The organism is Pseudomonas sp. L5B5, from assembly GCF_020520285.1.
Lineage (GTDB): Bacteria > Pseudomonadota > Gammaproteobacteria > Pseudomonadales > Pseudomonadaceae > Aquipseudomonas.
The window spans coordinates 57672-115342 of record NZ_CP084742.1 but is presented as its reverse complement, the minus strand read 5'-3'; the positions used below and the strand labels follow the sequence as shown (position 1 = coordinate 115342).

Genomic DNA, 57671 nt, shown 5'->3' with positions numbered 1-57671 from the left:
GCCGCTCGCCACGCTCGTCAGTCTGGATGCAATACAGCCCCGGCAACCGCCCAGGCAGGCGCTGGACCTTGTCCAGGCCGATGCCCTCGGCGGCCCAGCCCTGGCACATGGCATCGCTGAAGCTGTCATCGCCCAGGGCGGTGACGTAATCCACCAGCGCCCCTGGCCCCAGCTCCCGGGCCAGGTACACGGCGCTGTTCAAGGTGTCACCGCCAAAGCTCTGTTGCAGGCTGCCATCGGGCCGCTGTTGCAGTTCGATCATGCATTCGCCGATCAGGGCGATGCGCGGGTTGGAGGTGTTCATGATGAAGGCATCTCTGGCGAGTATTTGTGTTGTCGAGGAGGACATCATCGCGGGCAAGCCTCGCTCCTACGGGTGTGAGTCGTACACATCACCGCGACCAACCCCCATCTTGTAGGAGCGAGGCTTGCCCGCGATCACCTGCGCAGCAGGTGCCAGAATCAGAAGCAGGTCTCGAGGTTTTCCAGGACCCGCAACTGCTCGTCCACCAGCAAACCAACGCGCCACTTGTCGAAGGTCAGGCACGGATGGGACGTGCCGAAGGAGATGATATCCCCCACCCGCAGTTCCACCCCCGAGGCCACCGTCAGGAAGGCGTGCTGATCCATCACGGCGGTGACCTTGCAACCACTGACGTCATCCCCGCTGCCAGCCTCGGCCCCAGCCTGGTAGCGCCGCAACGGCAGCGGCAGGCCGGCGTCGTAGGCCACATCACGCTTGCCCAGAGCCACCACGGCGAACCCGGGCTCCGGCAGCGACTGCACGTGGGCCCAGACCTCCATCGCCGGACGCAGGCCTTCGTCCAGGTCGCTGCGCCGGTCCAGCACACAGCATTGGGCCTCTTTGTAGATCCCATGGTCATGGGCCACATAGCTGCCCGGACGCAACACGCTGAGGAATCGCCCCTTGGCGTTGTGGGTCTCGAAGGACTCGGCGATCAGGTCGTACCAGGCCGAGCCCGAGGCGGTGATGATCGGCCGCTCGATGGCGAACAGCCCATCGTTGTGCAGATCCACCGCCAGGCGCACCAGGGAGTCGGCGAACTGGCGAATGCCGGTGACGGCCTGGTCGCCGTGGATCACCCCTTCATAACCTTCGATGCCGCACAGGGCCAGGGCCGGCTGGGCCTGGATCGCCCGCGCCAGTTCCAGCACCTCCTGCTCGCTGCGACAGCCACAACGACCGCCCACCACGCCGTACTCGATCATCACCTTGAGGGTGACCCCGCGCTGGGCAAAAAAAGCCCCCAGGTCGGCCACGTTATCCGGGTGATCGACCATGCAGTAGAAGTCGAAATCACCGGCTGCCAGCAGCTCGGCCACCAGCGCCATGTTCGGCGCGCCCACCAGCTGGTTGGCCATCAGCACCCGGCGCACGCCATGGGCATAGGCCGCCCGTGCCTGCACGGCGGTGGCCAGGGTGATGCCCCAGGCGCCGGCGTCCAGCTGCCGCTGGAACAGTCCCGGCATCATGCTGGTCTTGCCATGGGGCGCCAGCTCGGCGCCGCTGTCGCTGACGAACGCCTGCATCCAGCGGATGTTGTGTTCCAGGGCCGCGCGGTGCAGCACCAGGGCCGGCAGGCTGACCTCCTTGAGCAAGCTGGCACCAGTGGCGGCCGCGCCCTTTTGCACCAGCGGCAGATTCGAAGCAGAAGACATGTGGCTACTCCTTGGCAAAGCGGCCAGAGACGGCCGCGGGGTACAAGCGTTAGTCGTTGATCCGCCGGGCCAGGCGATTGGCGCTGTCGAGCAGCACCTGGCGGTAATGGCGGTAGTTGGCTTGGGCATCGGCCCGGGGTGCGACGATGCACAGGGTACAGACGCACACCCCGTGCTCGTCGCGCACCGGCGCGGCAAAACAATGGGTGAAGGTGTCGGCGACGCTGTCGAAGGAAAAGAACCCGTCCTCGCTGGCCTGGCGGATTTCCTTGAGGAAAACCTCCAGCGGCAGGCGTTCACCGTCGGGCAGGATGAAATCGTCCTCGTCGATCAGCTCGACGATCTGCTCATCGCTCAAGTGCCCCAGCAGCAAGCGCCCGGACGCGGTCCAGGGGATGGGCGCGTTCTCGCCGATATTCGAGGAAATGCGAAAATGCCGTTCGCCCTCCTTCATCAGCGCCACCGTGTACTTGCGTCCGTTGAGCAGGCACATCTGCGCGGTCTCGCCGGTCTGGCCGACGATGCCCTGCAGGGCCTGGTCGGCCTCGCGGCTCAGGTCGAAATGCCGCAAGTGCGCCTGCCCCAGAAAGTACAGCTGGCGCCCGAGGTACACATGCCCGTCGTGCCCCACCGGCTCCAGGATACGCCGCTCCAGCAGTGACTCCACCAGCTCGTAGACCGTGGACTTGGGGCTGCCCACGCCCTTGGCGATATCGTTGGGGCGCAGCGGCTGGCCGACCTCCTTGAGGAAGTCGAGGATATCGAACGCCCGGTCCAGGCCCCTGGCCCGCCGCTTGATGTTGTCTTCAGTCATCTGCCCTTCTCCTGTACCCGTTGCCGAGCCCGCGAGACTGCGCACGTCCTGCAGGAACGCTGCGATCGTCGGATCGCTGAAGGTCCTGCGGACCTTGTCGCAGCCTCGCCACGGCTCGGCAGCGGCTACCTCATCACGTCTTCTTCTTGTAAGCCACGCAATCGATCTCGACCTTGCAGTCCACCATCATGCTGGCCTGCACACAGGCCCGGGCCGGCGCATGCTCGGGCTTGAAGTACTCGCCGAAGACCTTGTTGAAACTCCAGAAATCCCGTGGATCGTCCAGCCACACGCCAACCCGCACCACGTCCTCCAGGCCATAACCGGCCTCCTCGAGAATCGCCACCAGGTTGCGCAGGGTCTGGTGCGTCTGCTCGACGATCCCGCCATGGACGATCTCGCCTTCCAGCGCCGGCACCTGGCCGGACACATGCAACCAGCCATCGGCCTCCACGGCGCGGGCGAAAGGACGCGGCTGGCCACCGCCTGCGGTGCTGCCGGTGCCGTAACGGGTGATGCTCATGGGGTTTCTCCTGGTTGACGCCTGAGAGCTCCGGAACCCGTCGCAGCTGCAACAGATTCCGAGCAAATTTTTCCGCTATAACGGAACACGAATCGTAATAACGGAATATTTTCGAAGTCTGCCACACAAACCAACGGCGACAACAGAGGAAAATCGAACGCGCCCTCTCAGCCCCTGTAGCCGCTGTCGAGCCCGCGAGGCTGCGACAAGGACCGAAGGGCCTTCAGCGGATTCAAGATCCAGCGACCGCTACGCGCCCGTACGCAGCCTGCGGCAGCGGCTACACGAAGCGTGCCCTGTAGCCGCTGTCGAGCCAGGGCGAGGCTGCGACAAGGACCGAAGGGCCTTCGGCGGATTGACGATCCCAGCGGCCGCTGCGCTCCCGTACGCAGCCTGCGGCAGCGGCTACGCGAGGCAATGCCAAGGCTTTCGCTCTGCTTAGATTTGCTTTGGCTAACGAGTGGAGGGGCAAGCGTTTTTGCTTATGTTTTTGCTGGGCCGGCTATCCGGCGTTTGAAAAAAATGAGTCGCCGTAAGGGCGAAACCGCCAGTGGCCACACCCGCATCGACGGATATGCCCACCAGCCAAATCATGGACTCCGGTCTTACGCCCGCTGCATGGCCGAGCAAGAGCAAGCGCCCTCGCCACAGCTAACCTTGCGCCCACAAGGCATCAGTCGAAGTCAGAAACGCACAACACCCACCAGAGGTTCCGAGCCCCCTGACAAACCACATAGGCGGAAGAAATCGTCGACCCTCTGGTCAATTCACACCAATCGAGGCTGTCAAGTCGATACACCACAAGCTCGGAAAACGGGCCCGGAAACACGGCCTCCAGCGCCTCCCCCACCAATTTCCGAGCATTGGCCAAGCTCAACCCTCGGGTCGAGTGATGACACCCGCCCCGCAGCAGCACGGCCAGCAGCGAGCCTTCGAACTCGTATCGATTCAGCAGGGAGAAGGGCCCGAACTCACGCTCGACCTGCCCGATAGCCGTCGACCCGGCAAGGTCGCTGAAACGCTCCAGAAACTCGGCCAGTCGCTGTCTCTCACCCAACACCTTGATAGAAGGATCTGGCTTGAAGAAGCGGGAAACCACCTCACCACACTGAGCAAGCACAGCAAGCAGTTCGGCAAGGGGCTGCTTGTCGACGACGAACTCGCTGGCACCGGTCAATGGCGCTACAGCATCGTGCTTCAGACGTTCATCTTGCTTCATGATCAAACACCCGACTTTGTTCGCAAACAGGCAATCCCCTAGCGGCTACTGTGCCCCGGGCTTTTGCGACCGCGGATAACTGAAACGGCGCCGCTCGGAACGAACAGGCCGGAGGGGGCGACAATGTATCGGCCGCATACTTGAACGGCAAATCCGAAAGCCATCGCCCCCCCAACGAGCCCATCGGTCTCACGCCTTGAACGTCAGAACCGGCGAAAACCGTGCAATCACCGACACCGTCTCCTCCTCCACCTGGGAACGAATCACCTGCCCGATCTCCTTGTACGCCCCCGGCGCCTCCTCGATCATCCGCTCCTCCTTGGTGGTGATGCACTCCACCCCCTGCAACCCCAGGAATGCCTTGTCCCGCTTGGCCCGCACGATCACATCCCCGCGCGACATCGAACGCCCGGCACCATGGCTGGCCGAACGCATCCAGCGCTCATTGCCCAGGCCGGTGAGCAGATAGGAGTCATGTCCCATGCTCCCGGGGATCAGCAGCGGCTGACCGGCATAAGCCGGGGTCGCGCCCTTGCGGTGCACGTTGCCCGCCTCTTCACGCAACACGATGTTGTGCGGCACATCGACGATCAGCGGTGCCTCGATTCCCGCGCCGAACACCTGCCGCGTGCGCTGGCGCACCATCTCGGCAATCAGCGCCCGGTTGGCATCGGCGTAATGCGCAGCGCTGTGCATCGCCAGCAGGTACTCATCGGCCATCTCGCCGAACAGCGCGAAGATCTTCGACTGCGGGTGCTTCAGCCCCGCCGGCCACAACGCCTTGGCCTTGTCCATCCAGCGTCGGCCGACATAAAAACCCACGTCCCGGGAACCGGTGTGGATCATCATCACCACCTGCCCCACCGCCAGCCCATGGGTAAAGCAGGCCTGGCGATCCACCAGCTCGGTGACCACCTGGATCTCGACGAAGTGATTGCCTCCGCCCAAGGACCCCAGGCCCGGGTCTCGCAAGACCTGCCGCGAACGGTCCTGCAAGGCTTCCGGGCCATAGGCGGCGCGGCCACGGGCAAAGGACGACTCATGCAAGCCGGCCAGCTCACGCTGCAACTGGGCGAAATCCGCCCCGGCAAACAAGCCTTCCGGGGCCTGTTGCCGGACCTGGGTCCAGAAGTCCCCCAGGCCTGCCTCGAATAACGCGCTCATGGCCAACGGGCTGGTGGGAATATTGCGTGTACCCTCCAGCAGGTCACCGCGCACCAGGGCAGTCCACTTGGCCTTCTGCGCCATGAACTGCTCATAGTCCAGGCCCAGCTTGTGCAGGCGCATGCCACAGTTGATATCGGTGCCGATGGCCTGGGGCACCACCAGGTCATGACTGGTGACGATCACGCTGCCTACCGGAATGGAGCTGCCGGTGTGGAAGTCCGGCGTGGCACACGCGCACTTGACCTCGCCGCCATGGGGATGGGCGACCCTGGCGAAATCCATCAGTTGGAGAATGGCTTTCTCCTCGATGGCAAAACCTTCAGGCAGGAGCAGATCTGCCTTGAGCCCGGCGTCATTGATCGAGGAAATGGAAAGGGAATTGGAATTCAGGCGTTCGATGGCCACCCCGGAACGGGCGAGCTTGTGCTGAATTCTCTTGAGCGGTACTTGGGTCATATTCGACTGCTTTTCTTGGACGCAACAAAACAACCACCCTTTTGGTGGCTGGAATTGTCTGGTCAGCAGCGAAACTTAGACGGCGCGTATGGTGATGAGATCAAGGCTCCGTGTAAATACCCGCCAGCAATTTTTTTCACCTCGGCGCCCGGAGCCGGCCCTACATACCCTTGGCCTGGAAAGCGCTCACACCCGGTGCCGCGGGTTCTGCGGCCAACTTGCTGCAGTCGTCGGTCACGTCCCGGGTCACCTTGGCCGCTTCCAGAGAGCAGGCTTTGCCGACTTCATCATTGGTCTCTTTCTGCCAGGCCGCGAATACGTCGGGCGCAGTGGAGATTTCCCTGGAGATCGCCTCATCCAGCTTCCTGAAGACCACATCGGAACAGTAGGTGTAGATGTTCTTCAGGGCCGTCGTGTTGTATTTCTCCTGGCGAAAACTGTACTGCTTCAAGGTATTGCTGACCTTGCAATCGCGCTCCCTTTTCAACCGGTACAGGCTCAGCTGCGGGTCCTGCCTCAATCGGTCGGGCCAGATCGCCTGGTCCCAGTCGTTCCTGACCGAATAAGCGGCGGTCAGCGCAAGGTCGTGGACAACGGTGACATCCCGCAGCTTTTCGATGGTGTTGCGGAAGGTTTCCTTGCTATCCAGGCCGGCAGGCACCACCGCTCGCCCCAGGTAGTCCCGGGCATCGGGGAAGATCTCGTTGGTTTTCAGAAAGGCAGCGTCATAATTGCGCTTGCGTTCATTCACCATGTCAGTGGTGAACCCCCAGCTCAACGAGGAGCCCAACATGCTGCCTTGCAGCAGGCGCGCTCGATGAGCCTGCTTGTACTTGATATAGACGCCGATGTTTTCGGCATGGCGCAGTTGTCGCTTTTGCTGGTCATCCTGGATCCGGGAGACCGTGAGGGATGCGAAGAAGGAAAAGGCGCCGGCAATCAGCGTGCCCACGGCGACAGGCCCCAGCAGATACTTGATCAACTGCTCCCGATATCGCTCCTTCTTGACCGGAAAGGAGCGCGTCGCAGCGTCCCTTATGGCATCCAGCGTCATCTGCTCGACAGCGCGCTCGACATACCGCTCGAGCTTTTCGTCGATTCCAGGCTCAGTTGCAGACCCTTCGCCCATTCAGTGCCTCCTTGGCCAGACAAGCCCTGCCAGCGATCGACCCGATCAACGTCTGCCCTACGACCCCAGGCCTGCAAGCGCCCGGCGAGCGTTGATGACGATACGCCCACTCACTGCTTTGAATGCTAGATCAACTGCCGGAGAATGCAGGAGCATCGCAGGTCGACCGCCCTCTGTTGCGAGCGCCCCTGATACCCCTCACTCTCCATCCACTCCTGCAAGGATTGCCCATGCCTCGCGCCATCACCCTGGTCACCGAAGACTTCGCCGATTGGGAAACCACCCTGATCAACGCCACCGCCAGGGCCTACTACGGTTTCGAGTGCCGCTACGCCAGCCCCGGTGGAGCGAACGTCACCTCCATGGGCGGCATGCGGGTGATGCCTGACCTGGCGCTGGAAGACATCGACCTGGGGCAACTCGATCTCCTGATGATCTGCGGCGGCACTCTCTGGCAGAGCAGCCAGGCACCGGTGATCGACGACCTGCTGCGCCAGGCCCATGGACGAGGCATCGTGCTCGCCGGGATCTGCGATGGGACTCGTGTCATGGCCCAGGCCGGGATCCTCGATCGCCTGAAGCACACCTCGAATTCGGCGGCCAACCTGCTGGCGGTGAACTACGGTGGTGCCGCGCATTACCAGGATGTGCCCCATGCCGTGGCCGACCAGCGGGTGGTCACCGCGCCGGGCAGCGCCCCGGTGAGTTTCATGGAACAGATCCTGCGCACCTTGGGTATCGACGACCAGAACCTGCGGGACTACATCGCCCTGCACGCGGCTCAACACCGCCAGCAAGGCTAGTCGGCCAGCGGTTTGTCGGCCCTCAACACCGCTTCGTAGTGCCCGCTGTCCGGAGTGAAGGACACAAAAACCTCGAGGCCGGGCTTTTGCAGCCACAATCGCCCGCAGCGGCTGCATTCATAGGCCGTGGAGGTGCAGGCCAGGTAGCTGCTGGACAAGCGATCCTCGAAGTACTCGCAGGGTCGAGGGCGCCAAGGACCCTGGGTGTATTCCCGGTCCAGCAGTTCATCGACCTTGCCGGCGCCGGCGGCGACCAGCAGGTCGTTGGCCAACTGGGTCGCTGCGTTGAAGAACGCTTGCTCCTGCCCATCGGGCAAGATTGCTGCCTTGTAAGGCAGGCCGTCGGTCTGGTCGACGATGACATGTCCGCAACGGCAGGCCAGTTTGCTCACGGGAATTAACCTCGCTGTAGGTTGCACAAAAGATGTAGGGCATTGCTGCTGCGCGGCCCACCTGGGCGGTTACGGCAGCGGCGTCGAGCCAGCGTCCTGGCCCTGGCCAGGCGTGTACGGCAACACCTTCCAGGGGGTGTACTCCAGCTCGACGAGAAACGACTGGCCCTCGGGCCGGGAGACCAGGAAAACCGACATCTGCTGCAGATCCAGGGTTGCGCAGCGCGCCTCAAGGCGTTGCCGCAGATCGGGGTCTTGCCTGAAGTCATCCACGCGTTCGTCAATGGCTGCCAGTTCGACCTGGCAATCGGCTACTTGCTCCTGCCCATTGGCCCGAACGCGCAATCGGGCGATGCCGATGCTGTCCATATGCTCCTGGGCGAACAGCTGCTGCCAGAGGTACTGCTCTTGCACGTTGTACCCGCGGACCGTGGCACGAACCCTCTGCGCCTCCATCGGCCGCGACTTGGGCCGTGGGAAAACCACCGGCAGCACCACCTGCAGATTGCCCCCGGGAGCACCGGAGAACAGTTGCGGTCCGGCCCTGGGAAACACCATGTTCCAGCAGACGCCCTCCAGCAACGGCGCAAGCTGCCGGTTGTCCGGGAAGCGCTCCAACGGGTAGTCAGGCAATGGCTCGGCGGTGCAACCGACTATCGCATTGCGACGGTCGATCACCGCCCGCAGGGCCAGGCCGCCGACCCGATCATCAACGTTGTAGCGGTTCACGCCCTGCTTCAATACCTGCTCGAAGCTCGAAAGAAAGCTGGCCATCTGTTTAGCGGTCTGCTGTTCGGGAGTCTGCACCGAGGTGCCTTGGCAACCGCCGCCAAACAGCAGGCCAGCCAGCAGCAAGCCGCCCAGGGCCGGCTTCATCAGGTACGCCAAACGTGGTGGGTGCACAGCTCGCTCCATGAAAGACATCGACCCCAGCCCTGGACAGGCTCGTCTCGTAAAGGGGCGGCAAGCATAAGGCCTGGCATGAAGGCGCACCAAACTTCTGCGTCTCACCCACCCCGGTCCAGCCCAATGGCCCTGAGCTGGACAGCGCAGGAGCGCCGGACCCAAGCACCCGCTCACAAGAAAACAACGTAACGCCCCGCATCGATGGCATCCTGTCCCGCCCTGCGCAGTCCTGGAAGACCGTCTTGAACCAGAAGATCTACCTCATCGGCGCCTCGGGCGCCGGCGTCAGCACCCTGGGCACTGCCCTCGCCCGGCACCTGGGCGTGCCCCATGTCGATGTCGATGACCACTACTGGCAGCCCAGCGATCCGCCCTTCGACCAGGCGTGGCCACCGGAGCGGCGCCTGCAGAGCCTCACCCAGGCCCTGGGCCTGGAGCCCTGGGTGATCTCGGGGTCGATGGATGGCTGGGGCGACACGATCATCGCCCAGGCGGACTGGGTGCTGTACATCGACACACCAACGCCACTGCGCCTGGCGCGCATTCGCGCGCGGGAGCAGCAACGCTTCGGCGCACGCATCCTGCCGGGTGGCGACATGCACGTGCGCCACCTGGCCTTTCTCCAGTGGGCCGCCTCCTACGACGATGGCACCCGTGAAGGGCGCAGCCGCCCGCGGCACCTCGCCTGGCTGGCACGGCTGGACCGGCCCCAGGGGCGTATCGAAGGTTCAGGATCGATGCAGCAGATGCTGGAACAGGCCCTGGCGATCATCGCCGGACCCGCATGATACCGGGGCGCCCCGGGCCGTCACTGGCCGCCGCGCTGCCCCTGGATGACTGACGCGCTCACCGTCCGGCAAGCGTCAGGAATCGACACGCCATGAGGCTGTCTCAATGGAACAGGGAGGACGCCGCCCAGGCGAAACACGTCAAGACCAACGCCATTCCCATTACATACACCGCCAACGCACGCCCCACGGAACCACCCCACGCAACAGACTTTTACTGACAGCCGCTCGACGAGCAGCCATTGGCGCGCATTCTAGCAGCGCGCGACATCATATTGACACATAGACCCCGGCAGATTTTCCAGCTCCCGATAAGTGGCGATAAACGTCATTTTTATGACGAAAAAACAATGGAAGTTTGACTCTCCAGCCGTAACCACGCGCGTCAGCGATTCCACAAGTTCTGCGCTGGGGTTGGACAAGACGGGGCCCCGCTGCTTTCATTCAGGGGCCGATTCGGTTGCATTCCCACCCAAGGAGGGGTCAATGCCTTTCAACGTCATGATGGTATTCGGAACACGCCCAGAGGCAATCAAGATGGCGCCACTGGCCCGGGTTCTGCGTCAATGGCCCAGTCTGAAGCTGCACATCTGCTCCACCGGGCAACATCGAGAAATGCTCAAGCAAGTGCTCGACTCGTTCGAGCTCGAAGTCGACGAAGACTTGCAAGTGATGACCCAGGGTCAATCCCTCAACGGCCTCTCGCAGCAATTGCTGATCAGCCTCGATGCCACCTACGAGCGCCTGCGACCGGACATGGTGCTGGTGCATGGCGACACCACCACCAGCTTCATCGCCGCCCTGGCCGCCTTCAATCGCCAATTGCCCGTTGGCCACGTCGAGGCCGGCCTGCGCACCGGCAACCTCAAGGCACCCTGGCCCGAGGAAGCCAACCGCCGCCTGACCGGGGTGATCGCCGACCTGCACTTCGCCCCCACCGCCACATGCGAGGCCAACCTGCTGCGTGAAGGCGTGCCTGAGGCCAGCATCGAGATCACCGGCAACACGGTGATCGATGCGCTGTTATGGATGCGCGACCACCAGGCGAACCTGCATTGGCGGCCCGACGCCACCTCGCCCCTGGCGGCACTCGATGACAACCGGCGCATGGTGCTGGTCACCGGCCACCGACGGGAAAACTTCGGTCGTGGCTTCCAGCAGCTCTGCGAAGCCCTGGCAGAACTGGGACAACGTTACCCCGATGTCCAGTTCGTCTACCCGGTGCACCTCAATCCCCAGGTCCAGAGCGCGGTGTACGGCCTGCTCTCGGACAAACCCAACATCTACCTGGTCGCCCCCCAGGACTATCAGCATTTTGTCTGGCTGATGGGGCGCGCGTATTTCATCCTCAGCGACTCGGGCGGCGTCCAGGAAGAAGCCCCGGCCATTGGCAAACCGCTGCTGGTGTTGCGTGACGTCACCGAGCGCCCGGCAGCGCTCGAAAGCGGCACCATGCTGCTGGTGGGTACTGACCGGGAGCGCATCCTGCGCCATGCCAGCGAACTGCTGGACGACCCGCAAGTACATGCACGCATGAGCCGGGTCCACAGCCCCTATGGCGACGGCCACGCCAGCGAACGCATTGCCCGCCGCTTGAGCGCCTGGCTGGAGGCTCATGCCACAGGTGACCCCGCACGCACCTGGACCTTGCCGACGCCTTTGCCTGCCCCCTCTACGGCCTGAAGCCCCTGGCCACCACCCTGCGCTGCGGGGATCGCGTCCATGCCGCCTGGCGCCAGGCCAGTGCCCAGGGGCCACCGTTTTGCGCCGGGCCGGCCATGCCCGATACGCGGTCGGCCGGCTGTCGCGCCACGGCGGTATGCTCCCTGCACTACCCTCCATGGAGCCGGGCGCCACGCACGCCTTTGCTCACCTGCAGGACCGACGATGCTCAGGACCCTTGAAGAACAGGTACTCAAGCAGGCCGCTCCGGCAGCCCTGAAGAACGAGTTCGCCCAGCACGACTTCGAACGCCTGCACGGCTTCTGCATCCTGACCTACATGGCCAGCCTGAGCATCTGGCTGACCTTCGACCTGATCGTCAGCTTCCCCGGCCAGCAGGGCTTCACCTTCTACTCGATGGTGTTCCTGGCCTCACTGCTCATCACCACCATCGTCCTGTCCTTCACCCACAGGGCCCGGCACTTCCAGTGGATCAACCTGCTGTTCGTGCTGATCATCGCGGTGGCCGTGCGCCTGGTGATCGAAGGCCTGCCCATGGACCTGCATCCGGTGTGGCTGATCCTCGGCGCCTCGAGCATTCTCTACAGTGCCTCGGTGATGCCGCTGCGGCGCTGGTCGTTCTTCATCACCGTGGTGATCACCTGGAGTGTGCTCAACCCGTTCTGGATGACCGGCACCTCGATCACCGAACTCAAGGGGCTGATCGTGCTGGCCTACGCCCTGTTCCTCACCGCGCTGACCCTGTACAGCTTCATCACCCTGCGCCAGGCCCGGCTGTACAACTACCTCATGTCCAAGCTGCTGCTGGAGCAGGCCTATGTCGATGCCTTGACCGGGATCCCCAACCGCCGCGCGTTCATGGCCAGCGCTGGTCGGCGCCTCAAGGCGCAGCCCCGGGAGCACGAGCATTACCTGGCGATGGTCGACATCGACAATTTCAAGAAGGTCAACGATGCATACGGGCACGAAATCGGTGACGACGTACTCAAGCGCATCGCCACCGACATCAAGGGGGTGATGGTGGATTTCGACTATGCGCGCCTGGGCGGCGAAGAGTTCGCCATCTATCTGGCCCATGTAGCCCGCGAGGAGGTCGAAGCCCTGGCAGCACGCCTGTGCCAGGTGGTGCGCGAACAACCGACCCGGCCTGCGGCGACCATCAGCATCGGCCTGGCCCGAATCGAGGACGGCGACAGCCTGAACCAGGCCCTGGCCAAGGCCGACCAGGCGCTGTACCAGTCCAAGCATGCGGGCAAGGATCGCTACAGTTTTCACCCATGATCCCTGCGGCAATGCAGCGACGCGACCGGCCGGTCAAATAAGATAGACTGCCGCCCTATCTCGTTCAGGCGCCCCGTCATGCCCGCAGAGCACGTCCCCAAGCCCTATACCCTCCTGGCGATCGACGACGACCCGCAGTCGTTGATCGTGCTCTCCAGAACCCTGACGGCCGAATATGAAGTGCTGCTGGCCAAGAACAGCGAGCGCGGCCTGGCCCTGGCCCGCAGCGCCAGCCCCGACTTGATCATCCTCGACATCCTGATGCCCGAGATGGACGGTTTCCAGGTCCTGAGCGAGCTCAAGAGCCATCCGGCGACGGCGGCCATCCCGGTGATTTTCCTGACCTCGCGCAGCAGCGTCGAAGACGAGCGCCTGGGCCTGCTGCTCGGCGCCGCCGACTACATCGCCAAGCCGATTTCGCCACCGGTGGTGCTGGCTCGGGTGGCGACGCAGCTGGGTTATCGCGACAAGCCCCTGCACAGCCCGCAACCGGCGGCCGAACCCTCGGCCGGCAGCGACATGCGCGACGGTTTCATCGGTGCCCTGGCCCTGCAACTGGCCGGCAACCCGCGAATCCGCTTCGAGGCATTGCTCGACACCCTGTCGATCCTGCTCGACGGCAGCGTGATCCAGGGCGACCCCGTGGCGTTTCGCGGCGCCGCCTGCCTGGCCCTGATGGGCCTCAACCAACCCGGTGCCGCCATCGGCCAGGCCCTCGCCCACAGTCGGGTGCTGATCGAGGAAATCCTCGCCCACGCCGATCCGGAAGACCGCCTGCTCAACCTCGCCTGGAAAATCACCCATGCCCAGGTGCTGTTCCAGGACGAGGCCACGACGGCCGCCCTGGAGGCCCTGCCGCGCTCGGCCCGCTTGTTCGCCCTGGCACTGGACTACCACCTAGGCCTGTTGCAACCCGGCGGCGACCTTGCCGGCCGGCACGCCCGGGCCATGATGCGCATGCATGCACAGCCGGGATTCGAGCAGTGCCTGGCCTGCGACCCGGATTCGCTCTCGGCGGCCTTGCTGAGTTCGTCACGGACCTTTTTCGGCCTTTGAACGGACAGTGAACCTCGCCCATGCCTAACCTCGCCGACCTGGAACTGTTCGTGCTGATAGCCGAACTGCAGGGCCTGTCCCCCGCCGCGCGCATCATGTCGATCACCCCCGCCGCCGCCAGCCTGGCGCTCAAGCGCCTGGAAAACCGTCTCGGCGTGCGCCTGTTCACCCGCTCCACCCGCACCTTGAAGCTCACCCCCGAGGGCGTGCGCTACCTGGAAAGCGCGCAGCACGCCCTGAAGATCCTGGCCAACGGCAAGCGCTCGTTGACCCACGACGACGGCATGCTCGAACTGACAGTGTCTTCCGACCTGGGGCGCAACCTGCTGCTGGACCTGCTCGCCCGGCTCAAGCAGCAACGACCGCGCCTATATATCAAGCTGGCCCTGAGCGACAAGGAAGAGGACCTGCTCAAGGGCCGCTTCGACGCGGCGCTGCGCTATGGCAAGAGCCTGGCGCTGGACCTGGTGGAGCTGCCGGTGCTCAAGCAGCACCACTTCATCGCCTGCGCCGCGCCCGGCTACCTGGCTGTACATGGCGCGCCCGAATCACCGGAACAGCTTGGCGAACACGAGTGCATCATCTGCCACAGCATCGGTCGGCCGGAGAGCCGCTGGCGCTTCCACGCCTCGGGCCAGGTCGAGGATGTGCGGGTCCAGGGGCACTTCTGCTGCGACGACGGCGATGCCGCGCGGCGCTGGGCGGTGGCCGGCCACGGCGTGGTCTACCTGCCGCTGCTGAACGTGGTCGAGGACCTGCTCGCCGGGCGCCTGCTGCCCCTGCTCCCCGGCTGGCAGGCCGACGCGGTACCACTGAACCTGGTGGTGTCCCACCGTTCGCAAATCACCGAGTCGCTGCGAGCCCTGCACCAGTGCCTGGTGGAGCATTGCGCGGACCGGATGGCACGCTACCTCGAACTGAGTCGCGCCACGCTCTAGCCCCGGGCCTGCTGCCACTCCACCAGCAGCTCATGGGCCTGCTGGAACTCCAGCCGGTAGATCTGCTCCCGGATCTCCCGCAGTGCCGGGCAACGGTCCTGCTCACAGAGTGCGTCGATCAGGGCCAGGGCCTGGGCATCATGATTGCGCAGCAACTTGCCCAGGCGCTGCAGCTGGCCTCGCTGCCGACTGTCCAGCAACGGGGCCTGGCAGGTCGGCGCAACGCCCGCGGCCTCGGACAATCCCGCCAGGCTGGCCAGCAGCGGTTCCAGGCACTGCGCCAGCTGATGGATCAAGGGCGCCAGGTCGGCCTGCCCGGCGCACTGCTGCTCCAGCTGCCTGGCAGCCAGCCGGACCTGCGTGGCGCCGATGTTGCCTGCCGCGCCCTGCAGGCTGTGGGCCATAAACCCGATGGCCTGGAAGTCCCCGCCGGCATGGGCCTGCCACAGGCGCCCGACGACTGGCTGCTGCTCATCGCGAAAATCCACCAGCAGTTTCTGGTGCAGCGCCAGGTCCTGGTTCACCACTGCCAGCCCCAGGGCCGAGTCGATACCGGCGTAGCTTGGCACGGCAACACCCTCTGGCACGCCGTTCGCAGCAACCTGGGCGGGCAGTTCCAGGTGCCTGATCCAGCGCACCAGGGTGCGATAGAAGGCCGATACCTCCAGGGGCTTGCCGATCAGGTCGCTCATGCCGGCCGCCAGGGCCCGGCCCTGGACATCGTCCTGGCTGCTGGCCGTCACCGCGATGATCGGCAGCGAGCGCAGGTGCGGATAACCACGGATCTTGCGCGTGGTGGCGTAACCGTCCATGACCGGCATCTGGCAATCCATCAGCACACCATCAAAGCGACCGTCCTCAAGCAGCCGCTGCAAGGCCTCGACGCCGTTGGCGGCCAGCACCACCCGCACGCCGGCGCGCTGCAACAGGCCCTGCAACACATCCTGGTTCAGCCGATTGTCCTCGACCACCAGCACCCGCGCGCCCTCCAGCAGCCGTGCATAATCGTTGACCGTGCACAGCCCCGCCGCGCCGGCCACCGGGGGCGTGGCTGGCGAGCTGCCAGCTGGGGCCGTCTCCTGCTGCGGCTGCCGCGCCAGGCCCAGCTGCACGCTGAACTTGAACACCGCGCCCTGCCCCGGCTTGCTCCGTACCCAGATGTCGCCCTGCATCATCTGCACGATCTTTTTCGAGATGGTCAGCCCCAGGCCGCTGCCGCCGTAACGGCGGCTGATGGACAGGTCCGCCTGGACAAAGGCATTGAACAGCCGCGCCTGCTGCTCCTCGCTGATGCCCACCCCGCTATCGGTGACGCTGAAACACAGCAGCACCTTGTCATTCCACTGGCGTACCAGGCACACGCCGATACAGACATGGCCGGCCTCGGTGAACTTGATCGAGTTATCCACCAGGTTGGTCAGTACCTGGGCCAGGCGCACTGGATCGCCCACATAGCGACGCGGCAACAGGGCCGGAATGTCCAGGCGCAGCTGCAGCGCCTTTTCTTGCGCGCGCTGGCGCACCAGCAGCAGCACATCGTCCACCAGTTCGCGCAGGTCGAAGCAGACTTGCTCCATGCTGAGCTTGCCGGCTTCGATCTTCGACAGGTCGAGCACGCCATTGATGGTGCCCACCAGGTTCCTGGCGGCGCGATCGATCTTCTCGATGTAGTCGCGCTGCACCCGCTCCAGGGGCATGTCCTGCACCAGGTGCGCCAGGCCGATGATCGCGTTCAGTGGCGTGCGGATCTCATGGGACATGCTGTCCAGAAACTCCGACTTGGCCTGGGTGGCCAGGTCGGCGTCGCGCCGCGATTGCTGGATCAGCATTTCCACCGCCTTGCGCTCGCTGATGTCGAAGATCACCCCGTCCAGGTACTGCGCCACCCCGTCCACGACGATGGTCTGGCCCTTGTCGTAGACCCAGCGCACCTCCTGGCTGGCGGTGATGATCCGGTACTCGAGCATGTAGCTGGTGCTGCCCAGGCAGCCGTCGAAAATCCCCAGGTCATCGGGGTGGACCCGCTCGCGATAACTGTTCCCGGCCAGGAAATGCCCCGCCGTAAAACCGCTCAGTTCTTCGATGGCGTCGCTGACGAAGACCAGGGTCCGCGCGGCATCCGGCAGGCTGCGAAACACCACGCCCGGGATGTTCGCGATCATCGACTGCAGCTTGGTCTGGCTGTCGACGATCGCTTGCTGCACCTCGACCGCCTGGGTGATGTCCTGCAAGACGCCGGTGACCCGGATCGGCGCGCCAGTGGCATCGCGCTGCATGACCCTGCCGATGTCGAGCACCCACAACCAGCGCCCGCTTTTGCTGCGCATGCGGTATTCGGCACGGTATTCCTGGGCCTGGTTGTCCAGGTGCGCCTTGAGCCTGGCCATGACCGGCTCGTGGTCCTGGGGATGGACCAGGCGCGCCCAGCGGTCCAGCCCATGGCCAAAGGCCTGGTCCAGCTCCTCCTGGCTGTAGCCGAGGATGCGCAGCCAGACATCGTTGTTGATGACGATCCCCTGGCTGACGTTCCAGTCCCACAGCCCCAGCGCCCCGCTTTGCAGGGCCATGTCCAGGCGCCGCTCGCTTTGCTCGATCCGCGCCACGTCGGCCTTGTGCCGCCGGGCATCGGCCAGGCGCCGCAGGCCCCCCCACAGCAACAGCAGGAACACCACTGCGCTCAGCCCCTTGATCAACAGCACCTGCTCGGCCGGCAGCACCCTGTCCAGATCACCCAGGGTGACCAGGGTCCAGGGGCCGCTGGGGTCGTTCCAGTCGAAGTCGACCCGGGAAAGGCTGTAGCGCCGACCCTCCAGCCAGACCTGAGGCTGGTGGACATCGAATGGCAGGCGCTCGGGAACCCCATGGGTGAACGGATAGGCACCGAACTGGCGGCGGGTTTCACCACTGAACCGGGGCAACGACCAGGCGCGATCGGCCTTGAGCACAAGCGCCGGGGAGCTGGCGGCCAGTACCACCCCGCTGGGCGACAGGAGCATTTTCAGGGCATCGCCATACTGCTTGCCCAGGCTGGCATCGAGCATCGTGCCGTCGAAGCGCGCCACCAGCACCCCGATCACCTTGTCCTGGCGCGTGCGTGATTCGTAGACCGGGACCGCCATGTAGAACATACGGGTGCCGGTGGTACTGCTGATCGCCCCGTAGACGCTGCTGCCGCCCTCGAGCGCCACCTTGAAATAAGGCCGGAAGGCCACATTCAGCCCCAGCGGCGCCTGGCCCCGGTGATCATGGGCTGCCACCACGACCCCGTCCCGATTGAGCACGAAGGCATGGTTGGCGCCCACCACCATGGACAGGGTCTTGAGCGGGATGGCTGCCGCCTCCAGCAGTTCGGCGGAAGGTTCGCGCTCCTGGATCACCCGTTTCAGCGAGGGCGTGTGACGTCCCAGGATCGACAGCGCGCCAATGGCAAAACCGTCGGACTTCCACCGCTGCAGCTCCGCGGCGTACTCCTGGGCCTGCACCTGGACACTGGCCTGGTAGACGTCCTCGACCTGCAGCCGGTAGTAGTTGCCCAGCGCCACCGCGGCACCGACCGCGATCACCACGCCCAAGGCGTAGCCACAGCCCCTGTGGCTGTCGAAGAAGTGGGTAAACCTGTGCAACACCTCGCCCCTCTACACTGTTGAATCTGTCACCGTCGCCCAGGCAAATGCCTCAGCGCGCCGCCAGCCGGCGTGGAAACTCCGGCGGCAGGAAATCGCGGTCGGGATCGTAGTCGGCCTTGAGGTAATCACAAAGCGCCTTGAGGTCCTGGGGCGCCAGGGTGCCCACCGACTGCTTGAGCCGCAGGGTGTCGAGAATGTAGTCATAACGGCTGTCGTTGTACTGGCGCACGGCGTTGTACAGCTGGCGCTGGGCCTCCAGCACATCGACGATGTTGCGCGTGCCGACCTGGAAACCCAGTTGCGAGGCCAGCACCGCGCCCTGGTTGGAAATGATCGACTGGCGCCGGGCCTGGACCTGGTCCACCGCACTGTTGAGCCCGCGATGCAGGTTGCGGGTCTGCTCCACCACCTGGCGTCGCAGGTTGTCGTTGAGGTATTCGCGCTGGTTCACCCGCTGGTGGGCTTCGCGCACCTGGGAAGAGGTCTGCCCCCCGTTGAACAGTGGAATGTTCAACTGCAGGCCCACGGAGCGCTGCTCAACATTGCCACCGTAGCCACTGCCGCGGATATCGCTGTTGCCATACCCCAGGTTGTCGTTGTCGCCTGCCTGGTAGCGCAGCACCGCGTCCAGGGTCGGCGCGTGCCCGGCCTTGCGCGCACTCAGGGTCTGCTGCGTGGCGTCCAGGGCCTGCTGGCTGGCCAGCAGGGTCAGGTTCTGGCGCACTGCGGTATCGACCCAGCGTCGGGCGTCGTTGGGCTCGGGCAACAGCACCGGCATGTCATGGCGCAGGCCCTGGATGGCCGGGTACTGCTGGTGCGTCAGGGTGTCCAGGGCCTCGAAGGCATCGTCGGTGCGCTTGTGCGCGACGATCCGGTTGGCGCGCGCGGTGTCGTACCCGGCCTGGGCCTGGAGCACATCGGTCCGGTCGGACAGGCCCAGTTGCAAGCCCTTCTCGGCCACGGTCAGCTGGCGCTTGAGCGCCGCCTCTTCCGCCCTGGCCGCCGCCAGGGCGTCCTGGGCCTTGAGCAGGCCGAAATAGGCCTGGGCACTGTCGAGCATCAGCTTCTGCTCGGCCGCTGCCAGCTCCAGCTGGGCTTGCTGGTCCTCGGCTTCGGCGGCCTTGAGGCTGAACCAGCGATCGGCGCGAAAGATCGGCTGGTTCAACACTGCCTGGTAACTGGTGCCACTGCGCCGAGTCTCCTGTCGTGGCTGCTGCAAGGAGGTGCTGGTGCCGTTGTGCTCGGCGCTGGCCGACAGGGTGGGCAACAGGCCGGCGCGCGCCTGGGGCACGGCCTCGGCGCGGGCGGCCTGGTCGGCACGCGCCGCAGCCAACTCGCTGTTGTGCTGCCGGGCGTCCTCGTACACCCGCCAGAGGTCGCTGGGCATGGCCTGGCGCGGACTCGCCTGCACCAGGCAGGCGAGCGGCGACAGCAAGACGAGCAACCAGCCGGCAAGGACTGGTTGCCGCAAAATCAGGGGTTCGTTCATGGTCTGTTCTACACAAGCAAATGATTCGGCCGCAGCCGAGAAACACGAGACAGGAGAGGCCTTGCGCCCCTCCTGTGGTTGCTCCCGTGGGGTCAGGTCAGTGGAGGCGCCAGCACCGCCTGGGCGGCCTGGCGGTTTTGCGGCAGATGCTCACGCGCACCACCCGTATCGGCAAATGCCGCCATGGCCCCGCTCAGCTTGGCCAGGCTCGGGCCCTCGGCATCGCTCAGCGCGGAGACGTCATTGGCACCCGGCGTGGATGGCCCTTCACTCGAGGACAGTTCGAACAACCCGCCCCCGGTCGGTCCCACCCGCTCGAATCCCTTGAGCAAGTGGTCGACGCTGATCACCGACGCGTCGCCCTGCAACTCGATCTGCAGATGCCGGTGCGCCGCGCCCTGGCTGCCCAAGACCTGGCGCAGCACCAGTGCCCTGCCGGCAACGACGTCGGTCAGCAGCACGTCCTCGCCCTGGCGGCTGACGAGAATCTCCTTGCCATCGGCCACCGGCATGATCAGGCGATCCAAGGCCTGGCCAGGATCGTCGTTGTCGATCACCACCGTGGGGTAGTGCGTCCACATCGCCGGACTCAAGCGGTAGGTATCGTCGGCACTGCCGCCGTGTAGCACCACGCTGTCGACCCCGGCGATCAACGGCGGCGCCAGTTCATCCTGACGGCCCCCGCCCTGAAGCAGCAGCGAGGAACCAATGCGCTCGACATTGGCGTAGTGGCCAAGCTTCTGCGCGCCCTCCTGCCGGACCTGATACAACACCTGCTCCGTCGGGTGGTATAGGTACGCCGCGCCCGGCGCATCGGCGGCCACGCCGATAAAACGCAAATCGCCCGGGGCAGCGATGCCGGTGCTGGCGAACATCTGCCCGCTGGCGACATCGAACCAGCCCTGGACACCCGAGCCTTGCAAGGTCAACACGCCCTTGGCCTGCCATTGCCCGGCCACCTCGGCCAGCGCCTTGGACAGATTGCCCAGCCGCTCCCGCTGCCAGCCCTTGTCGAGGGCCACCAGTTGCACGCCCCCGTCATTGGTGCGCAACAGGACCTCTCCCTTGGCCGTCGTCAACCGTAGCCCGGCATCCACCTGGACCGCCGAGCGCAACGGCACCTCGGGCATCAGCAGCGTGGCCGCCGGCAACTGCGCCGAGGCTTCGAGCACCTCGTCGCCGGCAAACGCCGCCGCCAACGCCTCGGGTGTCATCGGTGCCTGCAGGTACAGCTTGCCGCTCTCGGGCTCGAACAGCCGCGCGCTGGAGCTTGCGCTGTCGAAACCAAGAAATTGCAGCGGCTTGCCTTGCAGCGCGGCCGAAGCCACCACCACCTGGCCGTTGTGGTACCAGACCGGCAACGCACCCTTGCCATCGGCGGCCTTGACCCCGAACACCGCCAGGGTGGCGTTGTTGCCGTTGACGCTGGCCAGGTCCTGCCACCAGGTGGCGCGCCCCTTGAGCCAGTGCTCGTTGACCGCTTCATAGCTCAAGCGCCCTGTGGCTTCGATGCGCGCCACGCGCCCGTCTTCGGTCACGGCCACCAGATGGCCGTTGAGCTCCAGCACATTGGCCAGCGCCGGTATGGCCAGGCGCAGGGCACTCGGCTGGCTGCCGTCGAGCACCTTCTGTCCCGCGCCTTCCTGGCGGAACAGCACCTTCTGCTGCTGGCTGTAGAAGAAGAACACTTCCGGGCCCGCAGGCTGCGCCATGCTCCCGGCAAACACCAGGTCCGCCGGGATCGGCCAGGCGCTCCGGGGCTTGCCCAGGGCGTCCGGCGATAGCTGCTCGCCCGCTGGGGGCGCCAGGTTGGGCTTGATCAGGGTACCGTCGCTGGTGCGGACCCAGTAACGGTGCGCCACTTTGGCCGCGTCCAGGCCAAACACGGTCACCAGCGCCGCAGCGCTCGGCTCCATCATCGGCGCGCCCAGGCTGTAGACCGGGGTGGCGCGCTGCGTGGCCTGGCTTTCGTAACCCTGGAGCAGGGCCTTGAGCGTATCGCCATGCTGGTCGGTGCGGGCCGACAACTGCAGCAGGGCTTCATCGCCCACCACCCCGACCAGCTCCATGCGGTCGCCGATGATCCGGAAGTTCAGCTCGGCCTCGCGCTCCTTGAGCTGATAACGACGGGCCAGGTACACCGCCTCGCCCTCTTGCCAGAACCGGCTGATGTGCCCGGCGCTCTGGTTGAACGAGGGCGCGAACTGCGCATCGACCTTGCCGGTGGCAATCTCTACCCGCCAGGCCGCGGCGTTCTCGGCGTCGACAAAGTAGGCATGGTCGCCGACGACCGCTCCCAGCTGGGCATTGCGGGCCTGCTCCACCTGCGTGTCGGTGAACAGCATGCGGTCCTTGGCGACGTCATAGAACGCCCGGCCGACATTGCGCTCGCCGTGGCGGTAGTTCTCCACCGTCACATACTGGCCGTGCAACTGGTGGGCCTTGGCCAGTTGGCTCAGGTGCTGTTCGATGCGCTGCCCGGGCACCTGCCACTTGCTTGCGTCTTCCTCCACGACCTGGGTGGAAAGGCTCGTGAAGTCGACTTCACGTACCTCGCCCTTGCCGTTGACCAGCAACACCTGGCCGTGGTGCGCCGGGTCGAGCGTGACCACCACCTCGCCTACCTTCAGCTGGTCCTTCATGACGCTGATGGTCTGGTCTTTCAGCTGGCTGCTGTCGATGATCCAGCGCGATGGCGTACCGCCGGCCTCGCTGGCCAGCTCGACCCGGGAGCCTTCATTGAGCCCCAGCAGATACCGCCCGCCGGCGCCCTTGATCTGGTAGCGCAGGTAACCGTGCAGCTCCTGGGGCAGCTCGGGGGCGATCAACTGCCGATCCCGGGAATCGAGCACTACCTCGACTGGAGTGTCGACGTACTCCTGGCGTATCCGCCGGATCGTTTCCTCGCTGGGGAAGATGTAGAAGTCGTAGTCGAAGCGCCGATCCTCCTCGAGCCTGCGGATCACGTCGAAGCCGGTGTCATGCCGGGTGGTGGCCCCGGGCAGGATCATGTACTCGTAGCTGATGTAGGACTTGGGCGTGCCCGGCAGGATCACTGCCGTGCTGTCGCCATGCTCCAGCGCCAGCGACGCCTGCGGGTAGCCGATGCCGCTGCGCACCTCGATCGCCTGGTCGCGGTCGTGGATCATCCGCGGGAAATCGCCGGCCCAGAAGAAGTAGTTGATCGCCCCCGACCCGGTGGAGCCGTGATGGGTCCGGTAGATGTACTGGCTGTCGAAGCCGATCTGGCTATTGCGCAGGTCCAGGTGCTTGACCACCGCTCCAGCCAGCGGCACCAGGACCTTCTTGTCCGCGTCATAGCGGTAGCCGTGGCCCTTGTAGGCCTGGTCCAGCGCATCGAAGTAGCGCCCTACCGCCTTGGCGTCTTCGGCCACCGCGCCGAAGGCCTGGGCCAGCGCGGTGAAGCCCACCGCCAGGCCGCCGAGGATCACGCCCGCGCCACCGAGTACGGCGGCCGCGGTCGAGGCCCCGACCAGCCCGGCACCCACCCCGGCCGCGCCGGTAACGAAGCTGGCCGAATCGAACGCCAGCTGGGTGCCGAACACTGCCTTCTGCACATCGTTCTCGGCATGGGCCAGTTCATAGGCATCGAGGCCGACCATGGCCCCGCCAAACAGCAGGCCCGCGCCTTCGTTGACCGTGTGGCCCAGGGTCGAGGCAAAACCCTTGAGCGAGGTTTGCGCGACCATGGCTTCGCCGCGCAACGCGGTCCGCACCAGCTCGGTGACCTTGGCCACATCCTGCAAGGTGCCATGGCCGATCTGCACCAGGCCCAGGTAGCTGTGGATCTTCAGCGCTGTGGCCAGGTCCGGCGAGACCGTGCCCTGGGCGGCGTCCTTGCGGTTCTTGTCGGCAAACCACTGGATCAGCGTCTGGACCGCGAAACCGGCGTTCAGTCCGTCCACCGCCGGTGCCTCGCCAACCCCGGCACGGGGCCGTATCTGGCCGTGTTCAAGGGTGAAGTGCTCGTTGAACACGCGCATGTGCTCATCGACGAACCGGCGGAACTCGACAAAGGTGCCATCCTCGGTGGCCAGCCAGCGGGGCTCCAGCTCCGGCTGGTCGCGGTTGATGAACTGCACCCGATACCCCCCCTCCGGCTGGGCCTCGGTGGTGGCGATGATCGGTATCCACTGACTGCCCAGCTGGTGCTCCCGGGCCAGGCGGGTGCTGGCGACTTCAAAGCGCTCACCCCACTGCTCGGCGTCGAAGGTGGTCAGTGCCGCGCCCAGGCGCAGGTCTTCGCTGACGCGCTGCCGGGTGTCCAGAGCCTGCTCGACCTGGCGGCGCTGGCCAATGACCCCGGCCAGCTCCTCGGGACGGGACAGGTCGGCGACATCCAGCCCGTTGCCCACCGGCACCTGGGCCATCTTGCCGGTGTCGATCTCCACCAGGTTGAAGGCCGGCACCGACTGGCTGCCGAACGATCCGTAGTGCGCGGCCAGCTTGCGCGTCACCAGGTGCTGCTCCATGGCCCGGGACAAGTCCTTGGTGGAATCGAAGGCAAAGATCCCCACGTTCGGGTCGTAGAAGTAATAGCGCTGGCCCTCGGCCCCCTGCGTGCTGCCCACCATCATCGAGTGGTTCTGGGTATTGAGGGCAAACATCGCCGTGCCCTTGCTCGCGGCCAGCCGCGCCACCACCTCGGACAGCTTGAGTTGCCCCACCGCGGTCGAAGCCTGCACAGCGTCGACATTGGAGTGCAGGCGAATCAGGCTGTTCTTGAGCAAGGTCGAGCTGCCCGCCTGCGGGTCGGCGGACGCCAGGAACAGCTTCTGCACCAGGCTGTTGACGCCTGCCTCGCCCCCACTGGCCAAGGCCACGGCCATGGCTCGCACCAACGGGTAGCAGCGGCCACCGGAGCGGTCGCCCACCAGCGACAAGTAGAAATCCTGGGGCGCCAATTGGCCGAAGACGCTACCGGCATTGTGGAAGTCTTCACTGAACACCGCGGTCTGGCGCAGCACCTTGTCGATGTACTCGGCCTGGGCGGCCTCGCTGATGCGCCCGCTCAGGGCGCCGCGCTGCTGGGGCGTGAGCGAACCCTCGAGGAACAGTCGCTTCATCTCCAGGGACGACATCTTGTCGTCCACCCCGGGAATCTTGATCTGGCGGAAATCCTCCAGGCCGTCGCTGAACGCCGTGCCCCGCGCACCGCGCTGATAAGCCTCGGCAATGGCATAACGCTCGCCCACGCTGCTGGTGCGTTCCTCGCCCCCGCCCTGGAGGACGCTATCGTCGGTGCGCACCACGGCGCCACTGCCGTCCTTGGCCTTGATCTGCTGCCAGAGCCAGGTCTTTTCCACCGAACCGGCTTCGCGCAGAACCGGGTCGTACTGCGCCCGGTAGTAGTCCTGGGTGAGGTTGAGCTGGCGGATCTGCTGGTCGATGAACCCCTTGTCGCTGGCCGTGCGCCGCTGGTCCTGAAGCTGGAAGCGCTGGTCGACCAGTTGCTGGATATCGGCGCTGACCTTGGCCTGCACCGCTTCGCGCAATTGGTTCCAGGCGGCGATCGCCGTATGGTCGGGAGAAAACCCGCCCTCGCTGTAGACACCATCGGCCACCCCGTCGACCGCCACGCCGAACTGGGCGGCGACCTTCTTCAGGTTCTGGTGAACCTGTTCGCGGTAGGCGGTGAACTCGCTGCGGTTGCGCGCCTGGACCTGGGTATCGGCGGTCTGGATCGCCAGGGGCTCGGCTCCCTCACGCAACTTTGGCCAGACCAGCTGGCCTTCGCGCTGGTACTCCTGGCGCTGGAACACCAGTTGCCACTGGCCATCGACGTACTGCATGTAGGCTGCGGCCAGGCCTTCGGCGGTGCCGGCGACCTGATAGTCCTTGTAGTCGACCGCCATCACCACGTTGTCGTACAAGAGCGAGCTGTTGACGCGGCCGTCGTGATAGACCCGGAAGGTATCGGCATCCAGGCTGGTCACCACCAGCGAACAGCCCGACAGCGTACCGGTGAACAGGAAGCTGCCGGCGGCGCCGTGCTTGGGAATGTCCACATAGGCCGGCGCGGCGTTGGCCTGGTTCGGGCCGTTGTAGCCGAGGAAGTACGCCGGCACGCTGTCGCCGCCACTGGCGATTTCATTGCTGCCGTGCTCGGTGTATTCGAGCTCGTACAGGTTCGGCGCGACCTTGACCAACTGCACATTGCCCTGGGCCGGCAGGCGCCCCGACTTGACCAGCGCCTCGGCGCTGAGGGTGTTGGTCTTGGCGAACTGTACCGGGTCGGCGCTGAACTGCCGGATGTCGGCGCTGCCCTGGCGCGGTTGTGCTCCGGTCCCCAGCGAACCCAGTCCGCTCTTGAGCTGCAGGTCCCTGGCGGCCTGCCCCAGCAGTGCGGGCATCGGGCCGACGCGGGTGAAGCGCGGCGGATGGAACTCCTCGGCGGCCGGCAAACCTTGATTGACGATCGGCAGCACGCGGGCCATCACCCCGTCGTACAGCTCGCCGTGCAACGCCTGCTGGCTGCCCTCGGCGCGGTAGCGATCGAACATCTGCAGCAGGTCCTGGCCGATGCTGTCCGGCCCCTGGGGTTCATACCGCGCGGCAACGTACAGGGTCTCGAAGAACGAGTGATAGCCGTTGCGGATCATGAAGGCTGCGTTGGCCATCTGGAACTGCCAGTACTGCTTGACGCTCGGCGCGCCCTCGAACAACTCCGGCAAGGCATTGCTGACGGTCTGGGTCGTTCCGGAAATACCACCCACGAACGGCGTGTCCAGGTCGCCCATGTAGCGGGTGGCGATATTGCCCGGATCGGGACGGAACTGGTTGTAGCTGCGGTACTTGTCGTCCGCGATCACCAACGTGGCATCGACCTGGGCCTGCTCCGAATGGGTATTGAGGATCAGGTAAGGGTCGGGCTGGTTCAGCCGGTTGTTGATCACCACCTTGTCGGCGCCACCAGGTGACGCCAGCGCGGCATGGGCGTTGATCGGCACCGCAGCCTTGGAAAAGCTGTCGGCGATGGGCCGCAGGGCATGGAACAACGCCTGTTTTCTCAGGCTGCGACCCGCGTCGCCCGCCAGCAGCGCCTCGACGGTCGGGCGCAGTTCGGCATCGGCTTGCTCCAGCGCTGCCGGCCCGCGCAACAACAGGTTCAGCAGACGGTTGTCCAGGGAACGCTCGACGGCCACGCGATCGAAGACGTGCACCTTGGGGTTGCCCGGATGCTGTTCGGCGTTGGCACTGGCGACCCGCTGGTTTTCCGCCTCGATCGCCTGGGCCCGCCATGGCTCGTAGAGCGGTGCCAGCAGCAACTTGGCCTGGGCAACATCACTCTGCACATAGCCGCCTTGCACGACCTTCTCCAGCGCCGGGTGGTTCACCAGCTTGGCCGCCAGGCCGAACAGCAGCGCGTCGTTGTCGCGGCTCTGCCAGACCGATGCGGCGAAGGCTTGCTCCCAGAGCACCTTGTTCAGGTTGTTGCCCTTGATATCGCGCAGGCTGGTGCGGCTGTGTTCCGGCATCAGCACCCCGGCCGGGGTGATGTGGTTGCGATCGAGCAGGCGGGTCAGCTGCTGCACGAAGGTCGCACGCTCGCTGCTGCCCTCGAACAGGCGGCTGGCCTTGATGCCTCCGTCGCGCAGCTGTTCGAGCTTGTCGAAGAACGCCGCGTTGTACTGATACAGGGCGTCGGTCTGGGCCTTGCTCAGGTGACTGCTGCTGACCTTGTCGCCATCGACGGTCATCAGCGCAAAAGGTGTCGCAGCGCGGTAATCGCCGTCCTGAGGCATTTCCAGCAGGTACTGGCGCTCGGCAAAGCCCACCGAGCGCTCCAGCTCGTGGATGTTGACGAAGAGGCCGTCACGGTCGGGGTGGTAGCTGTTCTGGCGAAAATCCTCGAGGCCGATGGTCTGGAAGCTGGCGATGTCCGCATTCTGGTTGATCAGCTCGCTCAAGGCGCCCGCCAGGGGCACTTCGCGGGTGACGGTGGTGTTGGGCGACTGGCCCGAGACCTGGATGCCGACCTGGTTCGGCACCTTGCGATCGACGCTGGTCAGCAGCAGGGTGCGGCCATTGCCCAGAACCTGGGCCTTGAAGCCTTCGCGCAAGGTGCTTTCCGACACCAGGTGGCTGGCGAAGTACTGCTCGACGAAAGCGGTCTTGACCAGCACCGAGCGGATCGGCGCGTAGGTTGGCGAGCGCAGGGACGGCGGCTCGCTCTTGAGCCGGTACTGTTGCTGCCAGGCCAGGGAGCGAGCCGCCGTGCCGAAGGAGAAGTTCAGTACGCCGTCGGTGGGCACCACCAGCTTGCCGTTCTCCAGGAAGAAATCCTTGAAGCGGCCATCGGTGCTGGCATTGACCAGCGCCACGTTCATGCGGATGTAGCCCGGGCGTTCCTCCATCATCAGCAGCGAGATGTTCACCGGCAGATCGTCGGAGGCCCGGGGGGCCTTGGCCAGCGCCCCCAGGCTCGCGGCCTGCTGTTCGGGCGTGGCCTTGAGCAGTGCGTCATAGCGGGTGCTGACGTCCTTGTAGGCCTGCAGCTCGGAGAACAGCGTCACGTAGGGCTGGGTGAAGGTGGAGTCGGCCACCTGGATGGTCAACTGCTGCTCCAGGCGCTTGATCCGCCCTGCGAGCTTGTCCTGCTTGGCCTGTTCATCAGCCTTCAGGCCCTGCACCTCCAGGTGCTTGGCCCCTCCGGGGCTGAGCATGTCCAGGGCCTTGCGCCAGGTGCGGTCATAGTGGCTGACCGCCGTCTGTTGGCGGCTGTACAACTGGATGTCGCGGTCCAGTTGCAGCTTGTAGGCGCTGGTCGCCGGGGTGTCGGGAATGGCGTTCATCTGCTGGCGCCGTTGCGTCAGCGTCTGCAACTGGTCACCCAGCGAGACCGGGTTGTCCTGCATCTGATAATGCTGGGCGGCCAGGACGCTGAGGGTGCTCTGCTGCATTTCCAGCAGCCGATCGCCGACTTGGGCGATGTACGCGGCACGCTCGTCGGCGCTCATGTTGAACCATTCGGTCTGCCTGCCCGATACCTTGATCTTCTGATCGATCAGGGTATTGAGCAGGCGCGTGAAGTCCTTGGACATGGAAGCCATTGCAATGATCCTTCGTCTGTTTTGAGCCAAGCCCTTCGCGCGGCGAAAGGCTGCCTATCGGTATGGGTTGCGGGAATGGGGACAGGTGCCTGGTTCGTGGGTTCTCCTGTCGTCAGTGGGTTCAATCCGTCATCTGCAAGGCCCACTGCCGGGCGTACAGCCCGTCCAGGGCCAGCAACTGGTCGTGGGTGCCCTGCTCGAGCACCCGGCCGTGATCGATGACCAGGATCCGGTCGGCGTGGCGCAGGGTATTGAGGCGATGGGCCACGCTGATCACCGTGCGGCCCCGGGCGATGCTCCGCAGGTTGGCCATCACTGCCGCCTCCGACTCGTAATCCAGGGCGCTGGTGGCCTCGTCCAGGAGCAGGATCCCGGGGTTGCCCAGCAGCGCCCGGGCCAGGGCGATGCGCTGGCGCTGGCCGCCGGAAAGCTGGCCGCCACGTTCGCCGACCTGGGTCTCGTAGCCCTGGGCCAGGGTTTCAATGAAGTCCGCCGCCCCGGCAAGGCTGGCGGCGTGCTGCACCTGGGCATCACTGGCCTGGGGCCGGCACAGGCGAATGTTGTCGGCCACGCTGCCGGCGAACAGCACGCTTTCCTGGAGGACCACGCTCATGTTGCGGCGCAGGGCTACCGGGTCGGCGATGGCCAGGTCGATACCGTCCACCAGCACCCGACCGTGCTGGGGCACGTAGAGGCGCTGCAACAGGCGGGTCAGGGTCGATTTACCAGAGCCGGAAGGCCCGGTGATGCCGACGAATTCCCCCGGGCGAATCTCCAAATCGAGGTTGCGCAGGACCTCCTGGCCGTCTTCCTCATAACGAAAGCGCACCCCCTGGAAACTCACCGCGCCCTGCAATGCCGGCACCGAGGCCAGGCCGCCACTGCCGCTTTCGCACTCGGTGTCGAGAATGTCGCCCAGGCGCCGCAGTGAAATCAGGCTGTGCTGGAAGTCTTGCCAGACCTGGGCCAGGCGCAGGATGGGCTCCACCACATGGCCGGCCAGCATGTTGAAGGCCACCAGCTGGCCGGGGCTCAACTGGCCGTCCAGCACCAGCATCACGCCCCACCACAGCAACAGTGCCGCGGTGAGCTTCTGGATCAGGCCTATGCCCTGCCCGGCCCAGATACCGACGATGCGGGTGTGGAAAGCGGCGCGCACATAAGCCGCCAGTTGCCGTTGCCACTGCTGCTGGAAACCGCTCTCGATGGCCCCGGTCTTGATGGTCTCGATGCCGGTCACGGCCTCGGTGAGGAACGCGGTGTTGGCCGCGTTCAACTCGTACTCGCGCAGGGCGCGGCTGCGCAGCAAGGGCCCCACGCACAACCAGAAGAGGAAATACAGGGCCAGGGAACCCACCACCACCCAGGTCAGCAGCGGTGCGTAGGCATACATCACGGCGATGAACAGCCCGCAGAACGCCAGGTCCAGCACCAGGGTCAGGGCCGAGCCGGTCAGGAACTGGCGGATCTGCTGCATCTCGCCGACCCGGGCGATGATCTCGCCGGTCTGCCGGCCCTGGAAATACCCCAGGGGCAACTGGATCAGATGCTGGTACAGCCGCGCGGACAATTCGGCGTTGATCTTGCTCGCCACGTTGCTGAACAGCCAGGAGCGCAGCAGGCCGAACAGCGGCTCGAACAGGGCCAGGGCCAGCATGGCGATGCCCAGCACCTGCAGGCTGGACAGGCCGCGACTGACCAGGACCCGGTCGATGATGTTCTCGAACAGCAGCGGCGTGACCAGCGCCACCAGTTGCAGCATCAGCGACACCAGCAGCACGCTGCGAAATTGCCGGGCATGCTTGAGGATCGATGGCAGGAACCAGGCGATTCCGAAACCGCGCACCCGAGGTTCGACATGCCGCTCGGCCAGCAGCAGTACCTGGCCTTGCCAGAGCCCTGCAAGCGCTTCGATGGACACGCTTCGACACTGCCCCTGCAACGGCCAGAACAGCCGTGCCTGGTCACCGTCCACCGCGTCCAGCACCGCCCAGCCCTGGGTGGTTTCCAGCAGGGCCGGCAACGGCAGGTGCGACAAGCGCCGCACATGGCTTTGCACTGCGCGAGCCCGCAGGCCGATCCAGCCGGCGCAGCGCCGCAGGTCGAGGCTGTCGGCCAGCCCCTCGAGCCGCCCCAGGCGATGCTCCAGTTGCGCCGGGCTGATGCACAGGTCGAACCGCCCGGCGGCCCAGGCCAGCGCATGCAGGCCCGTGTCGAGCACTGTCGGGGCCTGTTCGGCCTCGGGATGGAAGGCTGTGGTCATGCTCAACGCTCCCGCAACGCTTCGGACTGATATTCGCGGATCGGCCCCAGCAGGTAATTGATCACCCGCCGCTCTCCAGTGCGGACCTCCCCGGTCACACTCATTCCGGCCTGCAAGGGCATCCGGTCCTGCCCCTGGGCGATCGCGTCGGGCGCAAGACGGATGCGGGTCGCAAACACCAGGCCCAACTGTTCATCCTTGATGGCGTCGCCAGAGACGTGCTCGACCGTGCCGCGCAAGGTGCCGTAGCGGGTGTAGGGAAAAGCGTCGACCTTGAGCTCCACCGGCTGGCCGGCCCTGACGAAACCGACATCCTTGTTCAGCACCATCACCTCGGCGTCCAGCTCGGCGCCCTCGGGCACGATCACCAGCAGTTGCTGCGCCGGCTGTACCGCGCCTCCCAGGGTATGCACCGCCAGTTGCTGGACCACGCCGTCCACCGGTGCCAGCAGGGTTTGCAGGCGCTGCCGATCGCGACCGCGGATCAGTTGCTGCTCGAGCACGGCGACATCCTGGCGGCTGCGGTTGAGCAGTTCGTGCTGCTCGCGCTGGGTCCTGGCCAGGAAACTGTCGCGCTGCTCCCGGCGGTTCTGCGCCTGGGCCTTGAGCACCTGCAACTCGGCATGTTGCTGGGCCAGGGAACGTTCGACCTCCAACTGCTCCTTTTCCTGCTCGAGCAGTTCGACCCGGGGCATCAACTGTTCGGCCGCCATGGCTCGGCGCGCATCGAGGCGCCGACGAACGTTGCTGGCCAGCTTGCCCAGGGCGGCAATCTCGCCATTGCGGGCCCGCTGGTTGGCCTGGTTGATGGCAATCTCGGCATTGAGGCTGTCGAGGTTGGCGCGGATCTCCTTCCAGGTGCTCGCCAATTGCTCCCGCGCCGCCGCGACCTGCTCCGCGTCCAGGCCGTCGGGTGCCTGGTAGCTGGCCAGCGGGTCCTCGGTCAACAGTGCGCGGGCCCGGGCCAGTTCCAGGCGCTTGAACAGCAGCTGCGCGCGCAACTCGCGCAGTTCGGCATCGATGCCGATCGGGTTCAGCGCCACCAGGACCTCACCGGCCTTGACCCTCTGGCCGTCACGCACATGGATCGAGCGGACCTCGCCGGCCTCGTGGGCCTGGATCACCTTGGTGTAGCTGGAGACCATCAGGCGCCCGGCGGCGCTGGCGTGAATGTCGAGGAAGCCGAGGATCGCCCAGCCCAGCGCCAGGACGATGGTCAGGATCAGCAGCAGTGCCGTGCCACGTGCCCAGGGCGCGGGCGGGCGCTCGACAATTTCCAGGTAACCGGGCTGGAACTCGTATTCGTCGCGGCTGCGCTTGAGCAGCGCCGGCGCCTCGCGCAGCCGGTGCCAGGTGCGGCGCAAGGACGGCAATGGGCCAGGCATCATGGGGCCTCCTTGTGCAGCGCCTGTTGCAGCGCCCACAAGCGCGCATAACAACCACCGTTGGCCAGCAGTTGCTGGTGGCTGCCCGACTCGCTGATACGCCCCCGCTCCAGGGCAATGATGCGTTGGCAATGGCGCACGGCGGAAAGGCGGTGGGCGATGATGATCACCGTGCGCCCCTCGGCGATGCGCGCCATGTTGTCCTGGATCAGCGCCTGGGACTCATCGTCCAGGGCACTGGTGGCTTCGTCGAAAATCAGGATGCGCGGATCGCCCATCAGCGCACGAGCGATGGCGATGCGTTGCCGCTGGCCACCGGACAGCGAGCTGCCCGCCTCGGCCAATACCGTGTCGTAGCCCAGCGGCAGGCGCAGGATGAACTCGTGGGCACCGGCCAGGCGCGCCGCGGCGATCACGCTTTCCAGGGACGCGGTCGGCTGGCGCAGGGCAATGTTGTGTCGCACGCTGCGGTTGAACAGGTAGTTTTCCTGCAGCACCACGCCGATCTGGCTGCGCAACCAGGCCGGCTGCAACTGCTGGAGCGGCAGGCCATCGATCAGGATGCGCCCGGCGTCCGGGGTATAGAGCTTCTGCAACAGGCGGGTAAGCGTGCTCTTGCCGGAACCGGAAGGCCCGACGATGCCCAGGGTCTGGCCAGCGGCGACTTGCAGGTCGAGGCCGCGCAGCACCAGCTCCAGTTCGGGACGATAGCGGAACGTCAGTTGCTCGATGCGCACCTCGCCGCGCAGGGCCTGCGCCGGACGCCGATCACCCTCGGCCTGCTCCACCGGCAGGTTGAGCATGTCGCCCAGCTTGTCCACCGACACCCGCACCCGCACGAACTGCTGCCAGACCTCGATCAGCTTGGCCACCGGCTGGCTGACGTGGGACAGCATCATGTTGAAGGCGATCAGTTGGCCAATGGTCATCTGCAGGTCGATGACCTTGCTCGCTCCCCAGCAGATCACCGCCACTGCCGTGACTTTCTGCAACAGCATCACCAGCTGGCTGATGGCACTGCCCAGGGTCTGGCTGGCAAAACCGGCCTCGACCATCTGCGCGGTCTGTGCCTCCCAGCGCCGCTGCATGCGCGGCTCCACCGCGAGGCTCTTGATGGTTTCGCTGCTGCTCACGCTTTCATTGAGAAATGCCGTGTTGCGTGCGGCACTCTGGAACTGGCGCTCGATGCGCTTCTCCAGCGGGCCGGTGCTGGCCCAGGCCAGCAGCCCATACAGCGGCAGGGTCAGCAGGACCAGCAGCGTCAGCGGCCAGGAGATCCACGCCATGACCGCGAAAAACACCAGGGTGAAGGCCACATCCACGCACAGGGTCAGCAACGAGCCGGTGAGAAACTCGCGGATGCTGTCCAGCTCCTGGACCCGGGTAATGATTGCGCCCACCTGGCGCTGCTTGAAGTACAGCAGTGGCAGGCCCAGCAGGTGGCGGAACAGCTTGACGCCAAGGCCGATATCGATGCGATTGGCGGTGTGGGCCGAGAGGTATTCGCGCAAGCCCTTGAGCAACACCTCGAACAGGCCGACCGCCACCAGCGTCATCACCAGCACATCGAGGGTCGACAGCGCCCGGTGCACCATGACCTTGTCCATCACCGCCTGGAAGAACAACGGAGTCGCCAGGGCCAGCACTTGCAGGACCAGCGAGCAGAGCAACACTTCGCCCAGTATCCGACGGTGACGCAGCAGCTCCGGAACGAACCAGGACAGGTCGAAACGCAGGCCGCCCTGGCGCAGGCGGATCACCTCGCCGCTCCAGGCCTCGGCCAGTTGCGCCCGGTCGATCACCTCGGGGGTCGGGGCGGCCGGGCGCTGCACCAGGGCCTGCGCATCGGACAACCGGGCCAGCAGGACAAAGCCACCGCTGCGCTCGCGCCAGACCAGGGGCAGCATCTTCGGGTTCAGCCGGGCCAGCGCCAGGCGTTCGAGACGCAGATCGACGCCGGCTACCCGGGCGTAATCCTTGAGCGCTCGGCGCAGGTCGTGAGGGTTTCCCGGGGACGCGGCGTGTGGCGGGCGCTCCTGGGTCAGTTGCAGCAGCAACTGGCAACAGGCCAGGGCCGAGTGGACGGCAGGTGAAGCGCAAGGCTGCGCCATCGCGGGGCTTTCGCCAGGAGCTGACGGCGCGGGTGTTTCGGGGTTGACTGGCATAGACCGCTCGTTTCAAGACCCCTACGGCAAGCGCATGGGTGCATGGAGATACGAAACCAGTCTGCGGCAGCTGCCCGAGAATGATAATCAGCCGCACAATTGAAAGCTTTCAAGCAAAACTTAATCAATCGAAACTTGATCAATCGAAACCCAGCCTCGGGTCAAACAGGCAGGTCCCCGCCCGGATGCCAGCTCATGTGCGAGGCAAAAAAAAGCCGGACTCGCGTCCGGCTTGTTCACCCCTGGGTTCAGGTGGCCTGCTGCCTGTGCATCAGCACCCGGGTGACCCTGCGCTCCTGCACCGTCACCACCTGCAGCGTCCAGTCCTGCCATTGCAGTCGATCACCAATCACCGGCAGGCGGTCCAGCAGGCTCATCACCAGCCCGGCCAGGGTCTGGTAGTCCTCGGTCGGCTCGGCGTTGAAACCGGTGCGCTGGCGAATCTGCGTCAGGTTCAACGCACCGCTGACCATGAACCCACCCTGCTCTTCGACGATGTCCGGACCTTCGATCTCGCTGGCGTCAGGCAGCTCGCCAGCGATGGATTCAAGGATGTCGGTCATGCTCAGCACGCCGACGAAGTCACCGAATTCGTTGATCACGAACGCGATGTGGGTCGAGGCCTTGCGCATCTGTTCCAGGGCATTGAGGATCGTGAAGCTGTCCAGCAGGTTGATCGTCGTGCGCGCCAGGTGGGCCAGGTTCGGCTCGTTGCCGGCCAGGTACTCCTTGAGCAATTCCTTCTTGTGCACAAAGCCCAACGGTTCTTCCACCGCGCCGTCACGAATCAGCGGCAGGCGCGAATAGGACGAATGCATCAGCTTGTCGCGAATGGCTTGGGCATCGTCCGCCAGGTCGATGTAGTCGACGTCGGCACGTACCGTCATCAGGCTGCGGATCGGTCGCTCGGCCAATTGCAGCACCCCGCTGATCATCACGCGCTCGCGGCGATCGAACAGCTCGGCGCTCGGCGCATCGCCAGTGTCCAGCAGGTCGGCGATCTCCTCGCCCACTTCCTCGACTGCCAGCCTGCGCCCGCCCAGCAGGCGCATCACGGCGTGGGCCGTGCGTTCGCGCATCGGCCGCAGGCCCTGCATGGACTTCTTGCGCCGGGCCCGGGCGATCTGGTTGAACAGCTCGATCAGGATCGAGAAGCCGATGGCCGCGTACAGGTAGCCCTTGGGAATATGGAAACCCAGGCCTTCGGCGGTCAGGCTGAAGCCGATCATCATCAAGAAGCCCAGGCACAGCATGATCACCGTCGGGTGGCTGTTGACGAAGCGGGTCAGCGGCTTGCTGGCCACGATCATCACGCCGATGGACACCACCACCGCGATCATCATCACTGCCAGGTGGTCCACCATGCCCACCGCGGTGATCACCGCGTCCAGGGAGAACACCGCGTCGAGCACCACGATCTGCGCGACGATGGGCCAGAACAGCGCATAGGTGGTGGGGCCGGCACGCTGGCTGACATGGCCTTCCAGGCGTTCATGCAACTCCATGGTGGCCTTGAACAGCAGGAACACACCACCGAACAGCATGATCAGGTCGCGACCCGAGAAGCTCTTCTCGAACACTTCGAACAGCGGCTGGGTCAGGGTCACCATCCAGGAAATGCTGGCCAGCAGGCCCAGGCGCATCAGCAGCGCCAGGGACAGGCCGATGATCCGCGCACGGTCACGCTGATGCGGCGGCAGCTTGTCGGCCAGGATAGCGATGAACACCAGGTTGTCGATGCCCAGCACCAGTTCCAGGACGATCAGGGTCAAGAGGCCAAGCCAGGCCGTGGGGTCTGCAATCCATTCCATAACTTATGTTCTCCGGAAAACTCAGGCGGCCAGGCGCGACACGGCGCCAAGGCGCAGGGCCTGGGGGACGGACGGGCAAGGATGGGAAACGGCGGGTGCCGGGACAGTAAGGCCACGGGCGTGGCAGCTTGGGCGCCTGCGCCTCAGGAGGACGGGATGAGGCGGGAAGTCATGGGGTAAAGCGGGACGGGAGCAGCGACTGGGAGGCTCCGAGAGCGTATTCATGCAAATCCTGAGTGATAAAACGGACTGGAAGATTACAAGGCCAGGGCCTCCAGGCCCCAGCGGCAAATCATTACAAGATTTTATCCACCCCACACATTACGTGTAGCCCCTGACGTCCGGGGTTTGCCTGGCGCCACGGGTGGCCGGCATTGCGGACGCTGCGCGCCCGTGCGCAGCCTCGCCCGCCCGTGCGCAGCCTCGCCCGCTCGGCAGCGGCTACAGGTTCCTGTGTTTCGTGTAGCCGCTGCCGCAGGCTGCGTACGGCTCGGCACGAGTCGCCTGGGCTGCATCCAGTACGCGGCGCGGGGCTTGTGGTCAGCGGCGGTGTTCGCGGCGCACTTGTTCGATGTAGCGGGCCACCGCCGGCGCCTGTTCGAAACGCCGATGGATCAGCGACAGCCAGGACGACGCCGAACTGCCGACGATCGGGCGGTACAGCACCTGGGGCAGGCTCAGATGACCCACCACCGATTCCGGCACCACCGCGACCCCCTGGCCCAGGGACACCAGCGCCATGACCGCCACCAGGCCGCCTGGCTGGGCACCGAGCCTGGGGGCATAACCGCCTTCGGCGGCCACCTCCAGGGTGCCGCTGATCTGCTCCGGCAGGATGAAGGTTTCATTGAGCAGATGCTCGCAGGCGATCTGCGGCAAGCGGCACAACCAGGACTCGGCCGACAGCGCCAGGACAAATCCTTCGGCATCCAGGCGGATCGCCTCGACGCCCTCGGGCAGGGTCATGGGCGAGCGGATGTAACCGACATCCAGGCGACCGTCGGCGATCCGCGCGGGCAAGGCCGCCATGGGGCTCTCGCGCACGTTCAGGCTGACATCCGGGCAATCCTGGACGAACCGCTGTACCTGCTTCTGCAGCAACCCCGAGTACACGGCCGAGGCCACGTAGCCGAGCTCGATATGACCGATCTCGCCGCGCCCTGCCCGCTGCGCATTGCGCTGTGCCAGCTCGAACTGGCGCACCGTGGCCTCGGCCTCCAGCAGCAGGGTGGCACCGGCCTCGGTCAGGCTGACTTCACGCTGCTGGCGCAGGAACAGGCGCGTGCCCAGGGCCAGCTCCATGTCCTGGATCTGCCGGCTCAGGGTCGGCGGCGCAATGCCCAACTGCTCGGCAGCGCGGGTGAAGTTGCGCTGGCGTGCCACCGCCAGGAAATAACGAAAGTGCCGAATGTCCATGGTGCATTAGCTCAAAGGTAATGAACTTCCCGCCCGCAGCTAACGAACAGCGCCAATGCCCGGGATAAGCTCGCAAGACCTCCACCTTAGAGAGCCCAAGCCATGCGCGTCAAACCTCTGCTTCTGGCCATGATCACCTGCTGCAGCCTGCAAGGGGCAGTAGCCGCCGAAACCCAAGCCACCGTTGCCCACAAGGCAATCCTGACCCTGGAGCGAGCCCAGGGCCTGCTCCAGGCGGCCCAGGAAACCGCCCGGGCCAAGGGGTGGCCCTGCGCCGTGGTGATTGTCGACGATGGCGGCTGGCCGATTCTCGGCGCGCGCATGGATGGCGCCCCGGTCGTGGCCGGGATCGAACTGGCCCAGGGCAAGGCGCGCACGTCGGCGCTGTTCCGCCGCCCCTCGGGCGACCTGGAAAACGCCATCAACGGCGGCCGCCCCGCCGCCCTCAGTGCCGGTCTGCTGATGATGAAGGGCGCCCAGCCGATCATCGTCGAAGGCCAGGTGGTGGGCGCCATCGGCGTCAGTGCCGACACCCCGGCCCATGATGATGAAATCGCCCTCGCGGCCCTGGCCAGCCTCAATCGGCAGAGTGCGCCATGAACCCTTCCACCAACCCGCGCCTGACCCTGCTGATCGCCTCGGGGGTCTGCTCGCTGATCGTCCTGGACACCAACATCGTCGCCGTTGCCCTGCCCAGCATCGCCCGGGACCTGGGGGCCGACTTCGCCGATATCGAATGGGTGGTCAGCGCCTACATGCTGGCCTTTGCCGCCCTGTTGCTGCCCGCCGGCAGCCTGGCCGACCGCTTCGGTCGCAAGCGCACCCTGTTGTGCGGGCTGGGCCTGTTCATCCTGGCCTCGGTGGGTTGTGGCGCCGCTCCCACGGCCCTGTTGCTGGACCTGGCCCGGGCGCTCAAGGGCGTGGGCGCGGCGCTGCTGCTGACCTCGGCCCTGGCCGCCATCGGCCATGCGTTCCATGACGAGGTGGAGCGTGCCAGGGCCTGGGCCTTCTGGGGCGGCTGCATGGGCCTGGCGATGACCGCCGCGCCCACGGTCGGCGGCCTGCTCACCGAGTATCTGGGCTGGCGCTGGATCTTCTACTTCAACGTGCCGGTGGGCGCGCTGTTGCTCTGGGGAGTGCTGCGCCAAGTACCGGAGTCTCGCGATACCCGGGCCGCGCGCCTGGACCTCTGGGGTAGCCTGGCCTTCAGCGCCAGCCTGTTGTGCCTGATCTGGGGCTTGATCGAGGCCAATCGCATAGGCTGGAGCCACCCGGCCACCGTCGCCCGCCTGTTGGCCGGCATGGCGCTGCTGGGGGTGTTCGTACTGGTCGAGCGCATGCAGCAGCGGCCCATGGTGGACCTGCAACTGTTTCGCCATCCGCGTTTCATCGGTGCCTTGCTGGGCATGTTCGCCTACGCCGGCTGCGCCCAGGTGATGATGACCCTGCTGCCCTTCTACCTGCAGAACGGCCTGGGCTTCACGGCCATTGCCTCGGGCCTGGGCATGCTGCCCTTTGCCCTGACGATGCTGATCTGCCCGCGAATCGGCGCCCGCCTGGCCGGCCGCTACACTCCGGCGACGCTGATGGCCGCTGGGTTGGCCCTGGTGGGCTGCGGCAACCTGCTCAGTGCCTGGGCGGTACAGGCCGGGGGCTACCTGAACTTCGCCGTGGCGATTGCCGTGACCGGCGCTGGCGCCGGCCTGCTCAACGGCGACACGCAGAAGAACATCATGGCCTGCGTGCCCCGGGAGCGTACCGGCATGGCCTCCGGGATGAGCACCACCATGCGTTTCAGCGCCATCATGCTGGCCATCGGCGTGTTCGGTGCCCTGCTGGGCAACCACACCCGTGAGCTCCTGCAAACCAGCCTGCGGCAGGTGCCCGGCCCCTGGCTGGCCCAAGCGCCGAAGATTGCCTCGCGAGTGGTGGCCGGCGACATGCAAGGTGCCCTGGCGAACCTGCCAGATAGCACCCGGGTGCTGGTCGAACCCCTGGCCCTGCAGGCCTTCACCAGCGGTTTTGGCCTGGTGCTGGCAGTCGCCGGATGCCTGGCCCTGCTGGGGGCGCTGGTGGTGGGTCGATTGATGCGCAACCCCTTGCCGCAAGCCCAGGGCCTGGCCCTGGAAACACCCTAGCGCCCAGCCGCTCCAGGTGCCGCCCTGGCACCTGGAGCGCGCTTGCAATTTCATAACAATCAGCAAATTGCCCGGTTTGCCGGCACACGGTTAAGGTGCGCGCTGAAGTCTGCACCCCTGCCAGGAGCCGCCTCGACCATGATCCGCGAAACGCCCGCCGCTCCCCACGCACCGATCAAGGTCGAACTGCATCTCCATGACCCGGGGAGAGCCACCGACCAGGCCTGCCCAGGGGCCGCTATGGCAGACGGGATACTCCGGGCAGCGGCCGCCGCCCGGTGCAGCTGCAGTGCCAGTGCCAGTGCCAGTGCCCAGCATCCCGACAACTCCCACGCCTATAGCGATTGCAAGGACGCCTGGATCCAGCAAGTGCAGGCCCAGGCTCTGGCCGAACACCGGCGCCACCACTGACCACATCACGAGGTAGTCATGCAGCATCCACGGGTAACAGTGCTGGGCGCGGGTATCGTCGGCGCCTCCATCGCCTACCATCTGGCCCGTCAGGGCGCCCAGGTGACCGTGCTGGAACAGGCCACACCCGGCTCGGGAGTCACCGGCCATTCGTTCGCCTGGATCAACCCGCACGGGGAATTCCCCAGTGCCGCACGCGCCTTGCGCGAGCAGGCGCTGACCGACTACCGGCGCCTGCAGCAGGAACTGCCGAGGCTGCGGATCGGTTGGTCCGGCGCGCTGTGCTACTACGACACGGACCCCGCGCCAGCCGCTGCGCAGCCTCCAGGCAATGCCCGCCAGTGGTTGGAGCGCGAGCGCATCGCCGAGCTTGAACCCAACCTGCAACCCGTGCCGGAGCACGCCCGGTTCGCCCCCGGCGAAGGCAGCCTGGACCCGCTGGCCACCACCCTGTGCCTGCTCGAAGGGGCCCGCGCCCGTGGTGCCCGGGTGCTCACCCAGACCCCGGCGCTGGAACTGCAAGTGCAAGACCGGCAGGTGATCGGCGTGGCCACCGCCGCCGGGGTCTACCACGCCGACCACCTGGTGCTGGCCGCCGGTTGCGGCACCCCCGCGCTGCTGGCATCGCTGGGCATCGAGCTGCCACTGCATGCTTCGCCGTCGATCCTGTTGCGCCTGGACGCTCCGCGGGGGCTGGTCAAGACCCTGGTGTCCAACAGCCAGCTGGAAGTGCGCGAAGCCAGCGACGGCAGCCTGCTGGCGGCCGAGGACTACATCGCCACCGAGGGGCCCGCAGGCCCCGAGGCGGTGGCCCGGCAAGCCCTGGCCAGCATCCGCCAGGCCTTCCGGGGCGCCGAGGCCGTCACCCTGCGCAGCGTCGAAGTGGGCCAGCGGCCGATGCCCGATGACCAACTGCCAATCATCGGGCCGCTCAGCGCACATCCCGGGCTGTACCTGGCAGTGATGCACGCCGGCGTGACCCTGGCCCCCACGGTCGGGCGCCTGGTCAGCCAAGAGTTGCTGCAGGGACATCGCTGCGCCGAACTCGCCCCCTGTCGCCCCGCCCGCTTCGGTCTCTGAGCGCTCGTCCCATGGCCGAGGGGCCGGTACACCTGCCAGGCTGAAAGGTGGCCTGGCGCAGTCCTTCGCACGGGTCTGCGGGGCGTTGTGTGCATGGCGCCAGTCCCTCCGAGGGTGCCTCGGCCGCGCGGGTAGGACGGGTTCAGCCGTTGCGCGCCAGCTGGAAGATCGGGCGGCGGCACCAGCGTTGACGTTCCCTGGCATCGACGCTGCTTTGCACAGCTTTAGGGAATCATCCGCCCTCGCCTGCTGTCCCCTGTTGATCGCAACGATTTCCCATCCGACGGCAGGAGAACTCCATGGCGACCATCACCATTGCCCGACAACTGGCACAGACCCTCGAACAAGCCGGGGTCAAGCGCATCTGGGGGCTGACCGGCGACAGCCTCAACGGCCTGACCGATGCCCTGAACAACATGCAGAGCATCGAATGGATGCATGTACGCCATGAGGAGGTGGCGGCCTTTGCCGCCGGTGCCGAAGCGGCCATCACCGGCCAACTGGCGGTGTGCGCCGGCAGTTGCGGCCCGGGCAACCTGCACCTGATCAACGGCCTGTTCGACTGTCACCGCAGCCGGGTGCCGGTGCTGGCCATCGCCGCACAGATCCCCTCCTCGGAAATCGGCCTGGACTATTTCCAGGAAACCCATCCCCAAGAGCTGTTCAAGGAATGCAGCCACTTCGTCGAACTGGTCAGCAACCCGGCGCAGATGCCCGAAGTGCTGCACCGGGCCATGCGCAGCGCGATCCTCAATCGCGGCGTGGCGGTGGTGGTGATCCCGGGTGACGTGGCCTTGCAGCAGGTGCCAGCGGCCAGCAAGGCGTGGCCGCCCCTGCACGCGCCACGCACCCTGCCGGCGCCCCAGGACCTGGACCGCCTGGTGGAGTTGCTCAGCCACAGCCAGGCCGTGACCCTGCTGTGCGGCAGTGGCTGCGCCGGGGCCCATGACCAGGTAGTGGCCCTGGCCGACGCCCTCGGCGCACCGGTGGTGCATGCCCTGCGCGGCAAGGAGCATATCGAATGGGACAACCCCTTCGATGTCGGCATGACCGGGCTGATCGGCTTCAGCTCCGGTTATCACGCCATGCTCAACTGCGACACGTTGGTGGTGCTGGGCAGCGACTTTCCCTACCGCCAGTTCTATCCCGAGGACGCCTGCGTGATCCAGATCGACCGCGATCCCCAGGCGCTGGGTCGGCGAGTTCCCCTGGACCTGGGAGTGGTCGGCGATGTCAGCGAGACCCTCGCCGCCCTGCTGCCGCGCCTGCCTTACCAGGGCAACCGCCGTTTCCTGGAGACCTCCCTGGAGCACTACGCCAAGGCCCGCCAGGGCCTGGACGACCTGGCCCGGCCTGCGGCACCGGGACGGCCGGTCCACCCGCAGTACCTCACCCACCTCGTCAGCGAACTGGCGGACGCCGATGCCATTTTCACTGCCGACGTCGGCACCCCCACGGTCTGGGCCGCACGCTACCTGAAGATGAACGGCCAACGGCGCCTGCTGGGGTCGTTCAACCACGGCTCCATGGCCAACGCCATGCCCCAGGCCATGGGCGCCCAGGCCGCCTACCCCGGGCGCCAGGTGATCGCCCTGGCCGGCGACGGCGGCTTCAGCATGCTGATGGGGGATTTCATCTCCCTGGCCCAACTCAAACTGCCGGTGAAGATCATCGTCTACGACAACTCCGCCCTGGGCTTCGTCGCCATGGAGATGAAGTCCGCCGGCTACCTGGACACCGGCACCGACCTGCACAACCCGGACTTCGCCGCCATGGCCAATGCCATGGGCATCCTCGGCCTGCGGGTGGAAGATTCCGAAGGCCTGGAAGGCGCCCTGCGCACCGCCCTGGAACATGACGGCCCGGTGCTGGTGGACGTGGTCACCGCCACCCAGGAACTGGTCATCCCGCCGGCGATCAAGCTGGAGCAAGCCAAGGGCATGAGCCTGTACATGCTCAAGGCGGTGATGAGCGGGCGTGGCGACGAGGTGGTGGAGCTGGCCCGGACCAACTGGCCCAAGGGCAGTTGGTTCAAGATCAGATAAGAAGGGGCTGCCCCCCGAAGAATACCGGGCCCCGTGTCAGCGCAGCCTCTGATGAAGGCGTCCATCCATGACAATTGCTGCAGGAGCCTCCACCCAGGGTGGCGTCTGGAAAACCACCACATCGCAGGTATTGGCGCGTTTGCGCCAATACTGGCCTGCGCTCCCTCCTCATCGATCTGGATTCGCTCCAGCCATCACATGGATGATCCCGCCACAGGACCTCCTGGAGGGACACCTGGGAAAACTGCCCCGCAACGGGGCGGGAGACCGTAGTGATCTTTGAGTGATCCGATCATTTTTGAGCGGCTCGCCTCTTGCGCAATCTGCGGTGCATGAACTCATGTTCAAAACATATGGCTACGTCAGGCCAACACCCTGAACGGCAGACTGATTGGCCGCAAAAAAGCACGCGGTACCTTCCTTTAGAACAAATGCCTTGGCTTTCAAGAATGGTAATTCGGAAACGGAAGATGCATCGCTTTTCCGGCGGTCTAGAGTCTAATCCGACAAACACATTGATAGGCCTCTTGCACGGATGCACGGAGACTGGCGGCCTTGCCCTCCTTACAGACCGTCAGCCTTGAAACAAGGAGTGTTATGAACAAGCCGATCAGGAATATCGTCATCGTGGGCGGCGGTACTGCGGGCTGGATGGCCGCCTCGTACCTCGTCCGGGCGCTCCAGCAGCAGGTAGACATTACGCTCATCGAGTCTGCGGCGATCCCCCGGATCGGCGTGGGCGAGGCGACCATCCCGAGTTTGCAGAAGGTGTTCTTCGACTTCCTCGGGATACCGGAGCGGGAGTGGATGCCCCAAGTGAACGGTGCGTTCAAGGCCGCGATCAAGTTCGTGAACTGGAGAAAGCCTCTCGACCCATCACGTGCCGATCACTTCTACCATTTGTTCGGCAATGTGCCGAACTGCGACGGCGTGCCGCTTACCCACTACTGGCTGCGCAAGCGCGAACAGGGCTTCCAGCAGCCGATGGAGTACGCGTGCTACCCGCAGCCCGGGGCGCTCGACGGCAAGCTGGCACCCTGCCTGCCCGACGGCACCCGCCAGATGTCCCACGCGTGGCACTTCGACGCGCACCTGGTGGCCGATTTCTTGAAGCGCTGGGCCGTCGAGCGTGGGGTCAACCGCGTGGTCGACGAGGTCATGGAGGTTCAACTGAACGACCGCGGCTACATCTCCACCCTGTTGACCAAGGGGGGGCGGAAGCTGGAGGCGGACCTGTTCATCGACTGCTCCGGCATGCGGGGGCTCCTGATCAATCAGGCCCTGAAGGAGCCCTTCATCGACATGTCCGACTACCTGCTGTGCGACAGCGCGGTCGCCAGCGCCGTGCCCAACGACGACGCGCGCGACGGGGTCGAGCCGTACACTTCCGCGATCGCCATGAACTCGGGGTGGACCTGGAAGATTCCGATGCTGGGCCGGTTCGGCAGCGGCTACGTCTTCTCGAGCAAGTTCACCTCGCGCGACCAGGCTACCGCCGATTTCCTCAACCTCTGGGGCCTCTCGGACAATCAGCCGCTCAACCAGATCAAGTTCCGGGTCGGACGCAACAAGCGGGCGTGGGTCAACAATTGTGTCTCGATCGGGCTGTCGTCGTGCTTTCTCGAGCCCCTGGAATCGACGGGCATCTACTTCATCTACGCGGCGCTTTACCAGCTCGTGAAGCACTTCCCCGACACCTCGTTCGACTCGCGGTTGCGCGATGCATTCAACGCCGAGATCGTCTACATGTTTGACGACTGCCGAGACTTCGTCCAGGCGCACTATTTCACCACGTCGCGCGAAGACACGCCGTTCTGGCTCGCGAACCGGCACGAACTGCGGCTATCGGACGCCATCCAGGAGAAGGTGCAGCGCTACAAGGCGGGGCTGCCGCTGACCACCACGTCGTTCGACGATTCCACGTACTACGAGACCTTCGACTACGAATTCAAGAATTTCTGGTTGAACGGCAACTACTACTGCATCTTTGCCGGCTTGGGCATGCTGCCCGACCGGTCGCTACCGCTCTTGCAGCACCGGCCCGAGTCGATCGAGAAGGCCGAGGCGATGTTCGCCAGCATCCGGCGCGAGGCCGAGCGCCTGCGGACCAGCCTGCCGACGAACTACGACTACCTGCGCTCGCTGCGTGACGGCGACGCGCAGCTGTCTGGCAACCAGCGCGGGCCGACGCTCGCGACGCGGGAAGGCCGGTAGTGGAACTCGCCTTGAACCGGGTATCCGCATTCGCCACCACCCACGCTGCCGTGGCGGCTTGTGATCCGTTAAACGCACGTTCCCTGGTTCTGCAGCTGCCGGGCCTGAACCGTAACAAGGACGTGCCCGGCATCATCGGCCTGCTGCGCGAGTTCCTCCCGGCGCGCGGCGTGCCCTCCGGCTGGGGCTTCGTCGAAGCCGCCGCCGCGATGCGGGATATCGGGTTTTTCCTGGGGTCGCTCAAGCGGCACGGACACGAGCCCACGGACGTGGTGCCCGGGCTCGAACGGGTGCTGCTGGACTTGGCACGCGTGACCGACATGCCGCCGCGCGAGACGCTCCTGCATGTGACGGTCTGGAACCCTGAAGCGGCCGACGCGCAGCGCAGTTACACCGGGCTGCGCGACGAAGCGCATCTGCTCGAGAGCGTGCGCATCTCGATGGCGGCCCTGGAGGCAGCCATCGCGGTGACCGTCGAGCTGTTCGATGTGCCCCTGCGGTCGCCCGCGTTCGTGCAAGGGTGCGCCGAGCTGGAAGCCTATCTGCAGAAAATGGTCGAATCGATCGTCTACGCGTACCGCTTCATCTCGCCGCAGGTCTTCTACGATGAACTGCGCCCCTTCTACGATCCGATCCAAGTCGGGGGCCAGAGCTACCTCGGCCCCGGTGCCGTGGAAATGCCGCTCTTCGTGCTGGAGCACGTCCTGTGGGGCTCGCAAACGGACGACCAGGCCTATCGAGAATTCAAGGAGACGTACCTGCCCTACGTGCTTCCCGCGTACAGGGCGGTCTACGCTCGGTTCGCCGAGGGGCCGGCGCTCCTGGACCGTGCGCTCGGCGAAGCGCGAGCGGTCGGTGCACGGGACGAGCCCGCCCGGGCCGGGCTGGTAGCCCTCGAGCGGGTCCTCAAGGTCCTGCTGCGCTTCCGGGCGCCTCACCTCAAATTGGCGGAGCGGGCGTATGAAGTCGGGCGAAGCGGCCCAGCAACCGGCAGCGGGGGGTACGCGCCCAGCATGCTCGTTGATCTACTCACGCTCACGTGTGCCGCGCGGTCCCGCATCCGCACCGCGCTCGACGAATCCTGATGCGCGCGACCCAGTGTTATCCCACAAGGAGAGTTTGCCCCCATGACTCAGAAGAGCCCCGCGAACGGACACGATAGCAACCACTTCGACGTAATCATCCTCGGCTCGGGCATGTCCGGCACCCAGATGGGGGCCATCCTGGCCAAACAACAGTTTCGCGTGCTGATCATCGAAGAGTCAGCGCACCCGCGGTTCACGATCGGCGAGTCGTCGATCCCCGAGACATCTCTCATGAACCGCATCATCGCTGATCGCTACGGCATTCCGGAGCTCGACCACATCACGTCGTTCTACTCGACGCAGCGTTACGTCTCGTCGAGCACCGGCATCAAGCGCAACTTCGGTTTCGTGTTCCACAAACCCGGCCAGGAGCACGACCCGAAGGAGTTCACGCAGTGCGTCATTCCCGAGCTGCCCTGGGGGCCGGAGAGCCATTATTACCGGCAAGACGTCGACGCCTACCTGTTGCAAGCCGCCATCAAATACGGCTGCAAGGTCCGCCAGAAGACTAGCGTGACCGACTACCACGCCGATAAAGACGGCGTCGCGGTGACCACCACCGAGGGCGAACGGTTCACCGGCCGATACATGATCGACTGCGGAGGCCCCCGAGCGCCGCTGGCGACCAAGTTCAAGCTCCGCGAAGAACCCTGTCGCTTCAAGACGCACTCGCGCAGCCTCTACACGCACATGCTCGGGGTCAAGCCGTTCGACGACATCTTCAAGGTCAAGGGGCAGCGCTGGCGCTGGCACGAGGGGACCTTGCACCACATGTTCACAGGTGGCTGGCTCTGGGTGATTCCGTTCAACAACCACGCGCGGTCGACCAACAACCTGGTGAGTGTCGGCCTGCAACTCGACCCGCGGATTTACCCGAAAACGGACATCAGTGCGCAGCAAGAATTCGCTGAGTTCCTTGCACGGTTCCCGAGCATAGGGGCTCAGTTCCAGGACGCCGTGCCGGTGCGCGACTGGGTCAGGACCGACCGCCTGCAGTTCTCGTCGACCGCCTGCATCGGCGACCGCTACTGCCTGATGCTGCACGCGAACGGGTTCATCGACCCGCTGTTCTCCCGGGGCCTGGAGAACACCGCGGTGACCATCCACGCGCTCGCGGCGCGCCTCATCAAGGCGCTACGCGACGACGACTTCTCCCCCGAGCGCTTCGAGTACATCGAGCGCCTGCAGCAAAAGCTTCTGGACCACAACGACGACTTCGTCAGCTGCTGCTACACGGCGTTCTCGGACTTCCGTCTATGGGATGCGTTCCACAGGCTGTGGGCAGTCGGCACGATCCTCGGGCAATTCCGGCTCGTACAAGCCCACGCGAGGTTCCGCGCGTCGCGCGACGAGGGCGACCTGGATCACCTCGACAACGACCCCCCGTACCTCGGGTACCTGTGCGCGGACATGGAGGAGTACTACCTGTTGTTCAACGACGCCAAAGCCGAGGTCGAGGCTGTGAGCGCCGGGCACCAGTCGGCTGCGCAGGCCGCGGTGCGGATCCACGCCCTCATCGACGAACGAGAATTCGCCAAGCCGATGTTCGGCTTCGGGTACTGCATCACCGGGGACAAGCCGCAGCTCAACAACTCGAAGTACAGCCTGATACCGGCGATGAGGCTGATGTACTGGACGCAGACCAGAGCACCGGCAGAGGTGAAAAAGTACTTCGACTACAACCCGATGTTCGCGCTGCTCAAGGCGTACGTCACGACCCGCATCGGCCTGGCTCTGAAGAAGTAGCCGGCCGAGGACGACATGAACGCTATGAACAACATTCAACTGGATCAGCCGAGCATCAAGCAGCATCCCCCGGGGGCGCACGACGCCACCACGCGCGTGGCCGCGAGCTGGTACGTCGCGATGCGTTCGAACGCCCTCAGGGACAAGCCGAAGGAATTGACGCTCTTTGGCCGCCCGTGCGTGGCGTGGCGCGGAGCGACGGGACGGGCCGTGGTGATGGATCGCCACTGCCCGCACCTGGGCGCGAACCTGGCTGACGGGCAGGTCAAGGACGGGTGCATCCAATGCCCGTTTCACCACTGGCGGTATAACGAGCAAGGCCAGTGCGTTCACATCCCCGGCCACAGCCAGGCGGTACGCCAGTTGGAGCCCGTGCCGCGCGGGGCGCGCCAGCCAACGTTGGTCACCGCCGAGCGATACGGCTACGTGTGGGTCTGGTACGGCTCCCCGCAGCCGCTGCACCCGCTGCCCGAAATCGCCGCGGCCGATGTCGACAATGGCGACTTCATGCACCTGCACTTCGCGTTCGAGACGACGACGGCGGTCTTGCGGATCGTCGAGAACTTCTACGACGCACAGCACGCAACCCCCGTGCACGCGCTGCCGATCTCGGCCTTCGAGCTCAAGCTCTTCGACGACTGGCGCCGGTGGCCGGAGGTTGAATCGCTGGCCCGGGCGGGCGCGTGGTTCGGTGCCGGGATCGACTTCACCGTGAACCGGTACTTCGGTCCACTCGGCATGCTGTCGCGCGCGCTCGGCCTGAACATGTCGCAGATGAACCTGCACTTCGATGGCTACCCCGGTGGGTGCGTCATGACCGTTGCCTTGGACGCCGACGTCAAATACAAGCTGCTCCAGTGCGTGACGCCGGTGAGCGAGGGCAAGAACGTCATGCACATGCTCATCTCGATCAAGAAGGTGGGCGGCGCCCTGCGCCGCGCGACCGACTTCGTGCTGTTCGGGCTGCAGACCAGGCAGGCAGCCGGGTACGACGTCAAGATCTGGAACGGGATGAAGCCCGACGGCGGCGGCGCGTACAGCAAGTACGACAAGCTCGTGCTCAGGTACCGTGCGTTCTACCGGGGCTGGGTCGACCGGGTCGAGAGCGAGCGGTAGTGCGTGAGGCCGAGCCGGTATCGGCCGTGTCGCTGTGCCAGGCGCTCGCGAACCTGGCGAGTGGCGTCACGGTCATCACCGGATACGGCCCGGCGGGCCTGCCTGGGCTCGTCGCCGCTCGCTTCGTGTCGGTGTCGCTCCTTGCGAGGTGTCCATGACCATCTGGCTGTTGCAACTGGTGCTGGTGATCGCGCTTTGCAATGTCTGCGGCCGCATTGCCGAACGGCTCGGCCAGTGCGCGGTCGTCGGCGAGATTGCGGCCGGCCTGCTGTTGGGACCTTCGCTGTTCGGCCTGGTCGCACCGGGTTTCTACGACCTGTTGTTCGCCCCACATACCCTGTCGGCAATGGCGCAAGTCGGCGAAGTCGGCCTGATACTGCTGATGTTTCAGATAGGCCTGCGCATGGAGTTGGGCGAGACGCTGCGCGGCAAGCGCTGGCGCATACCCGCGGCGATAGCAGCCGGCGGGCTCATCGTACCGGCCGCGATCGGCATGATCGTCGCCGGCGTCTCCAAGGACACGCTCGCCAGCGACGCGCCGGCGTTGCCCTATGTACTCTTCTGCGGTGTCGCACTGGCGGTATCGGCGGTGCCGGTAATGGCACGCATCATCGATGACCTGGCGCTCAGCGCCATGGTCGGCGCACGGCACGCAATGTCCGCCGCGATGCTGACAGATGCACTCGGATGGATGCTGCTGGCCACCATTGCCTCGCTATCGAGCGGACCTGGCTGGGCATTTGCGCGCATGCTCGTCAGTCTGCTCGTGTATCTGCTGCTCTGCGCGCTGCTGGTGCGCTTCGTGGTTCGACCGGCGCTTGCACGGCTCGCATCGACTGCGCATGCGACGCGCGACCGCTTGGCCGTGTTGCTCTGTTTCGTCATAGCGTCGGCACTGGCGACGTCGCTGATCGGATTCCATAGCGCATTTGGCGCACTTGCGGCGGCGCTGTTCGTGCGCCGCGTGCCTGGCGTCGCGAAGGAGTGGCGCGAGAACGTCGAAGGTTTCGTCAAGCTTGTGCTGATGCCGGTGTTTTTCGCATGTGCGGGACTGCGTGCGTCGGTCGGCACGATCGACGACCAGGCATCCTGGATGTGGTGCGGTGTATTCCTCGTGGGCGGATTCATCGGCAAGTTCGGCGGCAGCTATCTGGGCGCACGTACCACCGGGCTTGGGCCACACGATGCGATGCTGGTGAGCTCGTTGATGAATACACGCGGCTTGATGGAACTGATCGTCCTGTCGATCGGCCTGCAGATGCAGATTCTTCCGCCACAGGTCTACACGATCCTCGTGGTGTTCGCGCTGGTGACGACGGCGCTGAGCGCACCGCTGGTTCGATTCACCCTGCGCATGCAATCGCGCGCAATGGACCAACAGGCCGCCTGAGCCAGCTTCAGGGGAGAGACCAGCATGAATGCTGCCACCGAAACCAAAGCTCTCGAATTGCTCGATGCCGAGGGCTGCGATGTCCACCATGCCCGCGAACTGCGCAACGTACTGGGACAGTTTGCGACCGGTGTGACCGTGATCACCACCCGCACCGCTGAGGGCCGCAATGTCGGTGTGACCGCCAACTCGTTCTCCTCACTGTCGCTGTCGCCGGCGCTGGTGCTCTGGAGCTTGGCACGCACGGCTCCGAGCCTGAAGGTTTTTTGCTCGGCAAGCCATTTCGCCATCAACATACTGGGCGCGGACCAGCACCACCTGTCGGAGCAGTTCGCCCGAGCAGCCGCTGACAAGTTCGCCGGTGTAGGTCATTCCTACGGCAAGGCGGGAGCTCCGGTGCTGGACGATGTGGTAGCAGTGCTGGTGTGCCGCAACGTCACCCAGTACGAGGGCGGTGATCACCTGATCTTCATTGGCGAGATCGAGCAATACCGATACAGCGGCGCAGAACCGCTGGTCTTCCATGCAGGCCAGTACCGGGGTTTAAGGAGCAATGGAACAGACCCATGAGCTTCAATAGCCCGGCTCATGTGATCGTTGGGCGGGAGGGTCTGATTTTCGTCTGGATTGCAGCGGCAATTCATTTCGGGCGACTTCCTCAGGTACAGCAAAAGAGTAGCGCCCCACAAATTGAGGTGCTCGAGGATCAGCGGCGACAACCTGGCCAGATCCTGGAGTTTGGTGGGAGTGCTCGCCAACTGCCCACTCTCAAATCAGTACAGCCATTTGCAGTTCCGCCCCCCTCCTCCTCTTGGGTCGATCCGACATTCACTCAAGGGCGAAACAAACGCTGTTGATAAGCATTTGCAATTGAAGATAAGATTCCGCCCCCCCTAGCCTGATCTCACCTTGAATGATCGCCGTCGTGTCTTATCCCAGCGATAAACTCGAGCTCTACCTCTCCCACCGTGCCGCGCTGGTCGACTACTCGGCCCCTATCGTCGGCTGCCGGGCTCAAGCCGAGGAAGTGGTCCAGGAAGCCTGGCTGCGCTTCTGCGGCCAGGCCGATAGCGTTGCCCAGCCGAACAACCCGGTGGGCTACCTGTACCGCATCGTGCGCAACCTGTCCTTTGACCTGCTGCGACGCTCGACCCTGGAAAACCGCCATCCCGATGGCGACGACCTGCTGGACGAACTGCCCTCGAACGCACCTTCACCGGAACATCAGGCGCTGCATTGCGACCAGTTGCGCCTCCTGCAGGATGCCCTGACACTGCTGCCGGAACGGACGCGTCGAGCCTTCCGCATGCATCGCCTGCAACACCTGACCTTCCAGGAAATTGCCGCTGAGTTGAAGATCTCCACCAGCTTGGCGCACCAGCTGGTGCGTGACGCACTGACCCACTGTGCGGAGCATCTGGCCGATGACTGATACCCCCTTGTCTCAACCTGTAGCCGGTTCACTGAAGGACGACCCGGTGTGGCAGGCGGCCATGGACTGGCTGCTGCAATGCCGCGCCGCACCGGATGACGCCTCACTGCATCAGGCCCATGCCCGCTGGCTGGCCGCTGATGAGCGTCATGCTGTCGCCTGGCGCAAGGCCGAGAAAGTCTGGTTGCTCAGTGGCCACCTGGAACCGCTGGAGACACCCGTGCCTCGTCCGTTGCCTGCCCTGGTCCAGCCCCGGCGCAGCTGGCGGGGTCGAGCAATGGCGGCGCTGGCGCTGGCAGCCTGTGTGCTGTTGCTGGTCCGCCCCACGCCGCCGACCGACCATGCCAGCCCGCTCGGCGAGCATCTGAAGGTCAGCCTGAGTGACGGCAGCCGCATCGAACTGGGCAGCGACAGTGCCATCCGGGTGGCCTTCGAGCCGGGCACGCGGGGCGTGACCCTGCTCAGGGGGCAGGCGTTCTTCGAGGTCAGCCACGATGCCTCGCGCCCGTTCACGGTCCAGGCGGCGGATGTGAAGGTCAGGGTCATCGGTACGGCGTTCGATGTGGACCTCAGCCACAACGCCGTGGTGGTGGCAGTGCAGAGCGGAGCGGTCCAGGTTCGCGATGGGCGAGGCGAACTCGCGGTGCCGGCCCTGGGGCCCGGCGATAGCCTGCGTCTTGGCCTGGACCAGAGCCCGCCGCAGCGCAGCCGACTACCGCCTGGCCAGGTTGCGCCATGGCGCCAGTGGCAACTGCTGGTCAATGACCGGCCCCTGCGCGAGGTAATCGAGGAACTGCGGGACTACTACCCCGGCACCTTGTTGCTGGTCGACCGCACGCTGGGCGAGCGGCGTGTCACCGCCTCGCTGAACCTGCGCTCGCCGGTCACCGCGCTGCAACTGGCCATCGCCCCGCTTCGCGGGCATCTCACGCATTGGGGGCCGTACCTCACCCTCATCCGAGAAACGCCTGAAGCACCAGTAAAAAAATAAATCTCAAAAATTTCTGGAAGTTCTCGATCGCCGTTCGTTTATTGCCCCGTCCAGTTAATAGTAAATATTCTCATTAACAGGTGCGTATTGTTCGCACTGAGCGGGGAGTTCACCAGAGCATGTCCATTCGCCACCTAGAAGGTCTTCACGGTTGCCGACGCAGCGCGCGCCTCTTACTGCTGTCGGTAGGACTGGCGGTGTCCTTGCCGGTCCTGGCCAGTGACCAGCGGACACGGCATAACATTGACATCGCCCGCCAGCCCCTGGGCTCGGCACTGATGGCGCTGGCACAGCAGACCGGCCTGCAGATCAGCGTCGACAGCCAGCTGCTGCGCAACCTGAACGCTCCAGCGGTGCAAGGCGAACTGAGTGCCGATCAGGCCCTGGCGAAACTGCTCAAGGGCAGCCAGCTGGAGTGGATCTACCTCGGTGACGACGCGCTGATGGTGCAACGCGCGACTCATCGGCGTGCGGACCCGGTCCGCCTGGGCAGTACCAAGGTCCCGGGCGAGTGGGTTCTGCCCCAGGGGGAAACCCGTGTGGACCGCGCGACGATCGAAGCGATGCCGGCCGGTAATGGCGACATCACCAGCCTGTTGCGCAGCCATCCCAACGTGCAGTTCGACGACGCCCAGCTCAGCAGCAAGACCCCTGGTGAAATCGGCCCGGCCAACATCAGCATCAACGGCGCGCAGTTCTACCAGAATGCCTTCCTGATCGATGGCATCAACATGAACAACGACATCGACCCGGCCGAAGACCGGGTGCAACTGCTGGACGCGGTGCCGGGGCGCAGCCAGGGCCTGGCCCTGGACACCGACCTGCTGGAGAACATCACGGTCCTGGACAGCAACGTGCCAGCGGCCTATGGCGGCTTCAACGGCGGGGTCATCGATGCACAGACCCGTGCGCCGACCCAGGCGCTGCACGGCAAGTTCTCGGTGCAGACCACCCGCTCCGCCTGGACCAAATATCATGTCGACGAAAGCGAAGCAGAGCGCATGGAGAACTCCGGCTCTCCCGACGAGCAACCCAAGTTCGACAAGGTCACCATTCGCGGCACCCTGCAGGGCCACCTGACCGACAATTTCGGCCTGCTCGGCAGTTTCAGCCAGAAGCGCTCGACGATCCCGCTGGGTTTCTACTCCTATAACAACGTCGAGGAAATGGGCTTTCACGAGGAGAAGCAGGAACGGCGCATCGACAACTACTTCCTCAAGTCGGTCTGGCGGGCCAGCGACCAACTCACCGTCGAGACCAGCGTGACCCATGCGCCTGAGGAGAGTCACTACTTCCGTGCCAACGTGGCCAACTCGGGTTACGACAACAAGGCCGGCGGCACCCAACTGAACCTGCGCACCATATGGGATGGCGACCTGGCACGGGTCGAACAGAACCTGGCATGGAGCGGCCAGGAGCAGAGTCGCCAGTCGGATTCGGCCGACTACTGGACCTGGCGCAAGTCGAGCACCAAGGACTGGGGCATCGGCAACAAGGCCACCGCCAATACCCTTGAAGGCGGTTGGGGGGATATCGAGCAGCAACAACGTACCTGGCAGTACAAGCTCAATGCCGACTGGCGCAGCGTCGACTGGCTGGGCATGACTCACCGCCCGCAAACCGGTTTCGAGTTCTCCCGCCAGTACGTGCGCTATGAGCGCCTGACCGACAGCAGCACCTACGTTGCCCCCGCGGCTACCAGGACCTGCACCAACGGTGCCGGGGTGACCGATAACGTCGCCTGCAACATGGGCCAGACCCTGAACGGCTGGGCAGGCCAGTACATGAAAAGCCGTACCCGCTATGCCACCGGCGAATTCGACTTCACCACCACCTCCTGGGGCAGCTGGTTGCAGGACGAGATCACCATCGGCCAACTGACCTTGCGCCCGGGCGTGCGCATGGACAACGACGACTACATGGACAAGACCACCTGGGCACCGCGCTTCTCCCTCGAATATGACCTGTTCGGCGACCGCACCACCTTGCTCAATGCCGGCGTCAACCGTTACTACGGGCGCAGCGTCAGCAGCTGGCAGCTGCAGGACGGGCGCAACCGCCTGCGTTTCAACGAAACCCGCGACAGCCTGGACCAACCCTGGGTAGTCAAGTCCAACGCCGCCAACCAGGTGCGTTTCAATCAGCTGGACATCCCCTACGATGACGAGCTGATGCTGGGCGTGGTGCAGCAATGGGCCGGGGTCGAATATGCCCTCAAGTATGTCAATCGCAAGGGCCGCGACCAGGTGGTGCAGGTGTCCGGAAGGACCTTGGGCGAGCCCTCCACGGACCCGACGCTGGCAAGCAACTACACCACCTACACCAACGACGGCAAGAGCGAGACCGACACCTACACCCTGACGGTGACGCCGCAGCAGCGCTGGACACTGCTTGGCACCCAGACCGGGGGTCAACTGGCGCTCAACTGGACCGACAGCAAGGCGTCCGCGCCGACCTACGTCGCCGCCGAAAACCTCTACTACCAGAACAACGTCATCCAGTACCAGGGCAGCTTCATCAATTATGACGATCGCCCTGCCAGCAACTTCAACCGGCCCTGGACGGCTCGCCTGACGACCATCACCGAGATCCCCCAGGCCAACCTGCAGTGGAGCAACTTCTGGCGCTACCGCGCCGGCTACAAGCGCATTGGCGACACGGGGCGCAACGTGGACTACATGGGGACTTCGGTGGATGTCTGGGAAGAACAGAAATTCCAGCCGGCGCTGACCTGGGACACGCGCCTGGGCTGGCGGATTCCCACCGCCAGGGACCAGAGTGTGTTCATCAACGTCGACGTGTTCAACGTGCTCGACAAGAAGTCGGTCAATGCCAACCAGACGGTCAACAGCAACTCGGTCTCGACCTATGAGGTGGGCCGCCAGTACTGGCTCGAAGTCGGGTACGCGTTCTGAGATGCGCCGGTCCCTGAAGAGTCTTGTGGTCGTGTTCGGCATCCTGCTGGTGATTGGATCGGAGTCAGGGCTTGCCTGCGCACTGAGCGAACCGACATGCCTGCGCGAGGTGTACAGCCGGCCCTCCGCCCAGTGGCCGGCGCCGCAGGTGGATGCGGGCGTGGCCTGGCAAGAGCTGGGCCCCTTGCCCGAGCGTGCGCCGTCGCCGGAGCACAACCCCTACACGCAGCAGAAGGCCGATCTGGGCCGCCAGCTGTTCTTCGACCCGCGCCTGTCGCGCTCGGGGCAGATCGCCTGCGCCTCCTGCCATGAGCCGGACCTGGCGTTCGCCGATGGGCGTCGGGTTTCGTTCGGGCATGACCGTGCAGCAGGCCGGCGCAATGCACCGAGCGTGGTGACCAGCGGCCTGGCCGGGCATCTGTTCTGGGATGGGCGCGCCGACAGCCTGGAGATGCAGGCCCTGATGCCGGTCGTCGACCCGAAGGAAATGGCCTTCAGCGTTGCGCAGCTGGTAGCCCGGCTGCGTGCCAGCACGGATTACCCGGCGCAGTTCGCCAAGGTGTTTCCCGGACAGGCGCTGGGTGCCGAACAGGTGGCGGCGGCATTGGCGACCTATCAGCGCGACCTGCTGCGGGTTGCCCAACGCACCCCCTTCGAGCGCTTTCTGCGGGGCCAGGCGCAGGCGCTCAATGACCAGCAATTGCAGGGCTTGCACCTGTTTCGCACCAAGGCCCGCTGCATGAACTGCCACTTCGGACCGGGAATGCAGGACAACCGCTTCCACAACGCCGGCCTGACCTTCTATGGGCGTCGCCGCGAAGACCTCGGGCGCTATGAGGTCACCGGGCTGGCGCAGGATGTCGGGCGCATGCGCACACCTTCACTGCGGTTGGTGAGCCGTACCGGCCCCTGGTTTCACAATGGCCTGGCCAGCAGCCTCGATCAGGTGCTGTTGTTCTACAACGCCGGCATGCCCAGGCCCGCGCCCAAGGGTGCGCAGCAGCAAGACCCGCTGTTTCCCGTGACGTCGACGCAGTTCCAGGC

Annotated in this window: 39 protein-coding genes (2 of these 39 cut by a window edge); 22 read left to right on the top strand and 17 right to left on the bottom strand. The window is 65.2% G+C overall.

Annotation, left to right across the window (positions count from 1 at the left end; all coding sequences use genetic code 11):
• From LGQ10_RS00420 to LGQ10_RS00390, 7 genes are all read right to left on the bottom strand, one after another.
• A protein-coding gene (locus tag LGQ10_RS00420) for a sugar kinase (protein WP_226524298.1) crosses the window boundary here: on the bottom strand, positions 1–304 show its beginning. It extends 614 nt beyond the left edge of the window; 304 of the gene's 918 nt are visible here — the first part of the coding sequence; the start codon lies at positions 302–304; the stop codon falls past the left edge of the window.
• Between the two features lie 158 nt (positions 305–462).
• Positions 463–1680 carry an amino acid deaminase gene (locus tag LGQ10_RS00415; RefSeq protein WP_058437470.1) on the bottom strand — a complete coding sequence of 406 codons (1218 nt, stop codon included), beginning with the start codon at positions 1678–1680 and terminating at the stop codon, positions 463–465.
• Positions 1681–1729: 49 nt separating this feature from the next.
• Entirely contained in the window at positions 1730–2494 is a 765-nt protein-coding gene (locus LGQ10_RS00410) for an IclR family transcriptional regulator (RefSeq protein ID WP_058437471.1), read from the bottom strand.
• Positions 2495–2627: 133 nt separating this feature from the next.
• Complete coding sequence (locus tag LGQ10_RS00405) at positions 2628–3017, bottom strand: RidA family protein (RefSeq protein ID WP_058437472.1); 390 nt, start codon at positions 3015–3017, stop codon at positions 2628–2630.
• A 673-nt stretch (positions 3018–3690) separates the two neighbouring features.
• Entirely contained in the window at positions 3691–4236 is a 546-nt protein-coding gene (locus LGQ10_RS00400) for a hypothetical protein (RefSeq protein ID WP_226524297.1), read from the bottom strand.
• Positions 4237–4425: 189 nt separating this feature from the next.
• The gene (locus LGQ10_RS00395; protein ID WP_058436104.1) at positions 4426–5859 is read right to left on the bottom strand and encodes an RtcB family protein; all 1434 of its coding nucleotides are present in this window, start codon (positions 5857–5859) and stop codon (positions 4426–4428) included.
• Positions 5860–6019: 160 nt separating this feature from the next.
• The gene (locus LGQ10_RS00390) at positions 6020–6988 is read right to left on the bottom strand and encodes a hypothetical protein (RefSeq protein ID WP_226524296.1); all 969 of its coding nucleotides are present in this window, start codon (positions 6986–6988) and stop codon (positions 6020–6022) included.
• A 230-nt stretch (positions 6989–7218) separates the two neighbouring features.
• On the opposite strand from LGQ10_RS00390, the gene LGQ10_RS00385 reads away from it, so the two are divergent.
• Complete coding sequence (locus LGQ10_RS00385) at positions 7219–7791, top strand: type 1 glutamine amidotransferase family protein (RefSeq protein ID WP_226524295.1); 573 nt, start codon at positions 7219–7221, stop codon at positions 7789–7791.
• Here the strand turns inward: LGQ10_RS00385 and LGQ10_RS00380 are convergent.
• Together LGQ10_RS00380 and LGQ10_RS00375 are read right to left on the bottom strand one after the other, a co-directional pair.
• Positions 7788–8183 (bottom strand): hypothetical protein, encoded by a 396-nt coding sequence (locus LGQ10_RS00380; protein ID WP_226524294.1) that lies wholly within the window; start codon positions 8181–8183, stop codon positions 7788–7790. The two genes, LGQ10_RS00385 and LGQ10_RS00380, sit on opposite strands and share 4 nt — an antisense overlap.
• A gap of 69 nt (positions 8184–8252) precedes the next feature.
• Positions 8253–9086, bottom strand: coding sequence for a hypothetical protein (locus LGQ10_RS00375; RefSeq protein ID WP_226524293.1), 834 nt, complete (start codon positions 9084–9086; stop codon positions 8253–8255).
• Between the two features lie 245 nt (positions 9087–9331).
• Here LGQ10_RS00375 and LGQ10_RS00370 point away from each other — a divergent pair, with 245 nt between their 5' ends.
• The 5 genes from LGQ10_RS00370 (at position 9332) to LGQ10_RS00350 (ending at position 14835) form a co-directional block, all read left to right on the top strand.
• Complete coding sequence (locus LGQ10_RS00370; protein WP_226524292.1) at positions 9332–9877, top strand: adenylate kinase; 546 nt, start codon at positions 9332–9334, stop codon at positions 9875–9877.
• A 486-nt stretch (positions 9878–10363) separates the two neighbouring features.
• Positions 10364–11560 carry a non-hydrolyzing UDP-N-acetylglucosamine 2-epimerase gene (gene wecB, locus LGQ10_RS00365; RefSeq protein WP_226524291.1) on the top strand — a complete coding sequence of 399 codons (1197 nt, stop codon included), beginning with the start codon at positions 10364–10366 and terminating at the stop codon, positions 11558–11560.
• A gap of 204 nt (positions 11561–11764) precedes the next feature.
• On the top strand, positions 11765–12841 hold the full coding sequence (locus tag LGQ10_RS00360; protein WP_226524290.1) for a GGDEF domain-containing protein: 1077 nt from the start codon (positions 11765–11767) through the stop codon (positions 12839–12841).
• A 78-nt stretch (positions 12842–12919) separates the two neighbouring features.
• Positions 12920–13897 (top strand): two-component system response regulator, encoded by a 978-nt coding sequence (locus LGQ10_RS00355; RefSeq protein WP_226524289.1) that lies wholly within the window; start codon positions 12920–12922, stop codon positions 13895–13897.
• Between the two features lie 20 nt (positions 13898–13917).
• Positions 13918–14835 carry a LysR family transcriptional regulator gene (locus LGQ10_RS00350; protein WP_226524288.1) on the top strand — a complete coding sequence of 306 codons (918 nt, stop codon included), beginning with the start codon at positions 13918–13920 and terminating at the stop codon, positions 14833–14835.
• On the opposite strand, the gene LGQ10_RS00345 is transcribed toward LGQ10_RS00350, so the two are convergent.
• From LGQ10_RS00345 to LGQ10_RS00310, 8 genes are all read right to left on the bottom strand, one after another.
• Positions 14832–18398 carry a PAS domain-containing protein gene (locus LGQ10_RS00345; protein WP_226526066.1) on the bottom strand — a complete coding sequence of 1189 codons (3567 nt, stop codon included), beginning with the start codon at positions 18396–18398 and terminating at the stop codon, positions 14832–14834. The genes LGQ10_RS00350 and LGQ10_RS00345 overlap by 4 nt on opposite strands.
• A 112-nt stretch (positions 18399–18510) precedes the next feature.
• Positions 18511–19950 (bottom strand): TolC family outer membrane protein, encoded by a 1440-nt coding sequence (locus tag LGQ10_RS00340; protein WP_226524287.1) that lies wholly within the window; start codon positions 19948–19950, stop codon positions 18511–18513.
• A gap of 92 nt (positions 19951–20042) precedes the next feature.
• Positions 20043–29024 carry a TcdA/TcdB pore-forming domain-containing protein gene (locus tag LGQ10_RS00335; RefSeq protein ID WP_226524286.1) on the bottom strand — a complete coding sequence of 2994 codons (8982 nt, stop codon included), beginning with the start codon at positions 29022–29024 and terminating at the stop codon, positions 20043–20045.
• A 121-nt stretch (positions 29025–29145) separates the two neighbouring features.
• Positions 29146–31287: a type I secretion system permease/ATPase gene (locus LGQ10_RS00330; protein WP_226524285.1), complete on the bottom strand. Its 2142-nt coding sequence runs from the start codon at positions 31285–31287 to the stop codon at positions 29146–29148.
• Between the two features lie 2 nt (positions 31288–31289).
• Positions 31290–32675 carry an HlyD family type I secretion periplasmic adaptor subunit gene (locus tag LGQ10_RS00325; RefSeq protein ID WP_226524284.1) on the bottom strand — a complete coding sequence of 462 codons (1386 nt, stop codon included), beginning with the start codon at positions 32673–32675 and terminating at the stop codon, positions 31290–31292.
• On the bottom strand, positions 32672–34783 hold the full coding sequence (locus LGQ10_RS00320; RefSeq protein ID WP_226526065.1) for a type I secretion system permease/ATPase: 2112 nt from the start codon (positions 34781–34783) through the stop codon (positions 32672–32674). The genes LGQ10_RS00325 and LGQ10_RS00320 overlap by 4 nt, the downstream gene beginning before the upstream one ends.
• Before the next feature lie 302 nt (positions 34784–35085).
• A complete protein-coding gene (locus LGQ10_RS00315) occupies positions 35086–36648 on the bottom strand; it encodes a TerC family protein (RefSeq protein ID WP_226524283.1) in 1563 nt (520 codons plus the stop codon).
• Positions 36649–37188: 540 nt separating this feature from the next.
• Positions 37189–38064 (bottom strand): LysR family transcriptional regulator, encoded by an 876-nt coding sequence (locus LGQ10_RS00310; protein WP_226524282.1) that lies wholly within the window; start codon positions 38062–38064, stop codon positions 37189–37191.
• Positions 38065–38166: 102 nt separating this feature from the next.
• On the opposite strand from LGQ10_RS00310, the gene LGQ10_RS00305 reads away from it, so the two are divergent.
• The 16 genes from LGQ10_RS00305 to LGQ10_RS00230 form a co-directional block, all read left to right on the top strand.
• Complete coding sequence (locus LGQ10_RS00305; protein WP_058436966.1) at positions 38167–38664, top strand: GlcG/HbpS family heme-binding protein; 498 nt, start codon at positions 38167–38169, stop codon at positions 38662–38664.
• Complete coding sequence (locus LGQ10_RS00300) at positions 38661–40202, top strand: MFS transporter (protein WP_226524281.1); 1542 nt, start codon at positions 38661–38663, stop codon at positions 40200–40202. Before LGQ10_RS00305 ends, LGQ10_RS00300 begins: the two co-directional genes overlap by 4 nt.
• Before the next feature lie 138 nt (positions 40203–40340).
• Positions 40341–40613 carry a hypothetical protein gene (locus LGQ10_RS00295; protein ID WP_226524280.1) on the top strand — a complete coding sequence of 91 codons (273 nt, stop codon included), beginning with the start codon at positions 40341–40343 and terminating at the stop codon, positions 40611–40613.
• A gap of 18 nt (positions 40614–40631) precedes the next feature.
• A complete protein-coding gene (locus LGQ10_RS00290) occupies positions 40632–41693 on the top strand; it encodes an NAD(P)/FAD-dependent oxidoreductase (protein ID WP_226524279.1) in 1062 nt (353 codons plus the stop codon).
• 299 nt (positions 41694–41992) lie between these two features.
• A complete protein-coding gene (gene poxB, locus LGQ10_RS00285) occupies positions 41993–43738 on the top strand; it encodes a ubiquinone-dependent pyruvate dehydrogenase (RefSeq protein WP_058436963.1) in 1746 nt (581 codons plus the stop codon).
• Between the two features lie 597 nt (positions 43739–44335).
• Complete coding sequence (locus tag LGQ10_RS00280) at positions 44336–45952, top strand: tryptophan halogenase family protein (protein WP_058436962.1); 1617 nt, start codon at positions 44336–44338, stop codon at positions 45950–45952.
• A complete protein-coding gene (locus LGQ10_RS00275; RefSeq protein ID WP_226524278.1) occupies positions 45952–47037 on the top strand; it encodes a monodechloroaminopyrrolnitrin synthase PrnB family protein in 1086 nt (361 codons plus the stop codon). Before LGQ10_RS00280 ends, LGQ10_RS00275 begins: the two co-directional genes overlap by 1 nt.
• A 42-nt stretch (positions 47038–47079) precedes the next feature.
• Positions 47080–48783 carry an NAD(P)/FAD-dependent oxidoreductase gene (locus tag LGQ10_RS00270; protein WP_226524277.1) on the top strand — a complete coding sequence of 568 codons (1704 nt, stop codon included), beginning with the start codon at positions 47080–47082 and terminating at the stop codon, positions 48781–48783.
• A 24-nt stretch (positions 48784–48807) separates the two neighbouring features.
• Entirely contained in the window at positions 48808–49899 is a 1092-nt protein-coding gene (locus tag LGQ10_RS00265; protein ID WP_226524276.1) for a Rieske 2Fe-2S domain-containing protein, read from the top strand.
• Between the two features lie 154 nt (positions 49900–50053).
• A complete protein-coding gene (locus LGQ10_RS00260) occupies positions 50054–51289 on the top strand; it encodes a cation:proton antiporter (RefSeq protein WP_226524275.1) in 1236 nt (411 codons plus the stop codon).
• 24 nt (positions 51290–51313) lie between these two features.
• Positions 51314–51859, top strand: a complete 546-nt coding sequence (locus tag LGQ10_RS00255) for a flavin reductase family protein (protein ID WP_058436956.1) — start codon at positions 51314–51316, stop codon at positions 51857–51859.
• Entirely contained in the window at positions 51856–52146 is a 291-nt protein-coding gene (locus LGQ10_RS00250; protein ID WP_226524274.1) for a hypothetical protein, read from the top strand. Before LGQ10_RS00255 ends, LGQ10_RS00250 begins: the two co-directional genes overlap by 4 nt.
• A 56-nt stretch (positions 52147–52202) precedes the next feature.
• Complete coding sequence (locus tag LGQ10_RS00245; RefSeq protein WP_058436955.1) at positions 52203–52721, top strand: sigma-70 family RNA polymerase sigma factor; 519 nt, start codon at positions 52203–52205, stop codon at positions 52719–52721.
• Entirely contained in the window at positions 52714–53712 is a 999-nt protein-coding gene (locus tag LGQ10_RS00240; RefSeq protein WP_226524273.1) for a FecR family protein, read from the top strand. The genes LGQ10_RS00245 and LGQ10_RS00240 overlap by 8 nt, the downstream gene beginning before the upstream one ends.
• Positions 53713–53831: 119 nt before the next feature.
• Entirely contained in the window at positions 53832–56627 is a 2796-nt protein-coding gene (locus tag LGQ10_RS00235) for a TonB-dependent receptor (RefSeq protein WP_226524272.1), read from the top strand.
• A gap of 1 nt (position 56628) precedes the next feature.
• Positions 56629–57671, top strand: the 5' portion of a protein-coding gene (locus tag LGQ10_RS00230) for a cytochrome-c peroxidase (RefSeq protein ID WP_226524271.1). The gene runs 58 nt beyond the window's last position; 1043 of the gene's 1101 nt are visible here — the first part of the coding sequence; the start codon lies at positions 56629–56631; its stop codon lies off the right edge, out of view.

Coding starts and splice junctions, on each gene's coding strand:
- LGQ10_RS00310 (WP_226524282.1), bottom strand. CDS start 38,064: ATGGACATTCGGCACTTTCGTTATTTCCTGGCGGTGGCACGCCAGCGC.
- LGQ10_RS00390 (WP_226524296.1), bottom strand. CDS start 6,988: ATGGGCGAAGGGTCTGCAACTGAGCCTGGAATCGACGAAAAGCTCGAG.
- LGQ10_RS00260 (WP_226524275.1), top strand. CDS start 50,054: ATGACCATCTGGCTGTTGCAACTGGTGCTGGTGATCGCGCTTTGCAAT.
- LGQ10_RS00270 (WP_226524277.1), top strand. CDS start 47,080: ATGACTCAGAAGAGCCCCGCGAACGGACACGATAGCAACCACTTCGAC.
- LGQ10_RS00410 (WP_058437471.1), bottom strand. CDS start 2,494: ATGACTGAAGACAACATCAAGCGGCGGGCCAGGGGCCTGGACCGGGCG.
- LGQ10_RS00415 (WP_058437470.1), bottom strand. CDS start 1,680: ATGTCTTCTGCTTCGAATCTGCCGCTGGTGCAAAAGGGCGCGGCCGCC.
- LGQ10_RS00385 (WP_226524295.1), top strand. CDS start 7,219: ATGCCTCGCGCCATCACCCTGGTCACCGAAGACTTCGCCGATTGGGAA.
- LGQ10_RS00350 (WP_226524288.1), top strand. CDS start 13,918: ATGCCTAACCTCGCCGACCTGGAACTGTTCGTGCTGATAGCCGAACTG.
- LGQ10_RS00255 (WP_058436956.1), top strand. CDS start 51,314: ATGAATGCTGCCACCGAAACCAAAGCTCTCGAATTGCTCGATGCCGAG.
- LGQ10_RS00315 (WP_226524283.1), bottom strand. CDS start 36,648: ATGGAATGGATTGCAGACCCCACGGCCTGGCTTGGCCTCTTGACCCTG.
- LGQ10_RS00360 (WP_226524290.1), top strand. CDS start 11,765: ATGCTCAGGACCCTTGAAGAACAGGTACTCAAGCAGGCCGCTCCGGCA.
- LGQ10_RS00295 (WP_226524280.1), top strand. CDS start 40,341: ATGATCCGCGAAACGCCCGCCGCTCCCCACGCACCGATCAAGGTCGAA.
- LGQ10_RS00325 (WP_226524284.1), bottom strand. CDS start 32,675: ATGATGCCTGGCCCATTGCCGTCCTTGCGCCGCACCTGGCACCGGCTG.
- LGQ10_RS00245 (WP_058436955.1), top strand. CDS start 52,203: ATGATCGCCGTCGTGTCTTATCCCAGCGATAAACTCGAGCTCTACCTC.
- LGQ10_RS00250 (WP_226524274.1), top strand. CDS start 51,856: ATGAGCTTCAATAGCCCGGCTCATGTGATCGTTGGGCGGGAGGGTCTG.
- LGQ10_RS00235 (WP_226524272.1), top strand. CDS start 53,832: ATGTCCATTCGCCACCTAGAAGGTCTTCACGGTTGCCGACGCAGCGCG.
- LGQ10_RS00405 (WP_058437472.1), bottom strand. CDS start 3,017: ATGAGCATCACCCGTTACGGCACCGGCAGCACCGCAGGCGGTGGCCAG.
- LGQ10_RS00335 (WP_226524286.1), bottom strand. CDS start 29,024: ATGGCTTCCATGTCCAAGGACTTCACGCGCCTGCTCAATACCCTGATC.
- wecB (WP_226524291.1), top strand. CDS start 10,364: ATGCCTTTCAACGTCATGATGGTATTCGGAACACGCCCAGAGGCAATC.
- LGQ10_RS00340 (WP_226524287.1), bottom strand. CDS start 19,950: ATGAACGAACCCCTGATTTTGCGGCAACCAGTCCTTGCCGGCTGGTTG.
- LGQ10_RS00320 (WP_226526065.1), bottom strand. CDS start 34,783: ATGGCGCAGCCTTGCGCTTCACCTGCCGTCCACTCGGCCCTGGCCTGT.
- LGQ10_RS00240 (WP_226524273.1), top strand. CDS start 52,714: ATGACTGATACCCCCTTGTCTCAACCTGTAGCCGGTTCACTGAAGGAC.
- LGQ10_RS00280 (WP_058436962.1), top strand. CDS start 44,336: ATGAACAAGCCGATCAGGAATATCGTCATCGTGGGCGGCGGTACTGCG.
- LGQ10_RS00330 (WP_226524285.1), bottom strand. CDS start 31,287: ATGACCACAGCCTTCCATCCCGAGGCCGAACAGGCCCCGACAGTGCTC.
- poxB (WP_058436963.1), top strand. CDS start 41,993: ATGGCGACCATCACCATTGCCCGACAACTGGCACAGACCCTCGAACAA.
- LGQ10_RS00305 (WP_058436966.1), top strand. CDS start 38,167: ATGCGCGTCAAACCTCTGCTTCTGGCCATGATCACCTGCTGCAGCCTG.
- LGQ10_RS00395 (WP_058436104.1), bottom strand. CDS start 5,859: ATGACCCAAGTACCGCTCAAGAGAATTCAGCACAAGCTCGCCCGTTCC.
- LGQ10_RS00400 (WP_226524297.1), bottom strand. CDS start 4,236: ATGAAGCAAGATGAACGTCTGAAGCACGATGCTGTAGCGCCATTGACC.
- LGQ10_RS00290 (WP_226524279.1), top strand. CDS start 40,632: ATGCAGCATCCACGGGTAACAGTGCTGGGCGCGGGTATCGTCGGCGCC.
- LGQ10_RS00265 (WP_226524276.1), top strand. CDS start 48,808: ATGAACAACATTCAACTGGATCAGCCGAGCATCAAGCAGCATCCCCCG.
- LGQ10_RS00355 (WP_226524289.1), top strand. CDS start 12,920: ATGCCCGCAGAGCACGTCCCCAAGCCCTATACCCTCCTGGCGATCGAC.
- LGQ10_RS00300 (WP_226524281.1), top strand. CDS start 38,661: ATGAACCCTTCCACCAACCCGCGCCTGACCCTGCTGATCGCCTCGGGG.